Annotated in this window: 53 protein-coding genes and 1 tRNA gene; 16 read left to right on the forward strand and 38 right to left on the reverse strand. The window is 71.2% G+C overall.

Going from position 1 to position 55419, the window contains the following annotated elements; genetic code table 11:
• Positions 1–18: 18 nt before the first annotated feature.
• A complete protein-coding gene (gdhA, locus tag GVV75_RS02960; protein WP_159522858.1) occupies positions 19–1356 on the reverse strand; it encodes an NADP-specific glutamate dehydrogenase in 1338 nt (445 codons plus the stop codon).
• 311 nt (positions 1357–1667) lie between these two features.
• Here gdhA and GVV75_RS02965 point away from each other — a divergent pair, with 311 nt between their 5' ends.
• Positions 1668–2342, forward strand: a complete 675-nt coding sequence (locus GVV75_RS02965; protein ID WP_159813401.1) for a hypothetical protein — start codon at positions 1668–1670, stop codon at positions 2340–2342.
• 324 nt (positions 2343–2666) lie between these two features.
• Positions 2667–3137: a hypothetical protein gene (locus GVV75_RS02970; RefSeq protein WP_159522854.1), complete on the forward strand. Its 471-nt coding sequence runs from the start codon at positions 2667–2669 to the stop codon at positions 3135–3137.
• Between the two features lie 189 nt (positions 3138–3326).
• Here GVV75_RS02970 and purL read toward each other — a convergent pair whose 3' ends face one another.
• Positions 3327–5708: a phosphoribosylformylglycinamidine synthase subunit PurL gene (gene purL / locus GVV75_RS02975; RefSeq protein ID WP_159813403.1), complete on the reverse strand. Its 2382-nt coding sequence runs from the start codon at positions 5706–5708 to the stop codon at positions 3327–3329.
• Between the two features lie 176 nt (positions 5709–5884).
• Between purL and GVV75_RS02980 the strand changes: the two genes are divergently transcribed.
• Complete coding sequence (locus GVV75_RS02980; protein ID WP_159522850.1) at positions 5885–7330, forward strand: glycosyltransferase; 1446 nt, start codon at positions 5885–5887, stop codon at positions 7328–7330.
• A gap of 562 nt (positions 7331–7892) precedes the next feature.
• Here the strand turns inward: GVV75_RS02980 and purQ are convergent.
• The 7 genes from purQ to GVV75_RS03015 all read right to left on the reverse strand — a co-directional run bounded on the left by purQ (position 7893) and on the right by GVV75_RS03015 (position 14914).
• The gene (gene purQ, locus GVV75_RS02985; protein ID WP_159522848.1) at positions 7893–8606 is read right to left on the reverse strand and encodes a phosphoribosylformylglycinamidine synthase subunit PurQ; all 714 of its coding nucleotides are present in this window, start codon (positions 8604–8606) and stop codon (positions 7893–7895) included.
• 3 nt (positions 8607–8609) lie between these two features.
• A complete protein-coding gene (locus GVV75_RS02990; protein ID WP_159522846.1) occupies positions 8610–8864 on the reverse strand; it encodes a phosphoribosylformylglycinamidine synthase subunit PurS in 255 nt (84 codons plus the stop codon).
• 157 nt (positions 8865–9021) lie between these two features.
• Positions 9022–9954, reverse strand: coding sequence for a PsbA protein (locus tag GVV75_RS10250; RefSeq protein WP_236266039.1), 933 nt, complete (start codon positions 9952–9954; stop codon positions 9022–9024).
• Entirely contained in the window at positions 9955–10554 is a 600-nt protein-coding gene (locus tag GVV75_RS03000; protein ID WP_235905124.1) for a hypothetical protein, read from the reverse strand.
• Between the two features lie 68 nt (positions 10555–10622).
• Positions 10623–11546: a phosphoribosylaminoimidazolesuccinocarboxamide synthase gene (locus GVV75_RS03005; protein WP_159813405.1), complete on the reverse strand. Its 924-nt coding sequence runs from the start codon at positions 11544–11546 to the stop codon at positions 10623–10625.
• 92 nt (positions 11547–11638) lie between these two features.
• A complete protein-coding gene (gene purD, locus GVV75_RS03010; RefSeq protein ID WP_159813407.1) occupies positions 11639–12892 on the reverse strand; it encodes a phosphoribosylamine--glycine ligase in 1254 nt (417 codons plus the stop codon).
• A gap of 177 nt (positions 12893–13069) precedes the next feature.
• On the reverse strand, positions 13070–14914 hold the full coding sequence (locus tag GVV75_RS03015) for a phosphoenolpyruvate carboxykinase (GTP) (protein WP_159624619.1): 1845 nt from the start codon (positions 14912–14914) through the stop codon (positions 13070–13072).
• A 223-nt stretch (positions 14915–15137) separates the two neighbouring features.
• Between GVV75_RS03015 and GVV75_RS03020 the strand changes: the two genes are divergently transcribed.
• Positions 15138–15914: an LppM family (lipo)protein gene (locus tag GVV75_RS03020; protein ID WP_442858381.1), complete on the forward strand. Its 777-nt coding sequence runs from the start codon at positions 15138–15140 to the stop codon at positions 15912–15914.
• Between the two features lie 86 nt (positions 15915–16000).
• Positions 16001–16867 carry an LppM family (lipo)protein gene (locus tag GVV75_RS03025; protein WP_159813411.1) on the forward strand — a complete coding sequence of 289 codons (867 nt, stop codon included), beginning with the start codon at positions 16001–16003 and terminating at the stop codon, positions 16865–16867.
• 131 nt (positions 16868–16998) lie between these two features.
• On the opposite strand, the gene GVV75_RS03030 is transcribed toward GVV75_RS03025, so the two are convergent.
• The 12 genes from GVV75_RS03030 to GVV75_RS03085 all read right to left on the reverse strand — a co-directional run bounded on the left by GVV75_RS03030 (position 16999) and on the right by GVV75_RS03085 (position 27889).
• The gene (locus GVV75_RS03030) at positions 16999–18285 is read right to left on the reverse strand and encodes an adenylosuccinate synthase (protein ID WP_159813413.1); all 1287 of its coding nucleotides are present in this window, start codon (positions 18283–18285) and stop codon (positions 16999–17001) included.
• Between the two features lie 91 nt (positions 18286–18376).
• On the reverse strand, positions 18377–19045 hold the full coding sequence (locus GVV75_RS03035; RefSeq protein ID WP_159717639.1) for a DUF624 domain-containing protein: 669 nt from the start codon (positions 19043–19045) through the stop codon (positions 18377–18379).
• Between the two features lies 1 nt (position 19046).
• A complete protein-coding gene (locus GVV75_RS03040) occupies positions 19047–19946 on the reverse strand; it encodes a carbohydrate ABC transporter permease (RefSeq protein ID WP_159813415.1) in 900 nt (299 codons plus the stop codon).
• The gene (locus tag GVV75_RS03045) at positions 19943–20782 is read right to left on the reverse strand and encodes a carbohydrate ABC transporter permease (RefSeq protein WP_159522828.1); all 840 of its coding nucleotides are present in this window, start codon (positions 20780–20782) and stop codon (positions 19943–19945) included. Before GVV75_RS03045 ends, GVV75_RS03040 begins: the two co-directional genes overlap by 4 nt.
• A 126-nt stretch (positions 20783–20908) precedes the next feature.
• On the reverse strand, positions 20909–22240 hold the full coding sequence (locus tag GVV75_RS03050) for an ABC transporter substrate-binding protein (RefSeq protein WP_159522826.1): 1332 nt from the start codon (positions 22238–22240) through the stop codon (positions 20909–20911).
• Between the two features lie 305 nt (positions 22241–22545).
• Complete coding sequence (gene fbaA, locus GVV75_RS03055; RefSeq protein WP_159522824.1) at positions 22546–23595, reverse strand: class II fructose-bisphosphate aldolase; 1050 nt, start codon at positions 23593–23595, stop codon at positions 22546–22548.
• A gap of 195 nt (positions 23596–23790) precedes the next feature.
• A complete protein-coding gene (locus GVV75_RS03060) occupies positions 23791–24489 on the reverse strand; it encodes a TrmH family RNA methyltransferase (RefSeq protein ID WP_236266040.1) in 699 nt (232 codons plus the stop codon).
• Positions 24482–25333 carry an ImmA/IrrE family metallo-endopeptidase gene (locus GVV75_RS03065; protein WP_159813419.1) on the reverse strand — a complete coding sequence of 284 codons (852 nt, stop codon included), beginning with the start codon at positions 25331–25333 and terminating at the stop codon, positions 24482–24484. Before GVV75_RS03065 ends, GVV75_RS03060 begins: the two co-directional genes overlap by 8 nt.
• The gene (locus tag GVV75_RS03070) at positions 25330–25665 is read right to left on the reverse strand and encodes a helix-turn-helix transcriptional regulator (RefSeq protein ID WP_159813421.1); all 336 of its coding nucleotides are present in this window, start codon (positions 25663–25665) and stop codon (positions 25330–25332) included. Before GVV75_RS03070 ends, GVV75_RS03065 begins: the two co-directional genes overlap by 4 nt.
• A gap of 139 nt (positions 25666–25804) precedes the next feature.
• Positions 25805–26374, reverse strand: a complete 570-nt coding sequence (pyrE, locus tag GVV75_RS03075) for an orotate phosphoribosyltransferase (RefSeq protein ID WP_159813423.1) — start codon at positions 26372–26374, stop codon at positions 25805–25807.
• Positions 26375–26443: 69 nt separating this feature from the next.
• The gene (gene tpx / locus GVV75_RS03080) at positions 26444–26941 is read right to left on the reverse strand and encodes a thiol peroxidase (protein ID WP_159813425.1); all 498 of its coding nucleotides are present in this window, start codon (positions 26939–26941) and stop codon (positions 26444–26446) included.
• 123 nt (positions 26942–27064) lie between these two features.
• The gene (locus tag GVV75_RS03085; protein WP_159522812.1) at positions 27065–27889 is read right to left on the reverse strand and encodes an SDR family NAD(P)-dependent oxidoreductase; all 825 of its coding nucleotides are present in this window, start codon (positions 27887–27889) and stop codon (positions 27065–27067) included.
• Positions 27890–27986: 97 nt separating this feature from the next.
• Between GVV75_RS03085 and GVV75_RS03090 the strand changes: the two genes are divergently transcribed.
• The 4 genes from GVV75_RS03090 to GVV75_RS03105 all read left to right on the forward strand — a co-directional run bounded on the left by GVV75_RS03090 (position 27987) and on the right by GVV75_RS03105 (position 31398).
• Entirely contained in the window at positions 27987–28799 is an 813-nt protein-coding gene (locus GVV75_RS03090) for an exodeoxyribonuclease III (RefSeq protein ID WP_159522810.1), read from the forward strand.
• Positions 28800–28964: 165 nt separating this feature from the next.
• A complete protein-coding gene (locus tag GVV75_RS03095) occupies positions 28965–29729 on the forward strand; it encodes a nitroreductase family protein (protein ID WP_159624714.1) in 765 nt (254 codons plus the stop codon).
• Between the two features lie 19 nt (positions 29730–29748).
• Complete coding sequence (locus GVV75_RS03100) at positions 29749–30564, forward strand: serine hydrolase domain-containing protein (RefSeq protein ID WP_159813428.1); 816 nt, start codon at positions 29749–29751, stop codon at positions 30562–30564.
• 111 nt (positions 30565–30675) lie between these two features.
• Positions 30676–31398 carry a 3'-5' exonuclease gene (locus GVV75_RS03105; RefSeq protein ID WP_235925212.1) on the forward strand — a complete coding sequence of 241 codons (723 nt, stop codon included), beginning with the start codon at positions 30676–30678 and terminating at the stop codon, positions 31396–31398.
• A gap of 139 nt (positions 31399–31537) precedes the next feature.
• Here the strand turns inward: GVV75_RS03105 and GVV75_RS03110 are convergent, their stop codons facing one another.
• The 4 genes from GVV75_RS03110 to GVV75_RS03125 form a co-directional block, all read right to left on the reverse strand.
• Complete coding sequence (locus GVV75_RS03110; RefSeq protein ID WP_159717645.1) at positions 31538–33706, reverse strand: sialidase family protein; 2169 nt, start codon at positions 33704–33706, stop codon at positions 31538–31540.
• A 193-nt stretch (positions 33707–33899) separates the two neighbouring features.
• The gene (locus GVV75_RS03115; RefSeq protein ID WP_159813432.1) at positions 33900–35027 is read right to left on the reverse strand and encodes a hypothetical protein; all 1128 of its coding nucleotides are present in this window, start codon (positions 35025–35027) and stop codon (positions 33900–33902) included.
• Entirely contained in the window at positions 35024–35632 is a 609-nt protein-coding gene (gene dcd / locus GVV75_RS03120) for a dCTP deaminase (RefSeq protein WP_159717648.1), read from the reverse strand. Before dcd ends, GVV75_RS03115 begins: the two co-directional genes overlap by 4 nt.
• A 78-nt stretch (positions 35633–35710) precedes the next feature.
• Complete coding sequence (locus GVV75_RS03125; protein WP_159813434.1) at positions 35711–36136, reverse strand: TM2 domain-containing protein; 426 nt, start codon at positions 36134–36136, stop codon at positions 35711–35713.
• A 217-nt stretch (positions 36137–36353) separates the two neighbouring features.
• Between GVV75_RS03125 and GVV75_RS03130 the strand changes: the two genes are divergently transcribed.
• A tRNA-Gly gene (locus GVV75_RS03130) sits at positions 36354–36427 on the forward strand.
• A 149-nt stretch (positions 36428–36576) separates the two neighbouring features.
• Here the strand turns inward: GVV75_RS03130 and GVV75_RS03135 are convergent.
• Both GVV75_RS03135 and GVV75_RS03140 read right to left on the reverse strand, forming a co-directional pair.
• Positions 36577–37002, reverse strand: a complete 426-nt coding sequence (locus tag GVV75_RS03135; protein ID WP_159522796.1) for a DoxX family membrane protein — start codon at positions 37000–37002, stop codon at positions 36577–36579.
• A 228-nt stretch (positions 37003–37230) separates the two neighbouring features.
• Positions 37231–37971 carry a M50 family metallopeptidase gene (locus GVV75_RS03140; RefSeq protein ID WP_236266041.1) on the reverse strand — a complete coding sequence of 247 codons (741 nt, stop codon included), beginning with the start codon at positions 37969–37971 and terminating at the stop codon, positions 37231–37233.
• 78 nt (positions 37972–38049) lie between these two features.
• Here GVV75_RS03140 and GVV75_RS03145 point away from each other — a divergent pair, with 78 nt between their 5' ends.
• Together GVV75_RS03145 and GVV75_RS03150 are read left to right on the forward strand one after the other, a co-directional pair.
• Positions 38050–38562, forward strand: a complete 513-nt coding sequence (locus GVV75_RS03145) for an NUDIX domain-containing protein (protein ID WP_159813436.1) — start codon at positions 38050–38052, stop codon at positions 38560–38562.
• Between the two features lie 131 nt (positions 38563–38693).
• Complete coding sequence (locus GVV75_RS03150; RefSeq protein ID WP_159522792.1) at positions 38694–39389, forward strand: TetR/AcrR family transcriptional regulator; 696 nt, start codon at positions 38694–38696, stop codon at positions 39387–39389.
• A gap of 81 nt (positions 39390–39470) precedes the next feature.
• Here GVV75_RS03150 and GVV75_RS03155 read toward each other — a convergent pair whose 3' ends face one another.
• The 11 genes from GVV75_RS03155 to GVV75_RS03205 form a co-directional block, all read right to left on the reverse strand.
• Positions 39471–40283 carry a tetratricopeptide repeat protein gene (locus GVV75_RS03155; RefSeq protein ID WP_159813438.1) on the reverse strand — a complete coding sequence of 271 codons (813 nt, stop codon included), beginning with the start codon at positions 40281–40283 and terminating at the stop codon, positions 39471–39473.
• 17 nt (positions 40284–40300) lie between these two features.
• On the reverse strand, positions 40301–41428 hold the full coding sequence (locus GVV75_RS03160; RefSeq protein ID WP_159813440.1) for a vWA domain-containing protein: 1128 nt from the start codon (positions 41426–41428) through the stop codon (positions 40301–40303).
• Positions 41425–42483 (reverse strand): vWA domain-containing protein, encoded by a 1059-nt coding sequence (locus GVV75_RS03165; RefSeq protein ID WP_159522786.1) that lies wholly within the window; start codon positions 42481–42483, stop codon positions 41425–41427. The genes GVV75_RS03160 and GVV75_RS03165 overlap by 4 nt, the downstream gene beginning before the upstream one ends.
• Complete coding sequence (locus GVV75_RS03170; protein ID WP_175993995.1) at positions 42477–43001, reverse strand: alpha-amylase; 525 nt, start codon at positions 42999–43001, stop codon at positions 42477–42479. Before GVV75_RS03170 ends, GVV75_RS03165 begins: the two co-directional genes overlap by 7 nt.
• Entirely contained in the window at positions 42998–44047 is a 1050-nt protein-coding gene (locus GVV75_RS03175; protein ID WP_159813442.1) for a DUF58 domain-containing protein, read from the reverse strand. Before GVV75_RS03175 ends, GVV75_RS03170 begins: the two co-directional genes overlap by 4 nt.
• Positions 44044–45315 carry an AAA family ATPase gene (locus GVV75_RS03180; RefSeq protein ID WP_159522782.1) on the reverse strand — a complete coding sequence of 424 codons (1272 nt, stop codon included), beginning with the start codon at positions 45313–45315 and terminating at the stop codon, positions 44044–44046. Before GVV75_RS03180 ends, GVV75_RS03175 begins: the two co-directional genes overlap by 4 nt.
• Before the next feature lie 198 nt (positions 45316–45513).
• Positions 45514–46593 (reverse strand): hypothetical protein, encoded by a 1080-nt coding sequence (locus GVV75_RS03185; protein ID WP_159717654.1) that lies wholly within the window; start codon positions 46591–46593, stop codon positions 45514–45516.
• Positions 46594–46610: 17 nt separating this feature from the next.
• On the reverse strand, positions 46611–47441 hold the full coding sequence (locus GVV75_RS03190) for an LmeA family phospholipid-binding protein (protein ID WP_159717655.1): 831 nt from the start codon (positions 47439–47441) through the stop codon (positions 46611–46613).
• The gene (locus GVV75_RS03195) at positions 47434–48270 is read right to left on the reverse strand and encodes a hypothetical protein (protein WP_159522776.1); all 837 of its coding nucleotides are present in this window, start codon (positions 48268–48270) and stop codon (positions 47434–47436) included. Before GVV75_RS03195 ends, GVV75_RS03190 begins: the two co-directional genes overlap by 8 nt.
• Before the next feature lie 16 nt (positions 48271–48286).
• Entirely contained in the window at positions 48287–49411 is a 1125-nt protein-coding gene (locus GVV75_RS03200; protein WP_235925215.1) for an FHA domain-containing protein, read from the reverse strand.
• Positions 49398–50222 carry a PP2C family protein-serine/threonine phosphatase gene (locus GVV75_RS03205; RefSeq protein ID WP_159522772.1) on the reverse strand — a complete coding sequence of 275 codons (825 nt, stop codon included), beginning with the start codon at positions 50220–50222 and terminating at the stop codon, positions 49398–49400. The genes GVV75_RS03200 and GVV75_RS03205 overlap by 14 nt, the downstream gene beginning before the upstream one ends.
• Positions 50223–50398: 176 nt before the next feature.
• Between GVV75_RS03205 and GVV75_RS03210 the strand changes: the two genes are divergently transcribed.
• Genes GVV75_RS03210 through GVV75_RS03225 form a run of 4 tightly spaced genes read left to right on the forward strand, consistent with a single transcriptional unit; the run spans position 50399 to position 55216 of the window.
• Complete coding sequence (locus GVV75_RS03210; RefSeq protein WP_159717659.1) at positions 50399–51451, forward strand: variant leucine-rich repeat-containing protein; 1053 nt, start codon at positions 50399–50401, stop codon at positions 51449–51451.
• 54 nt (positions 51452–51505) lie between these two features.
• Positions 51506–52771 (forward strand): MFS transporter, encoded by a 1266-nt coding sequence (locus tag GVV75_RS03215; protein ID WP_159522768.1) that lies wholly within the window; start codon positions 51506–51508, stop codon positions 52769–52771.
• Complete coding sequence (locus tag GVV75_RS03220) at positions 52768–54057, forward strand: glycosyltransferase 87 family protein (RefSeq protein ID WP_159717661.1); 1290 nt, start codon at positions 52768–52770, stop codon at positions 54055–54057. The genes GVV75_RS03215 and GVV75_RS03220 overlap by 4 nt, the downstream gene beginning before the upstream one ends.
• A gap of 22 nt (positions 54058–54079) precedes the next feature.
• Positions 54080–55216: an App1 family protein gene (locus GVV75_RS03225; protein ID WP_159522764.1), complete on the forward strand. Its 1137-nt coding sequence runs from the start codon at positions 54080–54082 to the stop codon at positions 55214–55216.
• Positions 55217–55419: the final 203 nt, after the last annotated feature.

Here is a 55419-nt window from a genome sequence, read left to right on the forward strand (position 1 = left end):
TGCAGCGGGAGGCGGGCCTCAGACGATCCCGTGGGCGATCATGACGTCAGCGACGCGGGTGAAGCCGGCGGCGTTGGCGCCCAGGACGTAGTCGCCGGGGCGGCCGTACTCCTCGGCGGCGGCCACGCAGGAGTCGTGGATGTCGGCCATGATGCCGGTGAGCTTGGCCTCGGCGGTCTCGAAACTCCAGCGGGTGCGGCCGGCGTTCTGCTCCATCTCGAGGGCGGAGGTCGCCACGCCACCGGCGTTGGCGGCCTTGCCGGGGGCGTAGAGGATGCCGGCGGCCTGGAAGGCCTCGATGGCCTCGGGGGTGGAGGGCATGTTGGCGCCCTCGGCGACGACGGCGCAGCCGTTGCGCAGCAGCGTGGCGGCGCCGGCGCCGTCGAGCTCGTTCTGGGTGGCGCAGGGCAGGGCGACCTCGGCCGGGACATCCCAGACGCGGCCCTCGGTCACGAGGCGGGCGCCGGGGCGGCGGGAGACGTAGTCGGCGACGCGGCCGCGCTCGACCTCCTTGACCTGCTTGAGGAGGTCGAGGTCCACGCCGGCCTCGTCAACGACGTAGCCCGAGGAGTCGGAGAAGGTGATCGGGGTGGCACCGAGCTGCTGGGCCTTCTCGATGGCGTAGATGGCGACGTTCCCGGAGCCGGAGACCGCGACCCTCTTACCCTCCAGGCTCTGGCCCTTGGTGGCGAGCATGGACTGGGCGAACAGGACGGTGCCGTAGCCGGTGGCCTCGGTGCGCACGAGGGAGCCACCCCATCCCAGGCCCTTGCCGGTGAGGACTCCGGCGTCGTAGGAGTTGCGCAGGCGCTTGTACTGGCCGAAGAGGAAGCCGATCTCCCGGCCGCCCACGCCGATGTCGCCGGCGGGCACGTCCGTGCTCGGGCCGATGTGGCGGGAGAGCTCGGTCATGAAGGACTGGCAGAAGCGCATGACCTCGGCGTCGGAGCGGCCGTGGGGGTCGAAGTCGGATCCGCCCTTGCCGCCGCCGATGGCCTGGTTGGTCAGGGCGTTCTTGAAGATCTGCTCGAAGCCGAGGAACTTGATGATGCCGGCGTTGACGCTGGGGTGGAAGCGCAGGCCGCCCTTGTAGGGGCCGAGGGCGGAGTTGAACTCGATGCGGAAGCCGCGGTTGACCTGGACGTTGCCGGCGTCGTCGACCCACGGGACCCGGAAGATGACCTGGCGCTCAGGCTCGACGATGCGCTCGAGGAGGGCATCGTCGGCGTAGTGCGGGTGCTTGGCGATGACGGGGGCGAGGGAGTCCAGAACCTCACGCACTGCCTGGTGGAACTCGGTCTCCCCGCGGTTGCGGGCGACCACCTGTTCATAGACCTTCTCAACGACTTCAGCCATAACGGACTCCTTCGGGTACTCGCGTCCTCACAAAAGGCACCGTGCTTCCGCCCCGGTGCCGGATTCAAGAGTCCCACCGCCACGTTTCGCTGAGATGAATGTTCTCGTCCGGTCACGCTCCCGCGCGGCTCGGCACCCGCGCCATCGCCGCCTGAGAGCCGCCTGTGGGGCACGGTGACCGCAGGGGCCCGGCGGGGCAGGCGGATGGGGAGCACTCCCGATCACGAGGGCCTTGCCAAGACCGATCCTTGACGCGTGGGGAATGCGCGGGCTTGAATCGCCTTGGCGTATGACATAGAAGGATCTCCGTCATGACTGATCAGTCCCCCTACCCTCCCCAGCAGCCCTACCAGCCCTATCAGCCCTACCCTCAGCCCTCCGCGCCCTCCTCCGGTCGGCCCGATTACGCGCGGGCGCCGCAGGCCGGGATGCCCCAGTACCCGTACGCCGCCGCCCCCTACGCGGGCCAGCCCATGGCCGTCTACCCGGTGATGCCCTACCTGCGGCCGATGGGGCCCCAGCGCCCGGGCACCGCGACGGGCGCGTCAGTGCTCGGCATCATCAGCGGGGGGCTGGGGCTCATCCTGGCCGTCAGCACGATCATCCTCACAACCACGCTCGACGCTCTGGCACAGCTCGTCGCGGCCAGCCACAGCCGGAGCACCGCGGTCATGATCGACTACATCCTCGGATTCGGAGTGTTCGTCACCGCCGTGGCGCTACTGACGACGAGCATCACCTTCTTCAAGGGCAAGGGGTACGGGGGCCTCCTGGGCGCCGCCATCGCGCAGGCCGTCGTGACGGTCCTGTTGCACATCGTCTTCCCGCTGATGCTCCCCAGGATCCTCGGACTCAACTCCTCCGATCTCCCCGACAGCATCAGGTTCAACAGCGGCACTGTTTTCTACCTCGTCACCGGCCTCGGCCTGGCGGTGTCCACCATCATCCTGCTCCTCAACCCCTCGACGAAGAGTTGGCGCAAGTAGAGGACCGCGCTCTCAGCTCATCCACCCCCACGCGACACGCGACGACGAAGGGTATCCATGACCGCCCCCTATTTCCCCCAGCAGCCGTCCGATCCCGCTTACGGCCAGGTCCCGGCGCAGCCCACGGGCGCCCAACAGTCCTACGCCCCTGGGTATCAGCAGGGAGCCCCTGGCATGCCGGGGGCTCTGGGAGCATCCGCCCCCTACGGAGGCTATGCCGTTCAGCCGCCGGTGATGCTCGTGCCAACGTTCCTATACCCGGCGCCCGTCCCGGCCGCGCGCCGAGGGCCGACCCACCCCGGAACGGTAATGAGCGCCTGCGTCATGGCCATCATCAGCGGCAGTCTCGGGCTCTTCCTGGGATTGCTCAATTTCTTCTACGCCATCGATTTCAGCAATGACAGTTCCAACCCCAACACGCTGGCCGGGCTGTTCTACCTCTACGCCTTCGGGGTGCTCCTCACCGCTGTGGCCTTGCTGACCACGGGGATCACCTTCCTGGGGAGGAAAGGTTACGCCGTCCTCCTGGGCGCCGCGATCTCCCAGGCCGTTCTCACCATCGCGCGCGACCTGGTCATCCCCGCCATGCCGTACGACGCTCTGGGGTACCACTCATCGGCCGCCGTGCCCTGGGGCGCTAAATTCAATCCCGCCCTCGCCCTCGAGTTCATGATCGGCGCGGGGCTGGCGACGGCGACCATCTGCCTCCTGTTGCTCCAGACCTCGAAGGCCTGGCGCACAGAGCCCCCCGCCTCCGATTTCATCGAGCACAACCCCTCCCCCGCGGGGCCATGACCGGTCGCGCGCTGGTGCGACGATGGCGGTATCGATCCCGGACACCCTCCTGATCGAGGCCGGCGCGGCGTCATCGCCCGCGAGCGGCAGCACGCGCTCAACGCGCTGCGCCGCCCACGCGGCCAGGGCACGCCGGTGCGAGACGCCGAGACCCTGAGGGCTCAGCGCCCGCGCCAGCGGCGCCACGCCTCAGAACAGCGCGGGCAGGGTCGCCTCCACCCCGTCGCGCAGCTCGGCCAGGTCAAGCATGAGCGGGCGGCCGGCACCGCCGTCGGCCAGCAGGTCCGTGCCGGTCACGACGAGCATGTCCCCACCGGTGGTGCCGATGCGCGCCCACGGCACGCCCTCGGCGCCCGCGGCGGCCTCCACCGCCGGCACGGCGGCCTCGTGGACGGCCACGAGCGCGCGCGCCCCGGACTCGGAGAACAGGGTGGTGAAGTCGTCCACGCCGTCGCGGCTCTCGATGGGGGCCAAGTCCACGCTGGCCCCCACGCCGTGGCGCAGCACGGCGTCGACGAGGCTCTGGATGAGGCCGCCGGCGGACAGGTCGTGGGCAGCGCGCACGAGCTTCGCACCCTCGGGCAGGTCCGCCTCGCTCAGCGCCACGAGGACGCGCCCCAGGGCCATCTCGGCCTCCAGGTCCACCTTCGGGGGCAGACCACCGAGGTGGTCGTGGACGACGCGCGTCCAGGCCGAGCCGTCCAGCTCATCGGCGGTGGCGCCCAGGGCGATGATCGCCAGGCCCTCCTCGAACCAGCCAGAGGGGTTGGCGCGGCGCACGTCGTCCATGACGCCCAGCACGCCGACGACGGGCGTGGGGTTGATGGAGGAGTCGGGCAGCCCCTTGACCTTGCCGTGGGAGTTGTAGAGCGAGACGTTGCCGCCGGTGACGGGCACGCCCATCTGCTGGCAGGCGTCGGCCAGGCCGGTGATGGCCTCAACGAGTTGCCACATGGCGTCCGGGTCCTCCGGGGAGCCGAAGTTAAGGCAGTCGGTCACGGCCCGGGGCGTGGCGCCAACGGTGCAGACATTGCGGTAGGACTCGGCCAGGGCCTGGGCCGCTCCGGTGGCCGGGTCGAGCTTGGTGAAGCGCCCGTTGGCGTCGGTGGAGATGGCCACGCCACGGCCGGTGGTCTCATCGACGCGGATGACGCCGGCGTCGTCGGGCTGGGCCAGGGCGGTGTCGCCGCGCACGAAACGGTCGTACTGGTCGGTGACCCAGGCACTGGAGGCCTGGTTGGGGCTGGTGACGACGGCGAGAACCTGCTCGGTGAGCTCGGTGGCGCTGGCCGGGCGCGCCAGGCGCTCGGAGGAGTCCGCGTTGAGTGCGTCCTGCCAGGCGGGGCGGGCGTAGGGCCGCTCGTAGGTGGGGCCCTCGTGGGCGACCGTCTTGGGGTCGACGTCGACGATGCGCTCACCGAAGTGGTCGATGGTCAGGCGGCCCGAGCCGTTGACCTCGCCGATGACAGCGGCCTCGACGTCCCACTTGTCGATGACGGCCATGAAGTCGTCGAGCCTGTCGGGGGCGACGACGGCCATCATGCGCTCCTGGGACTCGCTCATGAGGATCTCGCCGGCGGTGAGGGAGGGGTCGCGCAGGAGGACCTTCTCCAGGTCGACGTGCATGCCGCCGTCGCCGTTGGAGGCGAGTTCGCTCGTGGCGCAGGAGATGCCGGCGGCGCCCAGGTCCTGGATGCCCAGGACGAGGTCGGCGTCGAACAGGTCGAGGCAGCACTCGATGAGGACCTTCTCCATGAAGGGGTCACCCACCTGGACGCTGGGGCGCTTGGCGGGCATGCCGTCCTCGAAGGACTCGCTGGCGAGGATGGAGGCGCCGCCGATGCCGTCGCCGCCGGTGCGCGCACCGAAGAGGACCACCTTGTTGCCGGCGCCGGAGGCGTTGGCCAGGTGGATGTCCTCGTGACGCAGGACCCCCACGCACAGGGCGTTGACGAGCGGGTTTTCCTGGTAGGAGGGGTCGAACTCTGTCTCGCCGCCGATGTTGGGCAGGCCCAGGCAGTTGCCGTAGCCGCCGACGCCGGCCACCACGCCGTGCACGACGCGGGCGGTGTCGGGGTGGTCGACGGCGCCGAAGCGCAACTGGTCCATGACGGCCACGGGGCGCGCGCCCATGGAGATGATGTCGCGGACGATCCCGCCCACGCCGGTGGCGGCGCCCTGGTAGGGCTCGACGAAACTGGGGTGGTTGTGGGACTCGACCTTGTAGGTCACGGCCCAGCCGTCGCCGATGTCGACGACGCCGGCGTTTTCCCCCATGCCAACGAGCAGGTGCTCGCGCATCTCGGGGGTCACCTTGGCGCCGAACTGCTTGAGGTGAATCTTGGAGGACTTGTAGGAGCAGTGCTCAGACCACATGACGGAGTACATGGCGAGCTCGGCGGCAGTGGGGCGGCGGCCCAGGAGCCGCTTGATGTCCTCGTACTCATCAGCCTTGAGGCCGAGCTCGGCCCACGGCATCTGCTGATCGGGCGTCGCCGCGGCATCGGCGACGGTGTCGGGATGCTCCACGGGACGGGGGGCGGTCTCGGCGGTGTGGGCTGTGTGAGCCATGCGGCTGCTCCTGGGGGTGAGCGGGAGGGGGCCATGCCCGAGGATACCCGGCAGGTGGGAGCGGCAGGTCATGGGTCCCCCAGGTGAGCGGGTCGGGCGAGGCGCTCGGCGATTAGAGATGAAGACGCGCCCCAAAAGGTGCGCCCTCTCACACGCGGACAGGGCAAGATCGTGCCATGAGAACCATCGACGTCGCTCCACTGCCCCTGTCCGAGCTCGAGCCCCACCTCGACGAGGTCGCCGCGCACCGGCTCCGCGACGGCGTGGCGGCCGCCCAGGCGCTCCTGGAGGGGCGCGCCCTGTGGATCGTGACCCCCACGGACCAGGCGGGCGCTGGCCCGGTGGAGACCGTCGCCCCCCTGGCGGGCTATGCCCGCGGCCTGGATGTCGACGCCCGATGGCTGTGCCTGGACGCTCCGGCGGAGTTCACCGCCCTCAGCGGGCGCCTGCACTCCTGGATCCATGGGGATATCGGGGACCGAGGCCGCCTGGGAGAGAAGGAGCGCGACCTCTACGAGCACACGCTGGCGTCCAACGCGGAGAACGTCGCCGGGGACATCCGCGAGGGCGACATCGTCATCCTCCACGATCCAGCGACCGCCGGCCTGGCGCGCCCCCTCAAGGCGGCGGGCGCCGTCGTCGTGTGGCGTTGCCACGCGGGCGCGGATCTGGCCACCGCCAGCCCCGAGGGCGTTGAGGACGCCCAGCGCGCCTGGGCCTTCCTGGACCGCTACCTGGAGGACGCGGACTACGTGATCGTCTCCTGCGAGGAGTACCGTCCCCCCTTCACCGAGCCCGAGGCCTGCGCCGTCATCCCACCCTCCATCGACCCCGACAGCCCCAAGAACCGGGTCCTCGACATGGATGAGGCCTGGTCGATCGCACGCCTGGCGGGGATCTTCGACGGCGAGCCCCCCTTCGACGCATTCCCCTTCATCCGCGGCGACGGGCGGACGGACGCGCTGCGCTCCGCGGCGGCCGAGGGCGGCGTCATGCGCGCCGGGGGCCCGGTGCCGCTGGGAGCGCGGACGGTCACGCAGGTCTCGCGCTGGGACCGGCTCAAGGGGATGAAGGAGCTGGCGATCGCCTTCGCAGAGAACCTGGAGGCGCTCCCCGACGACGCCCATCTGCTGCTGGTGGGCCCCTGCCCCGACAAGAGGAGCGCCGCCGAGCGGGTGCTGGACGAGGCCGTCGAGGCCGTTGAGCTCCTCCCCGCGGCGGCGCGCTCGCGCATTCACATCGCGGCGGTGCCGGCCCATGACCGGGAGGTCAACGCGCTCGTGATCAACGCCGTGCAGCGGGTGAGCTCGGTGGTCACTCAGCGCTCGATCGTCGAGGCCTTCGGGCTGACGGTGGCTGAGGCGATGTGGAAGAAGGCCCCCGTGGTGGCCTCCGGCGTCGGGGGGATCCGCACGCAGGTGACCGATGGCGTTGATGGCGTCCTCGTGGATCCGCATGACGGCGCGGCCTGGGCTCAAGCGGTGGCGGACCTGCTGCTCTTCCCCGAGCGGGCGGCCGAGATGGGGGCGACGGCGCACGAGTCGGTGCGCCGCTCCTTCCTGCCGGACCGGCATCTCCTCCAGGTCCTCGACGCCCTCGCGGCGGCCCTTGAGCGGCCCTGAGGCTCGGCCCCAGCGGCCGGGCGCGCACCTTCCCCCAGAGTTTTCCACAGGCTTCCTCCACAGGCATGTGCGCAGTGGGGGATGAGCCGCGAGATGACGGGCCTCCGCCTGTGAAGGCGCCCTCACACTCACGATTGCGCCCCCGTATGTACCACATGCGGGGGCGCGAGCCTCTTCTCAGGCTACCTACAGGGTCTTGCCAGGATCGGTCAAATCCTTGAGATCATGCGGTTCTTCTCACGATTAGAGCTCTCGAACCCCCGTTTCCCGCGGCAGCCCGCCATTCCAGGGAGCCACCCGGGAGGCCGGCCCCGGCACGAGACTGCCCCTCCCCGATCACGATGCCGATACGATTCGGGACCTTCGGTCTCAGAGCGATCAACACCGGATTGTCCACAGCCCGCCGAGCAAGCTTGTGGATAACTCCCAGGCTTCTTACAGGTTCCCGATCATGCCCCACGAGCGCGGCCGGGCGCCCCACCGCCCGGGCCCCGGGCGCGGCGCGCGACCCGGCCCGGTGGGCGCGAGGCGCGCCCACCGGGCCGGATCGATAAGAAGCGGCTCAGGCCGCCACGAGGGAGCTGATGACCGACTGGAAGATCCGCAGGCCGTCAGTGCCGGTCCGGGGGCCAGCGGGCGAGTCGGGGCCGAAACCCGGCTCCACCGCGTGCTCGGGGTGGGGCATGAGGCCGACGACGTTCCCGCGCTCGTTCCGCACCCCGGCGATGTCCCTCGCCGAGCCGTTGGGGTTGTCGATGTAGCGGAAGACGATGAGGCCCTCGCCCTCAAGGCGGTCGAGCTCCTCGGGGGAGGCGATGAAGTTGCCCTCGCCGTTCTTGAGCGGGACGACGATCTCCTCGCCATCGTCCATGGAGGACGTCCAGGCGGTCGTCGTCGACTCCACGCGCAGCCGCTGCTCGCGGCAGTAGAACTTCTGGTGGTCGTTGCGGATGAGGGCTCCGGGCAGCAGATGGGCCTCGGCGAGGATCTGGAAGCCGTTGCAGATGCCCAGGACCGGCATCCCGGCGCCGACCGCGTTGATGACCTCGCCCATGACGGGCGCGAAGCGGGCGATGGCGCCGCAGCGCAGGTAGTCGCCGTAGGAGAAGCCGCCGGGGACGACGACGGCGTCCACGCCCTTCAGGTCGGCGTCCTTGTGCCACAGGCTCACGGCCTCGCCGCCGGCCAGGCGGATGGCGCGGGCGGCATCGACGTCGTCAAGCGTGCCGGGGAAGGTGATGACTCCGATGCGGGCGCCGACGGGGCTGTCACTCACGGCTCAGTCCTCCTGAAGCGGGTGGACGGAGACGACGTCCTCGATGATGGGGTTGGACAGCAGGGTGCTGGCGGCCCGCTCGGCGTCGTCGAGGTGCTCCTGGGTGACGGGCCCCTCGACGGCGAGCTCGAAGCGACGGCCCTGCCGTACTCCGGTGAATCCGGTGAGGCCGATCCTGGGCAGGCTCCCCATGACGGCCTTGCCCTGCGGGTCGAGGATCTCCGGCTTGGGCATGACTTCAACGACGATGCGTCCCAATGTGCTCTCCTGGGAGTTGGGGGAAGTGCGGCGCGACCAGTGTAACCAGTCCGCGCCCGCGCCTCCGGGGCTGTCCACCGCCGTCGATCACCGGCGGGCCTTGCCGCCGATCGACAGCCACGGAGCCGGGGATGACCCGCGCGGGGCGCCGCGGCGCCTAGATGCGCCCGAGCCAGTCTCCGGCGAGCTTGAGGGCGAGGATGCCGCCGATGGCCAGGGCGCAGGTGCCGATGAGCCAGGCGGGACCCAGCACGAGGGCGATGACGGCGCAGACCACGGCGGCGGCGAGCATGAAGCCGCCGACGGCGCCCGCCACGCCCGCGGGGGCCTGGCTCGACTGGTCCACCGTGGAGGTCCCCATGAGGGGCCTCGGACCTGAGCCGACGGCGACGCGCGGCCCAGCCCCGGTGGAGGCGAGCCCAGCGGGATCGTTCTCGACACCCGAGGTGAGCAGGCGCTGGGGGTCGGCGACGTTGACATCACCATTGGTCAACCCGGCGGCCACATCCACGAGGCTGGGCTCCCAGCGCTCGGCCTCGCCGCGCACCGGCGTGCCGCCGGCCCAGGCGAGATACCCGGCGGCGGACACGAGTCCAGCGCCTCCCAGGACGACGACGAGCCAGGGCGGCACCCAGGGATGCCCGGCGTTGGCGGCGGTGGCCAGGCGCATCGCCGAGGTGGTGGCCAGGACGAGGCCGACCAGGGCGCATGCGATGCCCGCCAGGCGCTGGCGCACGAGCGAGGCCGGCCAGGGGGTGCGGGCCCGCTGCAGCGGCGTGGGCTCCGTGGAGCGACCGCGCCCAACGCCCCAGTCGGTTCCCCGGGGATCGCGGGGTCCTCCGGATGGGGCAGGGCCGCTCGGGCCGGGGGCACCGGGCGCATTGGGCTCCGAGGGGCCGTCGTCCGCGGCGGGGCGGGAGGCGAAGCCTGGGGCATTGGGGCCCAGGTCCTCATCGGCGTCGATGATCTCGGCCTCGGACCAGGTGGTGCGCCACCTCCTGCCAGATCCTCGCGAGGGGCGCGACTGGCCCCAGTTGACGGGCCCCCGCTCGGACGCGGGCCGACGATCCCGGCCGATCGGCGGGGCCACTCAGATCACCTGCCCGAGGATGGAGGCCAGCCCGAGGGAGATGAGGAGGAAGCCGAAGGCGGCCACGAGGATCTGGCCGAGGCGCAGCAGTGACTCGCCCGTCGTGGTGCCCGAGAGGCGCTCGTCAGCAGCGCGGCCCAGCGGGGTCGAGACCAGGGCGGTGGACACGGGGCCGGAGACGACGTCGAGGGCGGTGAGCTCGCGACGGACACTGGGCTCGGGCAGCGCGATGGCGGTGGAGCCGCCCGTGGGGATGACGGTCAGATCGGCACCGGGGGCGGCGGGCCGGCCGGGGCGCCCCTGAGGACCCGCCTGGCCGAAGCGGGCCGATTCGGCCAGGGCGCGCTTGCGGGCGGCCGCGGCGCGGTTGCGATCCAGCCGCAGGCGCGGGGCGTTGACAACGAGCGAGCGCGCGGGGACCCGCAGGGCGACGATGAGCCCGAGGCCCACGACGAGCAGGGCGATCCCCCCGAGGATCGCGGAGGTCCCCCGGGCCCCCAGGGCGCTGGCGAGCGCGGCGGCCAGGGCGAGGATGACGACGACCGTCGCCACGACGACGAGTACGACGAAACCCCGCCCGGGACGGAAGCTGCGGGTCACGCGGGGCGCAGGGCCCCCGAACGCGCCGGGGGCGGGGCCCCCGGGCACGGCGCCCCGGCCGGCGGTCGTCACCGGGCCTCCCCGAGGTCGAGCGGCGCCCCGGTGAGGCGCTCGTAGGCTTCGAGATAGCGCGCGCGGGTGCGCTCGACGACGTCGTCGGGCAGGGCGGGGGGCCTGTCACCGGAGGCGCGGTCCCAGCCGGAGGCCGGGGAGACGAGCCAGTCACGCACGTACTGCTTGTCGAAGGAGGGGGTGGGCCTGCCCTCCTCCCACTCCTCGGCGGGCCAGAACCGGGAGGAGTCGGGGGTGAGGACCTCATCGCCCAGGATGAGGGAGCCGTCGGGGCCGGCGCCGAGCTCGAACTTGGTGTCGGCGATGACGATGCCGCGCCGGGCGGCGATGTCAACGGCGCGCGTGTAGAGGGCGAGGGTGACGTAGCGGAGCTTGGCGGCGGTGGACTCCCCCACCATCTCGACGACGCGCTCGTAGGAGATGTTCTCGTCGTGCTCGCCGACCTCGGCCTTGGCGGCGGGGGTGAAGATCGGCTGGGGCAGCAGGGAGGCCTCGGTCAGGCCGTAGGGCAGTGGCAGGCCGCAGACGGTCTTGTTGAGGCGGTACTCGATGAGGCCGGAGCCGGTGAGGTAGCCGCGGGCGACGCACTCGATGGGGTGCATGTCGAGGCGCCGGCAGATCATGGCGCGCCCGGCGACCTCCTCGGGCACGTCGAGGGTGACGAGGTGGTTGGGGACCACATCGGCGAGCTGCTCGAACCACCAGGCGGACATGGCGGTGAGGATGCGGCCCTTATCCGGGATGGTGGTGTCCAGGACGTGGTCGTAGGCGCTGATGCGGTCCGAGGCGACGATGAGGAGGACGTCCTGGCCCGCCCAGGGGCTGATGGCATCGGGGGCGTAGACATCGCGGACCTTCCCGCTGGAGCGGTGGGCCCAGCCTGAGACTGTCAGGGGGGCGGGTCCTGGCATGGTGCTCATGCGCCCATCCTGCCACCCTGACCTGCCCGCGCGCAGCGATGATCTGCCCATTGCCCCAGGGCGCGCGGTGGCGCGGGGCGGGCGCGCGGGGCTCAGCGCCCGGCGGCGATGTCAGCGCGGTACTGGGCGCCGTCGAGGTGGATGCGGCTGATCGCCTGGTAAGCGCGCTCCCTCGCGTCGGCGACCGACTCCCCGAGGGCCACGATGGACAGGACCCGCCCGCCGGTGGCAATGAGGGTGCCGTCATCATCCCGCCCGGTGCCGGCGTGAAGGACATGGACGCCGTCGACCCTCTCGGCCTCCTCGATGCCGGTGATGGCCCCGCCGGTGATGACGGTGCCGGGGTAACCGGGTGCGGCGAGGACGACGTCGACGGCGGCCCGGGCGCTCCAGGTGGGCTCGGGGGCCTCGGCGAGGCGGCCGGTGGCGGCGGCCAGGAGGAGCTCGGGCAGGGAGGAGGTCAGGCGCGCAAGGACGGCCTGGGTCTCGGGGTCGCCGAATCGCGCGTTGAACTCGACGACGCGCAGGCCCTTGGAGGTCAGGGCGAGGCCGCAGTAAAGGAGGCCGACGAAGGCGGTGCCGCGGCGCGCGAGCTCGTCGATGACGGGCTGGGCGACGGTGTTGACGACTTGCTCGGCGAGGTCGGCGGGAGCCCAGTTCAGCGGCGTGTAGGAGCCCATCCCGCCGGTGTTGGGGCCGGTGTCCCCGTCGCCTAGGCGCTTGAAGTCCTGGGCGGGGGCGAGGGCGCGGACGGTGGCGCCGTCGCAGACGCAGAAGATGGATGCCTCTGGGCCATCGAGGTAATCCTCGACGACGACGCGCCCTCCCTGCTTGGCCAGGCAGGCGAGACCGTGTTCGAGGGCCGTGGCGCGATCGGGGGTGACGACGACGCCCTTGCCGGCGGCCAGGCCATCCTCCTTGACGACGTGGGGGGCGCCGAAGCGGTCGAGGGCCGCCTCGAGCTCGGCGGGGGTGTCGCAGACGGCGGCCTCGGCGGTGGGGACGCCGGCGGAGGCCATGACCTCCTTGGCGAAGGCCTTGGAGCCCTCAAGGCGGGCGGCCTCGGCTCCGGGGCCGAAGCAGGGGATGCCCGCGGCGCGGACGGCGTCGGCGACCCCGGCGACGAGAGGCGCCTCTGGGCCGATGACAACGAGGTCGGCGCCCATCTGCTGGGCGAGCGCGACGACGGCCTCGGGGTCATCGGCGTCAGCGCTGATGTTGGTGGCGATGGCGGCCGTGCCGGGGTTCCCGGGGGCGACGACGAGCTCGGTGGTGGCGGGGTCGGATGCGAGGGCGCGGGCCAGGGCGTGCTCGCGCGCGCCGGAGCCCAGGAGCAGGATCTTCACGTGGCCAGCGTAGCCGGGTGAGCGGCGCTGGTGGAACCGCCCTCCGGGGGACGAGCAGGGCGGGAGGACCGCCTGGGCGTGAGCGCGGGAGGTAGCGAACGGGGGCCCGGACCGTGGGCACGGTCCGGGCCCCCGTTGGAGCCGCCCTCACTCACATGGGTGAGGTGGTGTCAGCCCTCAGGCCTTGGCGGCGGCGATGCGCTCACGGAACTTCGCCAGCTCCTCGCGGATGGCGGCGGGGACCTTGTCGCCGAACTGGGAGAAGTACTGCTCGGTGTCGTCCATCTCGGCGGCCCAGGCGTCGGGGTCGATGTCGTACATCTTGTCCCAGTCGGCCTCGCTCACGCCGGCGCCCTCAAGGTTGAAGTCCTCGCGCTTGGGGTAGATGCCGGTGACGCCCTCGATGCCCTCGACCTCGCCGGAGGCGCGACGCACGATCCAGTCCAGGACGCGGGAGTTGTCCCCGTAGCCCGGCCACAGGAACTTGCCGTCCTCGTCCTTGCGGAACCAGTTGACCTGGTAGACCTTCGGGAAGTTCTCGCCCAACTGCTCCTGGATCTCCAGCCAGTGGCCCCAGTAGTCGGCCATGTTGTAGCCGCAGAAGGGTAGCATGGCGAAGGGGTCGTGGCGCAGGGAGCCGGCCTTGACGTCCGTGGCGGCGGCGGTGACCTCGGAGGCCACGGAGGCGCCGATGAACACGCCGTGGGCGGGCGAGTACTGCTCGGCGACGAGCGGCACGTTGGAGGCGCGGCGGCCACCGAAGAGGATCGCGTCGATGGCGACGCCCTCAGGAGCCTCCCAGTCGGGGCAGATGATCGGGCACTGCGAGGCCGGGGTGGTGAAGCGCGAGTTCGGGTGCGCGGCCTTCTTGCCCTCGGCGGCGTCGGCCGGGGTGAAGTCGTTGCCGAGCCAGTCGATGAGGTGGTCGGGCATCTCGGCGTCGATGCCCTCCCACCACACGTCACCGTCGTCCGTGAGGGCGACGTTGGTGAAGATGGTGTTGGCCTTCATGGTCTCCATGGCCATCGGGTTCGTCTTGTAGGACGTGCCCGGGGCGACGCCGAAGAAGCCGGCCTCCGGGTTGATGGCGCGCAGGCGGCCGTCCTCACCCTGACGCATCCAGGCGATGTCGTCGCCGACGGTCTCGACCTTGTAGCCCTCGATGGTGGGCTGGAGCATGGCGAGGTTGGTCTTGCCGCAGGCGCTCGGGAAGGCGGCGGTGACGTGGTACTGCTTGCCGGACTTCTCGTCGGTCAGGCGCAGGATGAGCATGTGCTCGGCCATCCAGTTGTCGCGGCGGGCCATCGTCGAGGCGATGCGCAGCGCGTAGCACTTCTTGCCCAGCAGGGCGTTGCCGCCGTAGCCGGAGCCGTAGGACCAGATCTCGTTGGTCTCGGGGAAGTGGGTGATGTACTTCTCCTCGTTGCACGGCCAGGTGGTGTCCTCCTGGCCGGGGGCGAGGGGGGCGCCGACGGAGTGGACGGCGGGAACCCAGGTGCGGCCCTCGTTGATGAGGTCCATCGCCTTGGCGCCGATGCGCGCCATGATGCGCATGTTGACGACGACGTAGGGGGAGTCGGTGATCTCGATGCCCAGCTGGGAGATCGGGCCGCCCAGGGGGCCCATGGAGAAGGGGATGACGTACATCGTGCGGCCGGCGTAGGTGCCGTCGAACTTCTCGTTGAGGATGGCCTTCATCTCGGCCGGGTCGTACCAGTTGTTGGTGGGACCCGCGTCCTCCTCCTTCTCGGAGCAGATGTAGGTCCGGGACTCAACGCGCGCGACGTCGCTGGGAAGCGAGCGGGCGAGGAAGGAGTTGGGGCGCTTCTCCGGGTTGAGGCGGGTGAACATGCCCGACTCGACCATCTCGGAGGTCAGGCGGTCCCACTCCTCCTGGGAGCCGTCGCAGAAGTAGACCTTCTCCGGCTTGCCGAGCTCGGCGAGGCGGATGGCGAAGTCGATGACATCCTCGGGCGCGTTGGCGGGAGCAGCAGCGCGGACGTCCTGCGCAGTGGCGGTCATATGAGTCCCTTCCTTGGGTTGGTTGACCCTCAATCGGTCGAGGCCAATCCTCCCCCACAACGCGCTGGGAGTCACGCGCACCTTGGTCCTATCGAGACGCTTTCACCAGAAGCGCAGAGGTGGGACGGGCCCATGGCCTGCGCCACATCCTCGTCGTCCTCATCGTGCCCGCCACCGGCCCCGGCGCCCTTGCCAGCCGGGGTACGGTCGGGCCGTGAAGAGCATGGACCCTGACCGAATCGCCCGCGTCGCGCACTCCCGGAGCCGACGGAGCCGCGCGGCCCGCCTGGCCGCGCTCGCCGTGCCCCTGGCGCTGAGCGCCTGCACGGCCAACCTCGAGATGGAGATCGGCGCCGACGGCCGGTACAGCGCCGTCATCGAGATGCGGGACTCCACGGGCAAGGTGCTCACGTCCAAGGATGACTGCCAGAGACTGGCGGATAAGGCCGTCGCGGGCACCTCCGCGAGCGCGCAGGCCGAGGTCGTCGAGGCCGATGACGACGAGATCGCCTGCAAGATCACCGTGAGCGGCGTGGAGATCCCCGCGTCCGACCAGGCCAGTTCGGACGCGCTCGTCGTGCGCGAGGACGATCTGTACGCGGTCGATCTGACGAGGCTCACCGACGGCCTCACGACCCCCACGGGCAAGGCGGGCGCCGGGGGCGACTCCGCCCCCTCGGGCAGGGGCGGCTCGCAGGGGCCCCAGGGCCCCGCGCCCACCGTCGGGGCCGGGCCGACCGCCCCGCCGCTCGACTCGAGGATCTCGGTGACCTTCCCGGGCGCCGTCGTCGACGGCGGCGGCGGCAGCGTCGATGGCAGGACCGTCACCTGGGAGGACACGGACACGATCCTCGCGGGGATCCATGCCACCGGGCACACGCGGGCGAACGCCGGCCTGAGTTTCTGGGACCGCTACTCCTGGTGGGTCATCGGCGGCACGGCAGGATTGGCGGCGGCCGTGGCGGTGGCCGCTCTCAGGCGCCGCCGAGCGCGGGGCTGACGGCCCCGCGGCGCTTCCCACGCGAAGGCGCCCATGGGGCGGACTCCCCGTGGTGCTCAGGGCCATTTCATCCCTATGCTGGGCCTATGGCTATCTCCTCGCTGCGCCGCAAGATCACAGCGGCCCTCCTTCTCCCCACTGCCGCTCTCACCCTGACCGCCTGCGGTGGCAGCGTCGACTTCAAGATCCATGACGACGACACCTTCGACCTAACGATGACCGTGTGGGACAGCACGAACTCCGGAGCCCTGACGAAGGAATCCTGCTCGGAGGAAACGATGGCTGGCCAGGGATTCGGCAAGTCCGGTCTCCCGGAGGGGGTGAAGCCGACCTACACCTTCGGAGACAAGGACGGCAGTCCTTCGTGCACCATGGAGATGAAGGGCGTTAAGCTCAGTGACACGAAGTCAACCAACGGTGAGGGCATCAAGCACGAGGGCGACACGTACGTCTTCGACTGGGACGTGTCCAGCATGCGGGACAGCTCGCGGAGTACGCCTCCCGGGATCGCCGTCTCGGCCAATGTCACCTTCCCCGGCGAGGTGACCGAGCACTCCGGCAGCTCCACGGTTGATGGCACGAAGGTGACCTGGAAGAACATCCTGACCGAGTCCGACACCAAGTTGCACGCCGTCGGCAAGGACAAGGGCTCCGGCTCCTCCTCCGGTTCCTCCAACTCGAAGCTCGCGCTCATCCTGGGCATCGGCGGGGTCGTGGCCCTGCTCGTCATCGGTGGCATCGTGGCGGCGGTCGTCGCCTCCAAGAAGAAGAAGGCCGCGGCCTCGGCGCTGCCCTACGGCGCTCCCGCCGTTCCCGGCCAGCCCATGCAGGCCGGGTACGACCCCGCCGCCGGTTACGGCGCGGCGCAGCCCGGCTACCCGCAGCAGTACGGCCAGCCCGGGCAGCAGAACCACCAGCAGCCGCCCCAGCAGCCCTACGGCAATCAGTACTGAGACCGGTTGAGCGCGGCCAGGCTCTTGGGCCCGGCCACGTGATAGGAGCCCCCGGCATCCACGGATGCCGGGGGCTCTGCCGTGTCGATCGGCCCGCGCTCGCGCGGCCGAAGCCGCGCGAGCGGGCGCCGTCAGCCGAGGAGCCGGTGGCGCACGATCGTCGCCTCGCGCCCGGCGCCCACGCCGATTGCCGACACGCGGCAGCCCGCCAGCTCCTCGATGCGCTCCACGTAATCCCGCGCGGGCCGGGGCAGGTCTGAGAACTCCCGGGCGCCCGTGATGTCCTCGGCCCAGCCGGGCATGACCTCGTAGATGGGCGTGGCGTGATGGAAGCCGGTCTGGGTCAGCGGCATCTCATCGGTCCGCTCACCGTCGACGTCATAGGCCACGCAGATGGGGATCTCCTCGTGCCCGGTGAGGACATCGAGCTTGGTGAGGACGAGATCAGTCAGTCCGTTGACGCGCGCCGCGTACCGGGTGACGACGGCGTCGTGCCATCCGCAGCGGCGCGGGCGGCCCGTGGTCACACCGAACTCCCCTCCCTCGGCGCGCAGGCGCTCGCCCGTGGCATCGGTAAGTTCGGTCGGGAAGGGGCCCTCCCCCACGCGCGTGGTGTAGGCCTTGGCAACGCCGATGACGGAGTCGATGCGCGTGGGGCCGACCCCCGTGCCGGTGCAGGCGCCGCCGGCGGTGGGGTTGGAGGAGGTGACGAAGGGGTAGGTGCCGTGGTCGATGTCGAGCATGGTGGCCTGGCCCGCCTCGAACAGGACGGTCTTGCCCGCGTCGAGGGCGTTGTTGAGCACGAGCGAGCAGTCGATGACCATGGGTCGCACGCGCTCGGCGTAGGACAGCAACTCATCGGCGACCGCATCGGGGTCCACGGCTCCAGCCCCCAGGATCTTGGTGAGGACCCCGTTCTTCTGGTCGAGGGCGCCGCGCACCTTCTGGCGCAGGATCGACTCATCGAACAGGTCCTGCACGCGCAGGCCCACGCGATTCATCTTGTCCGAGTAGGTCGGGCCGATGCCGCGCCCGGTGGTGCCGAGCTGGCGGTCACCGAGGTAGCGCTCGGTGGCCTGGTCCATGATGCGGTTGTAGGAGGGGATGAGGTGGGCGTTGGCCGAGATGCGCAGGGAGGAGGCGTCCTTGCCGCGCGCCTCGATGTCCGCGATCTCCGCGAAGAGGACCTCCAGGTCCACGACGACGCCATTGCCGATGATCGGGGTGACGCCCGGGGTGAGGACGCCCGCGGGAAGGAGGTGGAAGGCGAACTTCTCGCCGTCGATGACGACGGTGTGGCCGGCGTTGTTGCCACCATTGAACTTGACGACGTAGTCGACGCCTTGGCCGAACTGATCGGTCGCCTTACCCTTCCCCTCATCACCCCACTGGGCTCCAACGACGACAATGCCTGGCATGTCTCTCTCCTGTTGCTCTGAGGCGGGCAGGTGCGCGCGCCGCCGCCCAGGCTACCCGAGAGCCGGGCGCGCCGGGCCCGCCGATCAGCGCTCAGGCATCGGGCGCGCCGGCGGCCCGACGCAGGCGGTCGATCACGCCGCGCTGAACGAGGGCGATGAGGTAGGCCTGGAAGCCAACGCCGATGATGACCATGAACCAGGCCACGGCCGGCAGCGTCCTCGGCAGCGCGAGGGGCAAGGCGATCGGGGCCGCGGTGATGACCAGGCACAGGCTCGTGCGCCCGAGCGCCCCGACCGCCAGGCGCAGAGCGTTCCCCAGGTGACCGGAGGCCGTGTTGTCGAAAAAGGCCACCAGGGGCAGGAGCCAGGCGGCCACGCCGGCCAGGACGAGGGTAGCCGCCAGCACGAGGCCCGAGACGCCCGAGGCGAGGCGGGAGGCGCTTCCCGGGGGCGCGGCGCCCGGCCGCCCGCCCAGGACGACGAGCTCGACGGCGGCCAGCACGATGAGGGAGAGCATGGGCAGCCACCAGGCCAGCGAGCCACGCAGATTGACGCGGAAGGAGCGCCACCAGGAGCGGACCGTGTAGACATCCTCCTCCCGCGCCATCTCCATGGTCACGCGGTGGCAGGCGACGAGGGCGGACCCCGCCGTCACCACGGGCAGGCACCCCAGAAGGGTGAGACCGTTGATAACGACGAGGTCCGCGGCCGCTGACCACGCCCTGTGGAAGGGCGAGTCGAACCGGAGGAGTCCGGCCACGTCAGCCCTTGACGGCGCCGGCGGCGACGCCCTCGATGATGTGCTTCTGGCTCACCAGGTAGAAGACGACGATCGGGATGATCGCCAGGACGAGCATGGCCATCTGCGCTCCCAGGTCCTTGTTCCCGTTGGAGCCGGTAAGCGCCTGGATGACGATCGGGATGGTCTTGTAGTTCTCGTCGTGGCCGATGACCAGGTAGGGCAGGAGGTAGTCGTTCCACACCCACATGGTGTTGAGGATGGCGACCGTGACCGCCGTCGGCTTGAGCAGCGGCATGACCACCCGGAAGTAGGTCTGCAGCGGCGAGCAGCCGTCCATGTAGGCGGCCTCCTCGATCTCCATGGGGATCGACTTGATGAACCCCGCGAAGAGGAACACCGACAGCGCCCCGCCGAAGCCAAGGTAGAGCACGATCATTCCCCACGGGCTGGCCAGTCCGAGCAGGTCGGCCACCTTGGAGGTGGGGAACATGACGAGCTGGAACGGGGCGATCATCGAGAAGGCGAAGACGTAGTAGATGACGGAAGTCCACCAGGTTTTCACCCGGGTGATGTAGTAGGCGGTCATCGCGGTCAGCAGGAGGATCACCGCGACCGAGCCCACCGTGATGAACAGCGACCAGCCGATGGCTTGCGCGAAGCCGTTGAGCTTGAGGCCGGAGGCGTAGTTGGTGAATCCGGAGAAGCGCTCACCCGTGGGCAGGGAGAAGGGGCTGTCGGAGATGTGGAAGCGGCCCTTGAAGGAGTTGATCAGGATGAAGACCAACGGGACCAGCCACACGAGCGACAGGATCGCCAGGAGGGCGGTGATGATCGTCCTCCCCATGCTCCCGCTGGGCTCGGCGGCCCTCGCGCGGGCCGGGGCGGTGGTGGGCCGGACGGCGGTGCTGGCGGCGCTCATGCGTCGACCTCCTTGGCGCGGGTGACGCGCAGCTGAACGAGCGCGATCGCGGCGACGATGAGGAAGAAGATCACCGCGGCGGCCTGCGCCTGCCCCATCTGGTTGCGGGCGTGGTACATGGTGTTGTAGATGCTCAGGGCCGCCATCTCGGTCTTCTTGAGCGGGGCGCCGTTGGTCAGCGCCAGGTTCTGGTCGAACATCTTGAAGGTGTTCGCCAGGGTGAGGAACAGGCAGATGGTGATCGAGGGCATGACCATCGGGATGGTGACGTTGCGCAGCGTCGTCCACCCATTCGCCCCGTCGATCTGCGCGGCCTCGATGAGCTCGGGCGGAACGTTCTGCAGCCCCGCGATGTAGATGATCATCATGTAGCCCATGAGCTGCCAGTTCACCAGCAGGATGAGGCCGAGGAGGCCGAGGTGCCAGTCATTGACGATGGTCTGGCCCCAGTGCTTGAGGATCGCGTTGAGCATGACCTGCCAGGTGAATCCCAGGACGATGCCGCCGATGAGGTTGGGCATGAAGAACACCGAGCGGAAGAAGTTGGTGCCCTTGAGCTTGCGCGTCAGCAGGTAGGCCAGCGTGAAGGCCCCGAGGTTGACGGTGATGATGGAGATCACCGAGACGATGACCGTGAACCACAGCGCCGAGCCGAAGTCCGACTCAAGGACCTTGGAGTAGTTATCCAGGCCCACCCACTTGGCGTTCGTCAGGGTCTTGAACTTGGTGAAGGACAGGTAGAGCCCCATGAAGAACGGGACGAGGAAGGCGATGAGGAAGGCCAGGATCGTGGGTCCGGCGAATATCGGGAAGTACTTCTTGAGTGCGCTGTTCATGATTCCTCTTGCAGCGCCCGGCGACTCTGCCGGGCCGAATGGAGGCGGGAGGTGGGTGGCTCAGCCGACGGCGTCCAGCCGGGTGGCCGGGCGCCGTCGGCGGAGCATTGCCGCGAGGGCGGAGGATCAGGCCTTGGCCTTGCCCTCGGCCCAGCCCTTGACGAAGTAGTCCTTGACCGCGGTCCAGTCCTCCTTGCCGGAGGCGTACTGGGACAGGTGCTGGCCGAGCTGGTCCTTGAACTCCTGGCTCGGGAAGGTCGGGAACACCCAGTTGACGGGGGAGAGTTCTTTGTTGTTGAGGTAGGAGACGATCTCCTTGCCCAGCGGGTCAGCCGGGGTGAGACTGGAGAACGCCGAGTAGGGGGCCACTGAGACGACGGACTTGTCGACGAGCATCTTGGCGGCCTCGGCGTCGGTGAGGAGCCAGTTGAGGAAGTCCTTGGTGGCATCCTTGGCGGCATCGGGGGCCTCGGAGTTGATCGTCAGGTAGTTCTCAGTGCCCAGGGCGATGCCGTACTTCTCCTCGCCCTCGACGCCCACGTAGATGGGCAGGAAGTGGATGTCCTCCTGCTTGACGGTGTTGCCCGCGACCTCGGAGATCTGGGACCAGGCCCAGTTGCCGTTCTGCACGAAGGCACACTTGCCGAGCGCGAACTCGGACATGGAGTCGGTGACGGCCTTCGCGGAGGCCTCCGTGGGGGCGATGGTGGAGTTGTTGAGGTAGAGGTCGAAGATCTGCTTGTAGTTCTCCGAGTAGGTGAGCTTGAGGTCCTTCGAATCGGTGGCACCCAGGTCGCGCAGCTCGTAGAAGACGGGGTAGTTCGCCAGGTGGGTCTGGAAGCGCCAGTCCTCGCCCGGGGAGAGCGAGGTGGCGGCGAAGGCGCCGCTGATGCCGAGCTCGTCCTTCTTGGCCTGGATGTCCTCGACGACCTCCTTGAGTTTGGCGAAGCCCTTGATCTCGCCGACGCTCGCGGCCTTGGCGCCGTCCATGGCGAAGTACTTGTCGAGGATGGCCTTGTTGTAGATGATGCCGTAGCCCTCAGTGGCCAGCGGGACGCCGTAGATCTTGCCGTCGTCGCCCTTGAGGGCGAGCGAGTTGTCCGTGAGGGCCCTGGCGGCGGCGGTGTCGCTCAGGTCGGTCGCGTAGTCCTTCCAGTTGGCCAGGCCGACCGGGCCGTTGATGTTGAACAGGGTGGGCGGGGCGGACTTGGCGACCTCGGAGGTCAGGGTCTCCTCGTACTTGCCGGCGGCGGCGGTGACGACCTTGACCTCGACTCCGGTCTTGGCCTTGTAGGCCTCGGCGATGGCCTTGAAGGCCTCCTCGGCCTCGGGCTTGAAGTTGAGGAAGTAGACACCGCCCTTGCCAGAGGAACCGGACTCACCGCAGGCTGCCAGGGTTGCAGCAACAGCGAGCGCGGCGGAGCCACAGAGCATGGAGCGGCGGGAAACGAGTCGCATGAGGTCCTCCTTTGGACAAGACAACCGCGTGGGCGAGGAAAGCCCCGCGTGAGCGACTGCCCGCTCGACGAGCCCGGGGTAGGTCCGATGTCGCGGGCGACACCCCATCATTGCACATCCTGCCCCCCTTGCTGCAAGTCTTTCAGGCCAGATATCGCCGCGCCGCGGCTCAGCAAGGGGCTCGGGCCCCTGGCCCGAGACGGAGCGGCGCGGCCCCGATGCCGCATGGGCATCGGGGCCGCCTGTCATCCGGATGGGAGCGTCAGCCGGGTGACGCGCTCACATCCAGCGCTCCGCGAGGTTGATCAGCGCTTGGCGGAGCCGACGGAGCCGAGGCGCTCGCAGGCCTCGACGACGCGGGCGGCCATGCCGTTCTCAGCGGCCTTGCCCCAGGCGCGCGGGTCGTAGGTCTTCTTGTTGCCGACCTCGCCGTCGATCTTGAGGACGCCGTCGTAGTTCTTCAGCATCCAGTCGGCCACCGGACGGGTGTAGGCGTACTGGGTGTCGGTGTCGACGTTCATCTTGATGACGCCGTTGCGCACCGCGGTGGCGATCTCCTCGTCGGTGGAGCCGGAGCCGCCGTGCATGACGAGGTCGAAGGGGGAGTCCTGGGTGCCGACCTTGGTGGACAGGCGGTCGCCGAGGCGCTTCGCGACGTCGTCCTGGATCTCGCCGAGGATCTCCGGGCGGAGCTTGACGTGGCCGGGCTTGTAGGCGCCGTGGACGTTGCCGAAGGTGAGGGCGGTGATGTAGCGGCCGTTCTCACCCAGGCCCAGGGCCTCGATGGCGCGCCAGGCGTCGTCGGCCGTGGTGTAGAGGTTGGCGTTCTCCTCGCCCTTGATGCCGTCCTCCTCGCCACCGACGGCGCCGATCTCGATCTCGAGGACGACGTTGGCGGCCTTGGCGCGGGCGAGCATGTCGACGGCGATCTCGATGTTGTCGTCGAGGGACTCGGCGGAGCCGTCCCACATGTGGGAGTTGAACATCGGGAGCTCACCGCGCTTGACCTGCTCGGCCTCGATCTCCAGGAGCGGGATGATCCAGGGCTCGAGCATCGCCTTGGGGCAGTGGTCGGTGTGCAGGCCGATCTGGACCGGGTAGAGGTCGCCGACGGCGCGGGCGTAGGCGGCGAAGGCGATCGAGCCCTTCACCTTGTCGGCGCGGGAGGAGCCGGACCAGTAGGCGGCGCCGCCGTTGGAGATCTGAACGATGCCGTCCGACTCGGCGTCGGCAAAACCCTTCAGGGCGGCGGAGAGAGTCTGGGAGGAGGTGACGTTGATGGCGGGGATGGCGTACTTGCCAGCCTTCGCGCGATCAAGCATGTCCGCGTACGACTCCGGGGTAGCGATGGCCACTGGGTGCCTCCTGGGTGAGATGTGGCAATGGTGCGGCACTGATTCTTCCACGGATCAGGTCGATCGGGTACCGGGCGATGGTCCCGGGGCCCCTGCTCACTCCGACTCGGGCACGGCAGCGCGGCAGCACCGGCGGATGCGCGGTCAGTCGGGCGGCGCGGTCAGTCGGGCGGCGCGGTCAGTCGGGCGGCGCGGTCAGTCGGGCGCGGGGCCGCCGTGCTGGAGGACCCAGGCGTGCATCGCCACGGCGGCGGCCGCCGCGACGTTGATCGACCGGGTGGAGCCGTACTGGCCGATCCGGTGGAGGCGGGAGCAGCCCGCGAGGAGCTGCTCGCTGATGCCCTGGCCCTCCGACCCGAAGATCATGAGGCAGCGCTCGGGGAGGCGCGCCTGCTCCAGCGGCGTCGAGCCGGGGCCGTTGTCGATGGCGATCGGTTCATAGCCCTCGGCGATCGCCCAGGCGAGGAGGCCCTCCGGTCCGGGGTGGTGGCGCACGTCAAGGTAGCGGTCAGTGACCATGGCGCCGCGACGGTTCCAGCGGCGCCGCCCCACGATATGGATGCCGGAGACGTTGAAGGCGTTGGCGCTGCGCACGATGGAGCCGATATTGAGGTCCTGGCTGACGTTCTCGATGGCCACCTGGAGCGGGTGGGCGCGGGAGGCGAGGTCGGCGCGGACGGCCTCCACCCTCCAGTACCGGTAGCGATCGACGACGTTGCGCCGGTCCCCCTCGCGCAGGAGCTCGGGGTCGTACCGGGGGTCCGTGGGCCAGGCGCCCTCTCCCCCGGGCCAGGGCCCGACGCCGACCTCCCGGTCGTCCGCCGGCCGGTCCTCCTCAGGCGGCAGAGGGGGGCGATGGCCGGGACCGTACGCCTCTTGAACATCATCAGTCACGGCGCTGCGTCCCACGTTGTTTTTGCTTCTCCCACAGGTCGTTGACGATCTGGTCGTAGCCCGTCGGGTCGGAAGAAGGGACGTGACGGTCGTGCTTCCTCAAGGTGGCCAGTGCCTCGTGTGCCTGGTTCCTGTCGAGCCCGTGAGAGTCGACCGCCTCATCGTCGTCGTCGCGCTCTTCCTGCGCGGGCAGGCCGAGCACCCAGCAAAGCGATGCTTGGGGAGCCTTTCCGTCCGCGACCGCACGGCGCAGCCCCGTGACAACCCGCTCAGGGAACCGACGGCGAGCGGAGTACTGCACACGCGCAGACACATCGGCAGGCGACGCCACCGATGATGCGAGCGAGTTCCTCAGCAGCGCTGCCGTCGATGCGGCCAACGCCGAGCGCGCTTCGTCGCCGGGCGTCACACGCAGGTACCTCAGTCTGACCTCCAGGGCTTGGGTGGACACTCCAAGCTCCCAGCACAACTGGGCGACGGTCGCGGCCGTCGCCCGCCCCCAGTCAACGGAACCGACACGCTCCACGGGCATGAGCAGGTCGGCCGCGAAGGCATTCGCCATGTCCTCGGCCTCCTGACCGCCCAATGAGGACGCACCCTCGACGAGGAGGTGACCGAGCTCATGGGCGAGGGTGAAGTTGCTCCGGTACCAGTGCTCCGTCGCCGCCACGACGATGACCTTGTGCCCCCCGAGAGTCAGCGAGTACCCGTCCTCGGACAGCGGGACAACGATCACCTCGACTCCGAGGGCGTCCTCGACCCGGTCGTAGAAGCAGGAGGCGAAGCCCTCCCCCAGGGCGGAGCGAGCCTTAGCCGCAGCCCGCTGGACGCTCAGGCCGCTCACGCCGACTGCACCTGCCGGTAGACCAGGGCGATGTCCTCAAGCACCCGCCGGTCAGCAGAGGGATCGCACGAGTAGGCCCCCGTGGGCCGGTCATAGCTGTGCCGCGCAGCCGCGCGGACCTCGAAAGGATCCGCCTCACCGGTAACGAGCCAGTGCATCGTGACGCCAAGATGCTCGGCGATGAGCGCCGCCTCGATCGATGACAAGGAGCGGGTCCCGGCGAGGGCCTTGGACATCGCCGACTCGCTCAGACCGACGGCGGCAGCCAGAGCCGCCTGAGTCTGGCCGCGCGCGACCAACGTCTCTTTGATGCGGGCGCCAATGGATCCCATGGTCTCAAGCGTACCCGCGAGTTTCGATTATCGAAAGATGGAGCGAAGGCGGAGTAAGCCACATCAGCCTGGCGAACCCGGGCGTCCAGTCCACGAGCAGAGCGCACGATGACAAGCACTCGTGGACTGGACCGCGAACTCAGCCCAGCCCGAGGTCACTCAGGCCCAGCGCAGCAAAGTACGGCAGGCCGGCGGCCTCGATGCGCTCGCGGGCACCGGTCGCGCGGTCAACGACGACGGCGACGGCGAGCACCTCAGCACCGGCCTCGCGCAGGGCCTCCACGGCCTCCAGCGGGGAGCCACCGGTGGTGGAGGTGTCCTCCAGGACGACGACGCGGCGTCCCTCCACACCCGGGCCCTCGATGCGGCGCTTCATGCCGTGGTCCTTGGCGGCCTTGCGCACGACGAAGGCGTCGAGCTCAAGGCCGCGCGAGGCGGCCGCGTGAAGCATGGCGGTGGCCACCGGGTCCGCCCCCATGGTCAGGCCGCCGACGGCGTCGTAGTCCTCGGTGGTCAGGCCCGCCTCCTCGAGCACATCGAGCATGACGTGGCCGATGAGGGGGGCGGCCTCATGGTGAAGGGTGGCGCGGCGCATGTCCACGTAGAAATCAGAGGTCAGGCCGGAGGCGAGAGTGACGGCGCCTCGCACAACGGCGAGTTCGCCGACGAGCTCGGCCAGGCGGGCGCGCTGAGGGTCATTGGTGCTCACACCCCAAGGTTAGACGATCCGGGTCCCGGCCTCCCGTCTGGGCGGCCGGGACCCGGATGGGGCCTAGGCTCAGGAGAGCGCGGCGATCGCGGCCTCGTAGTCGGGCTCCTGCGCGACCTCGGGGACCTGCTCGGCGTGGAGAACCGTGCCCTGGGGGTCCAGGACGACGACGGCGCGCGAGAGCAGTCCAGCCATGGGAGAGTCGGCGATGGTCACGCCGTAGTCGTGGCCGAAGGTGGAACGGAAACTCGAGGCGGTGACGACGTTCTCGATTCCCTCGGCGCCGCAGAAGCGGGCGTGCGCGAAGGGGAGGTCCGCCGAGACGCACAGGACGGTGGTGTTTCCCAAGGAGGCGGCGCGCTTGTTGAACTCGCGCACGCTGGAGGCGCACACGCCGGTGTCGATGGACGGGAAGATGTTGAGCACGAGGCGCTTGCCGCGCAGGGACTCGCTCGTCACCGGGGCGAGGTCGGCGCCGACGAGCTCGAAGGCGGGAGCCTCGGTCCCCACGGCGGGCAGGGTTCCGGTAGTCGTGATGGGGTCTCCATGAAGGGTGATCTGAGCCATGCCGCCATCATGGCAGGACCATCGTCCTTCATCGAGCCCAGTCCGCCTACCGCGAACCGGCGCGCATCGGCCCCACCGGGGCGGGGCCGCCCACCGGGGCGGTGGCAGTGGGCGTGAGCGCGCTCAGTACTGGGTGGCCGCCGAGGCGTGCCCGGCGACACGGCGCACGAACCATCTCGGCGCCAGCCTCAGCGCCGCGTTGCCCACCTGGTAGCGGGCCGACGGCGTGCAGATGACCTGGCCCCGGCGCACCGCCGCGAGCGCAGCGCGGGCGACGTCGGCGGCGTCGAGCCACATGACCTCGGGCCAGTGGGAGCCATCCATGCCGGCGCGGTCGTGGAACTCGGTACGGGTCAGACCGGGATTGACGACGGTGGCGGTCACCCCGGTGCCCACCAGCTCGGAGGCGATCCCCTCGGTGAAGGTCCGCACCCAGGCCTTGTGAGCGGCGTAGGTCCCCATGGCTGTCAGCGCGGTCATGCTGGCGATGTTGAGGATGGCGCCGTGCCCGCGCCGCACCATGCCGGGAAGGGCCTGGTGGGTGAGGGTCATAACGGCGCCGACCATGACGTCGAGGGCGCGCCTCTCCTGGCCCAGGTCGCCGCCGACGAAGGCCTGGCCAACGGCGAACCCGGCATTGTTGACGAGCAGGTCGATGGGACGGGCCGCCACCTGCTCGGCGCTGTGCACGCCCTGCGCCCCGACGACGGCGCCGGTCACGCCGTCCCGCAGGCGAGAAGCCACGCGCTCGAGGTCCTCGGGGACGGAGAGGTCGGCCTCGATCACCTGGACACCGACGCCCGCTGCCTGGTGGATCTCCTCGGCGACGGCGGCGAGCCGTGCCGCGTCCCTGGCCACGAGCACGAGGTCATGATGGGCCTCGGCGAGTTGCCAGGCGAGCTCCAGTCCGATGCCCGATGTGCCTCCGGTGATGAGTGCGGTTCCCATGACATCAGGCTAGCGCCAGGGCCCGCCGTGCCCGGGAAGGGAGCGCCGCGCGCCCCACCCGGGGTCAGGGCCGCGCTCCGGCCGGTAGCCTCCTTCCATGCGCATCGCCACATGGAACGTCAACTCGATCCGCACCCGAGTCGATCGGGTCGTGGGCGTACTGGAGCGCCACGGCGTCGATGCCCTCGCCATGCAGGAGATCAAGTGCCGCCCGGATCAGTTCCCGCGCGAGCCCTTCGAGGCGGCGGGCTACGAGCTCGCCATCCACGGCCTGAACCAGTGGAACGGGGTGGCGATCGCCTCGCGCGTGGGCCTGACCGACGTCGCCGAGTCCTTCGCCGGGCAGCCGGCCTGGGCCGCGAGTGAGGGCGCTGAGGCGGTTGTGGAGGCGCGGGCCCTGGGGGCGACCGTCGGCGAGGCACTGGGGGATGGGGCGCCGGTGCGCCTGTGGAGCCTGTACGTTCCCAACGGGCGCGAGTTGGACCACCCGCACTACGCCTACAAGCTCGCCTGGCTGGCCGCCCTGAGGGATGAGGTCGCCTCCCAGCTCGCAGCCGATCCCTCCCTCCCACTGGCGCTGGTCGGCGACTGGAACGTGGCGCCCCGCGACGAGGACGTGTGGGACATGGCCGCCTTCGAGGGAGCCACGCATGTCTCGGCCCCCGAGCGGGAGGCCTTCGGCTCCTTCGAGGCGCTGGGGATGGTGGAGGCCACGCGCGAGCGCGTCACGAACTACACCTACTGGGACTACCAGAGGCTGCGCTTCCCCAGGAACGAGGGGATGCGCATCGATTTCGTCTACGGCTCCCCCGCTTTCGAGGCGCGGGTGGCGGGCGCGCTCATCGACCGCGATGAGCGCAAGGGCAAGGGCGCCTCCGACCACGTGCCGGTCATCGTGGATGTGGATTGACCGGGCGGGCCGGGCGCCGTACTGGCCGAGGCCTCGCGGCCCACGAGCGCCAGCACATCGGATTAGGCTCGTGGCATGAGCGCCGCGACACCCCTTCCAACTGAGTCATCGGCCCCCTCCGCCGCGCCGTCGGCATCCACCGCGCCCGGGGCCCTGCGCGAGCCGATGACGGCCCCCGTGCGCAACGCGACCATTGACGCGCTCCTGGCGCACCGCACGATCCGCGCCTTCACGGACGAGCCGGTGGGCGAGGAGGTCATGCGGACCCTGCTGAGCGTCGCGCGGGCCTCGGCCACGTCCTCCTACTTCCAGCAGGCGACCATCATCCGCGTGCGCGACGCCGTCGTGCGCGAGGCCGTCCACGCCGCCTCCGGGCAGCCCTACGTGGGAGGGGATCGCGGTGAGTTGCTGGTGCTCGTCGTCGACCTGCACCGCAACGCCGTCATCCGTGAGCGCGCCGGGGCCTCGCTGGAGCCCCTGGAGCGCGCCCACGCCTTCCTCCAGGGATGCCAGGACACGATGATCGCCGCGCAGTCCATGGTGGCGGCCGCGGAGTCCCTGGGCCTGGGCACCTGCTACCTCGGCTCGATACTCGGCGATCCCGCCGGGCTCATCGCCGCCCTGGGGCTGCCCGAGCGGACCTTCCCCCTCCTCGGGCTCCTCGTGGGTCACCCGGCGCAGGAGCCGCAGTACAAGCCGCGCCTGCCGGAGCGGATCACCGTCGGCATCGACTCCTATCCCCCGCTGGAGGAGCACGACGCCGAGTTGGCCGCCTACGATGAGCGCGTCACCGAGTACTACGACCTTCGGGACGCCTCGCGCCGCGTGGACAGTTTCACTGAGCAGATCGCGCGGGCGGTCGGGCAGGGGCGGGCCGCGCAGGCCCCGATCCTCGACGTCCTGCACCGCCAGCGGCTCTGCCTCCACTGAGGCGGATGAGGAGGCGCAGATGATCAACGACTTGTTCCCCGCCCTGGGGCTGTTCGACTTCCCGACGGCGCTGGTCGTCACCGAAGGCGACCGGGTCATCGCCGAGGCGGGCGAGATCGACGCCGTCTTCCCCCTCGCCTCTGTGACCAAGCCGATCGTCGCCTGGTCGGCGCTCATCGCCGTCGAGCGCGGCATGCTCGGCCTCGACGAACCCGCCGGCGAGGGGCTGGACGGCGCGACGATCCGCCACCTGCTCGCCCACGCCAGCGGCGTCGCCCCCGACTCCGGCGAGGTGCTCGCCGCCCCCGGCACGCGGCGTATCTACTCCAACCGGGGCATCGAGGTCCTGGGGCGTCGCCTCACCGAGGCCACGGCCACGGACCTGGAGGCCTGGGTGGAGACCACCGTGCTGGAGCCCCTGGGCATGGCCAGCGTGCTCATCCCCGGCTCACCGGCGCATTCGGGGCAGGGCAACGCCCGCGACCTGTCGGTCTTCGCCCGTGAGCTCGCCGCCCCCCGCCTGCTCGGGGCCGGGCTCGCCGAGCGGGCTTGCGCCCCCGTCTACCCCGGCCTGGCCGGCGTCCTGCCCGGATACGGGAGGCAGAGCCCCAACCTCTTCGGCCTGGGGGTGGAGATCCGGGGTGACAAGCGGCCGCACTGGACCGGCATGGGGAACTCGCCCGCGACCTTCGGGCATTTCGGGCAGTCGGGCTCCTTCATCTGGGTGGACCCGGTGGCCGGGCGCCAGGCGGTCTTCCTCGGCGAGCGCCCCTTCGGTCAGACGCACCGGAGCGCCTGGACCGCGCTCAACGACCAGATCCTCACCCTCCCATAGGCGCGAGACCGGTCGAAAATAGGAGCGAGACCGGTCCGTGGACCGGTCTCGCTCCTATTTTCGACCGGTCTCGCTGAAGGAAGCGGGGCGGGGGCGGATAGCATGCGGGGGATGTCCAGTTCCGCCTCCGCCCGACCGCTAGGGCCGGGCTACGCCGTCGTGGACCTGGAGACCACGGGCCTATCCCCCAGCGCGGACGCGATCCTGGAGATCAGCCTCGTCCACCTCAACGCACGCGGCGGGATCGAGGGCGCTTGGACCTCCCTGGTGGACCCCGGACCGGGCCCCGACGGGACCCGCGAGGTCGGACCGACCTTCATTCACGGCCTGACCAGTTCAGATGTGATTGGGGCGCCACGGATCGCCGATCTGGCGGACCTCATCGCCCGGGACCTCGCCGGCAGGGTCGTCGTGGCGCACAACGCCCGATTCGACCTCGGCTTCCTCAGCCACGCGCTGGGCAGTCTTGGCATCCTCGACGCCGACGCGCCCATCCCCCAGGTCTGCACCATGCGCCGCGCCCGGGACTATCTCACGACGCCGTCGCGCCGCCTCACCGCCTGCTGCCAAGCGGCCGGCATCCCCCTCACGGCGCATCACACGGCGCTCGACGACGCCCTGGCCTGCGCTGGCCTGCTGCGCCACTACCTGGCGGTAAGCCGCGAGCGCGGGCAGGACCGCCCCGCTTGGGGGGAGGCCCTGGACGCGGCCGCGGCCTTCACCGGCCTGCGCTGGGATGACCAGCGAGCCGACGCCGCCCGCTCGCGCCTGGCGATGAGGGGCCGGACGCGGGCCGCCGCGCCTGACCCCACCGACGCCATCCGCTCCCACTAGCGCGGGCAGGACGCGCCAGTGGGCGCGACCAGCACCACTCGGGGTCATCAGCGCCACTGGGCGCCACGCGTCGGGGCCCGCGCGGACACTGGGAGTCCCCAGCCCCGCGCGGGCCCCGATCAGGCACCGCCGGAAACGGTCAGCCGCGCCAGGCCCCCGTGACGGGGTCCATGTAGTAGCGGCTCGGGCCGACCGTGATCCAACCGGTGGCCATGGCGCCATTGGCCCGCAGGTAGTACCAGGAGCCGTCCTCCTGGAGCCAGCCGGTGGTCATCGCCCCGCTGGCGCCCAGGTGGTACCAGGTGCCGGCCAGGCGGAGCCAGCCGGTGGTCATCGCCCCGCTGGCGCCCAGGTGGTACCACTTCCCACCGTCCTTGGCCCAGCCGGTGACCATGGCGCCGTTGTCCTGGAGGAGGTACCAGGCGCCGCCGTCCTTGACCCACCCCGTGGCCATCGTCCCGTCGGCCCGCAGGTAGTACCAGGCGGCACCATCCTTGAGCCAACCGGTCACGAGGTTGCCCTCAGCATCGCGGTAACGCCAGTTGCCGCCATCCTGCTCCCAGCCAGCCTTCGGGGCGGGAGGCGCCTCGGGCTTCGGCTGCGGGCTCGGGGCGTCCTTGAGGGCGGGGCAGTCGCTGCCCAGCCAGGCCAGGGAGAAGTTGCGGTAGGTGATCCTCTTGTTGATGACGTCCTCACTGAGCAGGCCCAGCGAGCCGTCGCGCTGCACAGCCAGCGTGGTGTAGCCGACATACTCCTTGCGGAAGAGCTTGTGCGTCCAGGTGGCGCCGTCGTCGCAGGACAGCGAGAGCGTGCCCTGATCACGATTCCCGGTCTGGTTCGGGGAGTTGGTGAACAGGAGGACCTTGGCGCGATCCGTGCCGGGGGCGGCATTGGGGAAGGCGCGGATGATCTGGCCGTTGTTCATGGCATCCGGCAGGTTCTTGTCAGAGACCGGCTCGGACCAGGTCTGGCCGCCATCGGTGGAGGTGGCCACCTTGCGGAGCCTGGCGCCAGCGGACGGGCGGGAGTTCATCATGAGCCGGCCATCGGAGAGCTCGACAACCTTGTTCTCATCCATGCCGGTGCCGACAGGGGTTCCGGCCTTCCAGGTGGCGCCGTGGTCGTCGGAGTAGACGGAGACGGCCCGCTGCTGGAAGGAGCCCGGGGTGCCCGAGCGGATGGTGAACTGCTGGACGAGGCGCCCCTTGTGCTCGCCGTGCTGGATCTGGATCCCCTGGCCGGAGGCGGCGAAGCGGGAGTACCAGGAGGGGTCGTTCGTGATGTCCGAGGTGATGACGCGGTGGGTCCAGGTGTGGCCGTTGTCCGTGGAGGTGGAGACCTCGGCCTGGATGACGTTGCGGGCCTGCGCGTCAGTGCCGGGCCGGGAGGCCACGAAGCCGACGTCGTAGGACTTCACGTGGAAGTTGAAGATCGTCCCCGTGGCCGAGTCGACGACGTAGGAGGGGTCGGAGTACCCGACGCGGGTCTGCTTCGACGCCGTCTCACCCTTGTGGATGTAGGTGGGCGCGCCCCAGGTCTTGCCGCCGTCGGTGGAACGGCGCTGGACGATGCTGTTCGGGTTGGGGGAATCGCCCCCGGAGGCGTCCCAGCCGGTGATCGGCCGCCGGTCGTAGGCCATGAGGAGGTCACCGTTGGGCGCGGTGGTGATCGCGGGGATGCGGACATTGTTCTTGGCAGTGCCCGTGGCCACCGCGCTGCCGTCGCTCATCGAGGCGGGCAGCGACGTCGAGGCGTCCGGGAGGGGCGCGGGCTCAGCCTTGGGGAAGTCGCCCTTCTCCTCCTCGGGCTCCTGCGGGTCCTCGGGAAGGTCCTTCCCAGGAGGGGCGGGCTTGATGGGGACGGTGGCTCCGCGGATGGTCTCCGGGGTGTTGAGGACCGCTCCCTTGTAGGCGGGCTGCTGCATCTTGTAGGAGATCTCCGGGGTGAAGGAGCCCCTGTCGAGATCCTCCTGCGTGACGGTGTGGGTGGCGAAGCCCACACAGTCCGCCTTACTCGCCTGGGCCTCGATGCGGGTCCACCGGCACTTCTGGACATCTCCGCCCAGATTGGTCTTGTCGACCGAGAAGGAACGGGCCTCAGCGTCCAGGTTGGTCACCCGGATGTCGAACATGAGGGTGCTTCCGACGCGGTAGAGCCCGTTCGGCGGGGCGCCGGCCTGGGTGATAGCGATGTCCATGCGGCCATCGGCGGTCTTGGCCGCCTGCGCCGTCGGGGCGATGGTGAGCCCGGTGAGCGCGATGACACCGGCTCCCAGGATCGCTGGGATACGGAGGTGATGAGTTCTCATAGGGGATCCGTTCAGTGCTCGGCAACGTTGCCTGGGGTCTTAGCGGACGGGAGTGTCAGACGTCTGACAATCACGACGATAACGCCCAGATATGGATCGATGTCAAATCAGCAACGCCTATGGCAACCGCACAGGTCAACCGGCATCAGGAATAACCGTCTCGCGTGGACGACCTGATACGGCTTCGGCTCCCTCAGAGGATGTCGAGGCCGACGAGGAAGCCGTCCTCGTCGACGATGACGCCTCCCGACTCGCGGGCGATCGTGGCGGCCACGCGCTCGATGAGCGAGCGCGCCGCGGTGCGCTCGCGGCGGCGCGTGCGGCTGAGGGTGAGGGCGTGGGCGTCCGCGATGTCGACGGGCCGCCAGACCACTGAGGTGACGACGACGCCGTCGACGGCCCAGGGCTCCCCCCGCACGGCGATCGGCAACTCGTTCGTCCCCTCGACGCGGACCTCGATGCCGCCCCAGCCGGGGGCCCCCGCGTCGATCGGGGCGACGACGGCGTAGCCCTCGCGGTACTCGACGAGCTCCTCGCCGGCGGCCAGGGCCTCGGCCTCCTCGCGCTCGGCCTGGGCCCGCTCGCGCTCCGTGCGCCGCCAGACCGCGTCGAGGACGTCGGCGCCGATGGTCTCGGTGAGGCGCTCCAGGTCGTCGTGGGACAGGGCGTCGAAGCCGACCGCGCCACCCGGGGCGGAGGTCTCCAGGGCGGGCACGGCGCCCGGGGCGATGGGGTCGAGGAGGGCGGCCAGCGCGTCGGGGGCGATCCACACCGGCGCGTAGATGGCGAGCATGACCGAGGACTCCGGGTCCGGGATCACCAGGGTGATGCGGGCATTACCATCGTCGGGAGAGGTGTCGACCAGGCGGATGGCGCCGGCCAGGCGGCGGGCGATGGCGCGCAGGTGGATGAGGGCGACGAGTTCGGCGCCGGTGGGCATGGCCGTGGGGAAGGCGTCGGCCATCGGGTCCACGCCGGCGAGCTCGGGGGGCAGCGCGCCGGCGCGCTGGGGGGCGCATTCCAGGAGCATGACCTGGGCGGCCCAGTCGGGCAGGCCCAGAATCCGGCGCATGTCGTCGTCCAGGGGCCACGGTCCGTGCAACTCCGCGCCCGGGGAGAGCTGGAGGCGGGAGGCCCCGACCCAGCCGGCACGCTCGTCCAGGGACAAGGCGAGGGCCTCGATCTCCTCCACGGCGACGTCGTCGGCCAGGAGGAGCAGGTGACGGGAGTCCACGAGGCCGACCGGCAGCATGGAGGTGGCCGTGAAGGTAGTGGTGTCGACGGGCAGGGAGACCGCCAGGTCCCCCGAGGAGGCGCTCATTCGGACGCCTCGGCGGGAAGGCCGGCGTCCTCGATGCGCAGGCGGTCGAAGCTCAGATGCGAGCGGGAGGCCGTGGGCCCCCGCTGCCCCTGGTAGCGCGAGCCGCGCGCGCCCGAGCCGTAGGGGGCCTCGGCGGGACTGGACAGTCGGAAGAAGCAGAGCTGGCCGATCTTCATCCCGGGCCACAGCTTGATCGGCATGGTCGCCGTGTTGCTAAGCTCCAGCGTGACATGGCCGGTGAAGCCGGGGTCGATGAAGCCGGCGGTGGAGTGTGTGAGCAGCCCGAGGCGCCCGAGGCTGGACTTGCCCTCCAGGCGGGCGGCGACGTCGTCGGGCAGGGTGACGCGCTCGTAGGTGGCGCCCAGGACGAACTCGCCAGGGTGCAGGACAAAGGGCTCGTCGGGGCCGACGTCGATGAGGTGGGTGAGCCCATCCTGCTCGATCGCGGGGTCGATGACCGGGTAGCGATGGTTGTCGAAGAGCCGGAAGGAGCGATCCAGCCGGACGTCGATGGACGCGGGCTGGATCAACTCCGGGTCGCAGGGGTCGAGGACCACGCGGCCGGCGTCGAGCTGGGCACGGATGTCACGGTCGGAGAGGAGCACGGGACGATTGTGCCAGGCGCGGCCGCCGGCCGCGGCCGGCAGGCTGTCGCCGAGACCAGCCATGGCCGTTCCGATCACTCAGTTCGACAGCGGCACGCCCTGCGCATCCACGCCCCAAGGCCGGGCGCCCGGCGCCGAGCACAGGATGATGATGCCCTCGATGAGACCCCAGATGCCTGAGATGAAGGAGAAGATACCGAAGGACAGGATCGTGATGAGTAGTTGGGCAAGGGCCTTGCCGGTGTGCCCGAGGTAGAAGTTGTGGATGCCGAAGGCGCCCAGGAAGATGCCGAGCAGGCCTGCGGCCACCTTCGACTTCTGGTTGTGCCCGTAGGCGACCTGGGGCGCCATCGGCTGGCCGACGTACGAGCCCTGGGAGGCGGGAGCCTGGTAGCCCTGCGCCGGGTACGCGCCTGTGCCCGAATAGGGTGCTGGCTGCCGGGCACCAGGGCCCGGCCCCTCAGCGAGTGTGGCGTCGCCAGCAAAAGCATTGGGATCGCTCATCGGGAGTACCTTCCATCAGACGTTGGGGAGCGAGGCCGACCGTAGGCGGGCCGCCCCGAACAATAACCGACTCGCCTCGACCCTCCCGGCAACGATGCCCCTCAGGCATGGCGGACATCTGGCATGAAGGGGATGAGCGGCAGGGCGCTCGCCCGGCGTTTCCACATGGGCGCAGCAATGGGGTATGCTGCTCCCGCGCGCCTGGTGGTGAGCATCTGCGGATGTAGTTCAATGGTAGAACCTCAGCTTCCCAAGCTGATAGCGCGGGTTCGATTCCCGTCATCCGCTCCACGTGGAGGAGTCCGCGGCACCATCCCACGGTGCCGCGGACTCCTTCGTGCCTGCCGTTCCCAACCGCGCCACCCATCACGCCGGGCCCGAGGAGCGGACGCCTCGGCCCGAGGGGCGGACCCGCCGGGCCGAGCGCCAACTGGCCACGATCAGCGCCGACGTCGAGATCCCCGCAGCGCCAGGAGCGCCAGCCCGGCAACGAGCGCGCCGTTAGTGAGCGCCCCCTGGAGCTTCTGGGAACGCTTGGCGCCCTCCTCCTTCCAGAAGGCATGGCCCTGAGCGGTGGTGGGGAGGAGGGACAGGATGAGGCCGCCCGCGGCGCAGCGCACCCCCACGCCCGTCACCAGCGCGGCGCCTCCCACCATCATCGCCCCGCCGTTGAGCAGGACGAGGTCCCTCCCCGTGACCTCGCGGCCGAGGAGGGCCTGGGCGGTCGGCCCGGCGGAGGCGTTGAGGGCCTCGGCGATCGGCTCGGCCTGGTGGGCGAGGGCGTCCGCGCCGCCGACCTGGGCCCAGCCCCCGTGGATGAAGGGCCCGGCGAGGAGGGCGCGGATGACAAGCGGTGCGCGGGACATGGTCGGGACTCCTTTCAACCGGGCCAATCGGGGAAAATAGATCAGCAGGGTCAAGTGTGCCACCACCCGGCGGTCCGCGCGGCCTGGCCATCGGCGCGGCTCGATCCGGTCCCGCCGGATCGCCCTGGCCCGCGCTCCGCGGACCGCTCTTGGGCGCCAGCGCCCCGGCACTCGGGCCAGCGGGCCAGCAGGCCAGCGGTCCAGCAGGCCAGCAGGCCAGCAAGCCGCTCACACCCACCCGGCGCCGCGCGCCAGGCCCCAGGCGGACCACGCCGTGGCGCCGGCGATCACCAGCCACCAGGTGCCCAGCCAGAACCAGCCCGGCAGGTGGGTGAGCCCGGCCAGCGAGCCGTGGTCCTGATGTGGGTCGTGGCTGGCGGCGACGTCGCGCAGCGCGTCCCAGGCGCCCAGGAGGAGCACCAGGCCGGCCCCCGCCGTCAGGGCGTCGCGGGGCGCGAGGGCCAGCGGGCCTGCCCACACGACGCTGGAGCCCGCCCACCACAGCGCGGTGGTGGCGGCGATAATGAGCAGGACGAGCCCGAGAGTGCGCGCCGAGCGGGACTTGATGAGCAGCACGAGCTCGGCGATGAGGGCGAGGGTGAGGATCGGGCCAACCCAGCCGCCCAGTGCCGCATGCACGAGGAGGCAGCCGATGAGCGCGGGCGCGGGGTAGCCCGCCCACGCGGTGGCGATCCTGCCCGGACCCCGGCCGCGCCCGCTGGTGATCGCCCGGCCCCCGAGCCCGGCGTCCACGGTGAAGCCCTCGAAGCGGCGGCCGACGAGGAGTCCGACGCCGGCGTGCCCGGCCTCGTGGATGACGGTCACCGCCGCGCGCCCCCAGCGCCGCGCCGTCGGCACGGCTAGGACGAGGACGAGCAGGAGGATCCCCGGCCATACCGCCGCCGGGTCCGGCGCGGTGGACGGGAGGATGCGGTCAACGGCGTCCAGGAGGAGCCCACTGGGTGTCACGGTGGGATTGTGCCCCATGCGCTCATGCGCGCCCTGCGCGCTCCGGGAAGGGCGCGGCCGGGGCTCTACAGTCAGCGCATGAGCGCTCCCGCCCACCCCGCCCGGCCCTCCTCGGGCCGCCTCGTCGTCGCCGCCGCGATCCTGGATTCCCTGGCCCGCCCGACGGCGATGCTCTGTGCCGCCCGCTCCTACCCTCCCCAGCACGCGGGCCAGTACGAGCTGCCGGGCGGCAAGGTCGAGAGCGGGGAGGAGCCAGTGACCGCGCTGACGCGCGAGCTCGCCGAGGAGATCGGGGCGTCGGTGCGCCTGGGCGCCGAGGTCGTGCCACCCGCCGCCCTGGCGGTTCCACCTCCCCCGGCGCGGCGGGAGTGGCCGGGCGACGACGCCCCGGCCTGGGCCGCGATGAACAGGCACCGGATGAGGGTCTGGCTCGCCGAGCCCGACGGCGATCGCCCACCCCGATGCGGGAAGGCGCACCAGTCACTGCGCTGGGCGCGGCTGGGGGAGCTCGACGCCCTTCCCTGGCTGCCGGCGGACGCGCCCATCCTTCGCGCGATCCGGTCGGTGCTCGCGCCGGGAGCGCGGTCCTGATCCCGGGGACCAACACCCTTTCCGTGATCTCTCGCACAAACGCGATTTCCTCCCAGGCCGCGGCCCACACCGAAGCCCACACTTACTGACATTGAGCCCCACAACGTCACGTCGTGAGTTAGGCTGGCCTCATGCCGAAAATCATGGGTAGTTCCCTTGCCGAGCACCGCGAGCGCACGCGCAACGCGCTGTTCGAATCCCTGTCCCTCCTCATGAGCCAGCGCTCCTTCGACAAGATCACGCTCTCCGACGTCGCCTCGCGTGCCGGCGTGGGCCGCACCGCCGTCTACAACCATTTCGCCGATAAGGAGGACCTGCTCCTGGCCTTCATGGAGCACGAGGTCGTCCGCTACTCCGAGGAGTTGTCCATCGCGCTGGCGGGCATCGAGGACCCCCTCGACCGCCTGCGCGTGTACGTGCGCCAGCAGGCCCTCCTCAAGCGCCACTTCCACTTCCCGACCACCGGGCCGCTGGCCAGCTCGGTCTCGCGCAACACGGCGGGACGGCTGCGCGCCCACGGTGGGCTCATCAGCCAGATGCTCGCCTCGATCCTCTCCGACGCCATGGATGAGGGCCTCATCCCCCGGCAGGACCCGGGGATGCTCATCCCCCTGCTCAACGCCTGCGTCATGGGCGGGCGGCCCACCCCCCAGGACCCCGCAGCGCGGGCCGCCTACCTCGACGCCCTGGACATCTTCGTGCTGCGAGCCGTCGGAGCGCGACTGCCGGACCACGCGGTGCCCGCCATCCGTCGCACCCACGCCACGGAGGACGCGTCGGCCCAGAGGGCCCAGGAGGCGCCGCACGAGCGGGCCGCCGCCGGCTGAGCCGACCAAGCCCCCCAGCGCCGGCCCCGGCCTCGCCCGCGGTCACTCGCCTAAACGGCCTCTCGTCGCAGCGCCGCTGGCTCACCAGCGGCGCTTGGCGCCGTCATTGGGCGCTGCCGAGCGCTCCTCACGACCCTGGTTGCGGCGCTGAAGCCTCTTCTCCTTCTCCTGGCCCTCCGTGGGCGTTGGGCTGGCTGAGCCGCTCTCGCCCGCAGTGGGCTCGCTCGCCCCGGGGGCGGTCGGCTCCGCGGTCGGCGAGGAGGAGCCGGAGGGGCTCGGATCTGTTGATGAACCACTGCTGGGGCTCTGGGACGCGTCCGGGGAGGGGGTCCCGGGCTCGGTCGGGGCCTGGGTGGGCGAGGGTGTCGGGGTCTGGGTGGGAGGTGTCGTCGGCTGGGGCTGCGGGGACTGGGCCGGGGGGACCTCGCAGTCGCCCGCGGCCTCCTTCGCGGCGTCGACCTGGGCCTGCGCCGCCGTCGTGTCCCCCGATTCCTGGGCCCGCCCGGCCAGGGCCATATGGGCCACGAAGAGGTTGACGCGTGTCATGCACACGCCGGTGCGCTGCCGGATGACGTTGCCCGCGGTGTCATAGGCGACGTCGATGACCCCCTGGGGGGCATCGGGCAGGGCGGACTCCAGGTCGGCGATCGCGCGGTCGTAATCCCCCGCCAGGAGCTCGGCGGTGCCCAGGTTGTAGCGCACCCTCCACTTGTGCAGCCATGGGTTGATCGTGCGCACCATGCGGTAGCGGTCCACCGCGGTGGAGTAGTCGCCCGCGTACAGGGAGCGGTTGGCCAGGGTGGTGCCCGTGGACACCGCCGCGAGCCACAGGCCCACGACGAGCAGGATCGAGGTCAGGCTGAGCCCGATCAGCAGCCGGCGGCGCCTCGGCATTGGCTCGCGCGATCCCATCACCGGCCCCCTGACCGCGCCAGGCGGCGCACCTCGATGTCGGATCGCACGAGCGCCGCCGCCTCCCAGGTCATGAGCGCGAAGACCAGGAGCGCCAGGGGCCAGGTGAGGTAGCGGCTGGAGCGCTTGCCGTGGTGCCCGTCGGACAGGATCTGCTCGACGTCGACGCTCGTGAAGGCGCTCGTCGGGTCATCGCCCTCGCCGTCGCGCTGGTAGTAGGGCAGGCCGAGGTCCTTCGCCACCGACTGCAACTCCTGGACGTCCGGGACCGAGACGGCGTCATCGCTGTGCCCCTTCTCCTTGATGTAGGGCATCTGGTCGGCGGGGGTCGTGCCGCCGTCGTACTCACGCATCCTCCCGCCCTGGGCGGTGCCGTAGCCCAGCACCGCGCCGCCGTCGATGAGGGGGGCAAGATCCTTCCAGGCCACGCCCTGCGAGGCGGCGTCCTTGGCTCCGGCGCCATCGTCGGTGGCCTCGCCGTCAGAGAGGATGTAGACGAGGCGGGCGTCCTGGGGGGCCACCTGCGCGGCCTCGGTGAGGGTGGCGGTCAGAAGCGGGAGCATGCGCTCGAGCGAGGAGCCCGTGGATCGGCTCGTCACCTCCTGGCGGAGCGTCTTGATCCAGGAGTCGACGGCGTTGGTGTCGGTGCTCAACGGCATCTCCCTGGCAGCCGCGGAGTCCAGGGCGAGGATGGAGAAGCGGGCCTCGGGCAGGGCCTTGCGGATCGCCTCCAGGTCCGCGCGCACGCCGTCGAGCCGGGTCCCGGCGCCGCCGGCCCAGTCCTCGGCGGCCATGGAGCCCGTGCGGTCGACGACGAGGTAGACCTCGGTGGTGGAGGTGACCCGCTGATCGTACTGGTAGGTGCTGGGGCCGGCGAGCATAAGCACGAGGGTGACCACCAGCGCGGCCCGGCGGGCGACGACGAGGCGCGCCGAGCGCGACAGCCGGCGGGCGGGCGGGAGAGCAGCGCCGGCCCCCCGCGGGGTCAGGCCCCGCGGGCCGTAGGGGGCGGGGGCCGCCTGGGGGCGCGGCGGGCGCAGGCGCCACCAGTTCATGACGACGGCGCCGATGCCGATGAGGGCGATGAGGATGGTGAAGGGCCATCCGAACAGAGGATGGAATGTCATGCGCGCCTCCAGGCGGCGATGAGCAGCAGAGAGCCGGCGGCCAGAACCAGCCAGATGGCGCCCACCCTGGGGGTGTCCGTCAGCCGCACCTCGTTGTCGGAGCTGTACTCCTGGGCCTGGGTCTTCTCCAGCTCTTTGACGATGCGCCCGGCCGTGCGGGAGTCCCCCACTTGGTAGAACTTGCCGCCGTTGTCCCGCGTGACCCTCTCCAGCTCCTGGCGGGCCGACTCGACCTGGGAGGCGAGGTCGCCGTAGCTGAGCCCTTGGTCGTAGCCGTAGATGGAGAACAGGCGGATCTTCTTACTCGTGGCGAGCTCGGCGGCCTCGGGCAGGGAGAAAAGCTGGACGTGAGAGTTGTCGAAGACGACGTTGTCGGTGGCCAGGATGATGGAGCGGGGGCGCTCGTCGGCGCTGGCGGCCCCGGAGTTGTCGAAGGCCTGCGTGCAGGAGGCCAGGCCGTCGCCAGCCAGCGAGGAGGCGTTGAGCTCCTCCGCTATCGTGCCGGAGAACATTCGCGAGTAGCGGCTGCGCGCCGAGGAGAGGCTGGTGGACGCGGAGTCCAGGAGATCGGTGATCTTGCCCATCTCGGTCTTGAGGGTCTCATAGTCGTCGGTGAGGGGCACCATCGTCTGCGCCGTCGTGTTCCAGGCGATCAGGGCCACCCGCTCCCCGTTGAAGGAGTCGATGAGCTGGGTGTAGGTCTCCAGCACCTGGGAGTCCAGGCCGAGCATGGAGCCCGAGACGTCCAAGCACAGGACGATGTCGCGGCTGGCCAGGGCATCGTTGCGCACGTCCTTGCTCACTGGGCGCCCGGCGAGCAGCGCCGAGGAGACCATGGCCGCGACGATGAGCGCGCCCAGGAGCGCGTGGAGCGCGCGGCGTCGGCGCAGGCGGCGCAGGACCGCGGGCGAGCGCAGGAGCGGCATCGCGTTGGCGACGCGGCGCGTCGGGCCGGCCGGGGCCCGCTCGCCCCCGCGGGCGGCGCGCAGCGCGGTGATGCCGATGATCAACGCGGCGGCGCCGATGAGGAACCAGGGAAGCCAGGGCATCACCATCTGGAGACCACCTGCCTGGCGTGCTCGATGGCCCGGGCGGCGACGGCGTCGGAGTCGCGATCGAAGGAGGGCTGCTCCCAGATCGCCAGGAGCTCCCCGACATGCCCCAGGGGATTGGCGTCCAGGGGCTGCGCCGCGGTCCTGGCGCGCTTGAGGCGGGTCTCGACGTCCTCGGACTCGGTGGACGCGGACATGTCCATGATTTCCGTGACGGTCGCGGTGGTCAGGTCCTCACCGCTGCGCTCGGATCCGAAGCCCCGCAGGGCGGAGGCCAACTCGAGGTGCAGGACGCGCAGGTCGATCTGCCCGGCGTCGTACTTCTTCGCGGCGCGCTCGATGAGCCTCATCCAGCGGCGGCGCTCCCCGGGAGCCATGGGGATGTCGCTGATGAAGCCGTCCCGGACCCGGTGGCTCAGGAGCGACCAGAGGAGTCCGGCGACGGCGAGCAGGAGGATGACGACGGCGGTGACCGCCATCCAGGCGGGCATGAGCTGCGGGGGGCTGATCTCCACGGTCATCGCCTCCTTCGGGCGGTGGCGAGGCGCTGACGGCCGAGCACCTCGGCGATGGAGTCCACGAGGCCCTCCTCGGAGGCGACGACGGCGTGCTCGATGCGCCGCGAGTCCAGCAGCGCGGTGACGCCGGCCCGCCGGGCGGCGTCGGCCCGGGCGAGCTGGGCACCCAGGGCCGTGTCGTAGCGCAGGAACAGCGGCAGGTCCTCCGCCATCTCCACATCGCGGACCGCGCCGGGGTCGCCGGTGATGGGGGCGTCGTCGGCGATCTGGATGACGACCAGCTCGTGCTGCGCCGACAGCCTGCGGAGCTGGTCGTGGGCGGTGGCGTCCGGGTGGGAGGTGTCGGTCAGGAGCACCACGAGGCTGCGGCGGCCGTGGAGGCTGATGACCTTGCCGAGCAGGCCGGGCAGGTCGGAGGCGGGCGCGCCGGCGACCAGCTCGCCGATAGCGGCGCCGCTGTCCCGCCGGGGGGAGACCTGCCCCACCCGCATACGGGCGCTCGCCGGGGCGCCCCGCGGGGGCTCGGTGAGGGCGGAGTACTGCCGGGCGATGAGCCACAGGATCGTCTCGGCGTGCTCGGCGCCCGACCGGGGCGGGCGGGAGACCATCCGGGAGGCGTCCCCGGCCACAAGCGCCACGGAGTCGCCGCGCAGGCGGGCCAGGTAGGCCATGACCTCGGCGACGGCGAGGGCGAGTTCGCGCTTGTCTTCACCGCTGGGGGCCTGGGCGGCCATGGTCCGGCCGGTGTCGATGGCCAGGACGAGGGGCAGGTTGGACTCGCGCTGGTAGCGCTTGATGACGGGCTGGCCGATGCGCGCGGAGGCCTTCCAGTCGATGTCTCCCACGTCGTCGCCGGGGCGGTAGGCGGACAGGTCGTCGAAATCCTGCCCGTGCCCCAGGAGCACCGACTTGTGCCGCCCGTCGAGCAGCCCGATGGCGCGGCGCAGGGTGGGCAGGGACAGGCGCCCCCGCACCCGGGCCAGGCGCGACCCGCGCGGCGTTGGCTCGGCCGGCAGCTCGATGGCGCCCGCCGTGGGAGGGCGGCTCACGGCGTCGGGACCGCCGCGAAGACCGCGTCGATGATCGCCTCGGGGGCGATGTCATCGGCGAGGGCGTCGTAGGTGAGCACTAGGCGGTGGCGCATGACGGCGTGGCGCAGCAGGCCGACGTCGTCGGGGGTGACGTAGGTGCGGCCGGCCTGCAGCGCGAGGGCCTGGGAGACCCGCATGAGGGCGATCGAGCCCCGCGGCGAGCCGCCGACGCGCACATGGCGCTCCAGGCCGGGCACGGGGCGCGGGCCGCCGCCGCGGGAGGTGTTGATGATGGCGACGATGTACTGCTTGATGACCGGGTCCACGTAGACGCGCTCGACGGCACCCTGGAGCCATTCGACGTCATCGGTGCTGATGGGCTGGGCGCGCAGGGGCTCCTCGAAGGCACCCGAGGAGATCTTGTCCAGGACGTCGACCTCCTCCATGGGCTTGGGGTAGCTCAGCACGTCCTTCATGAGGAAGCGGTCCATCTGGGCCTCGGGCAGGACGTAGGTGCCCTCCTCCTCAATGGGGTTCTGGGTGGCGAGCACCATGAAGGGGTGCGGCAGGGGGTAGACGACGCCGCCGATGGAGGTCTGGCGCTCCTGCATGGCCTCGAGCATGGCGGACTGCGTCTTGGCGCTGGAGCGGTTGATCTCGTCGAGCAGGACGATGTTGGCGTGCACCGGGCCGAGCTGCGTGGTCATCTCCCCGGTGGCGTACTGGAGGACCTGGGTGCCGACGATGTCGTTGGGCATGAGGTCCGGCGTGCACTGGATGCGGGTGAAGGAGCCGGAGACGGCTGAGGCGAGGGTCTGGGCGGCGGTGGTCTTAGCCAGGCCCGGGACCGATTCCAGGAGGATGTGCCCACCGGCGATGAGCGTGGAGATGAGGGCCAGGCGCAGTTGCTCCTGCCCCACCAGGCGCTGCTCGAAGACCTGGTGGATGCGCTTGATGAGGGCGCGAGCGCGCTCCACGTCCTCCTCGGGGTGGCGGGAGCGGGAGGAGCGGGCGGCCTCGGCGCGCAGGGCCTCGCGCGTGGGCAGGGGGCCGGTCGGCGCGGGGTAGGCGCGCTCGCGGGGGACGGTGGGGACGGTTCCCGACTGCGGGATCTCTCCCGGGGCGGGGCGGATGTCGCGGCGCGCGCCGGGGGCGATCGTCGGCGGGGCCTGCGGGGCCTGCGCCGGCGCTTGGGGCATCGGCGGGACAGCGGGCACCGCGCCCCTGAACGGCCCGGCCGCGGTCGGTGCGGCGGGCTGCCGGTGCTGCGCGGGGTCGGTGCTCATACGTCTCCTCATGAGGTGCGGTGGGCGCTCTGCCGCACGCAGGCTATAACGGAGCCTTGCTGAGGCGATACCTCCGGCGATGGGTATCCTCACCCACGTTTCCGCTCCCTCCAGGCGATCCTCTCCCTCCCGTTCGCAAGACCGGTCCGCGGACCGGTCTCGGTCATGATTTCGACCGGTCTCGCATATAGGGAGGGGCTATGAGGGGGTGAGGGCGGACAGGTCGGCGTCCGAGGCCTCGATCCTGACCTCGATGCCGCCTCCCCCCACCCGGGCAGCGGTCACCCGGAACCCGGTCGGAAGCGCATCGGCCGGGAGCCCGAGCGATGAGGGCCCCATCCCCAGCCACTCCAGCACCGTCTTGCCGGCGATGCTCTGATCCGCGGGAATGTCCCTGCCCGCCCACGAGATGCTCGTCACGGTCAGGCTCACGCCCCCCGCCTCGGTGACGACGGGCGCCAGGTGGATCCCCACGCCCTGGCCGCAGACGGTCCCGCGCAGGATCGCCGTTCCGGGGGAGTTAGCCGCGCCCTCCTGGAGCGGAGAAGAGGAGGGCGAGGACACGCCACCGACGACGAGGCCCGCCATGCGATCGACCTCGGCCCAGGGCAGGGTCCCGCTGAGGACGACGTGGTCGGCGTGATGCACCCCCGAGGTGCTCAGCCCCTCGATCGTCAGGGCGACGTCGCTCAGCTGCGCGCCCTGGATCGCCGCGGGATCCCCGACCCTGGGGGCGGAGCAGCCCTGGGCGCCCGTGACGATGTTGAGGAGCCCGCCCAGCAGGCCCCCGTCTCCCGGGGTCGGCTCGGCCGTGGGCTCCGGGGCGGGCGTGGCGGCCTCGGTCGCGGGGGCCCCTGCGCGCATGACGGTCAGCGTTGAGGCCGTGATGCTGAGGCTGTCGATCTCTCCGCGCACGACCTGGGGCAGGACGGGCCCGTCCAGGCTGAGCCTGGCATCCGGGGAGAGCCCGTGGAGGGAGCTGAGGACTCGGGAGGTGATCTCATGGCGCGCGTAGCGCTCCGCCCCCACTCCGGCCAGGCCGAGGAGCGCTGCCAGGATGACGACGACGGCGATCCCCCGTCGCCAGGTCAGGAGGCGGCGCCGGGGCTCGACGCCGTCACCCTCAGGGCCCTGCGAGCCCTCGGAGCCATCGGCGCCGTCACCACCGTCAACGCAGTCGGCGCCGATGGGGCCGGGGCGCTCGTCGTCGCCGTCAGGACCTTCAGGGGCCCCGGCACTGGCGACGACTTCGCGCTCGCCCAGGTCCTCATCGGTCATGACCGCTCCTGCCCGCCTTACTCGCTCATGGTCACGTCGCTGCCGGCGAGAGAGATCTTCAGGCCGTCGGCGGTGACCATGACCTTGCTGATCCTCAGGCCGTGGGGCAACTGATCGGGGGTGATCTCCACGCCGCTGATCGGGATGCCCAGCAGTGCGAGAATCCTGCCCCCCTCGGAGTTGGGGCCGTCAATGGGCACCTCGACCCCGTCGGCCTTCGCCGAGGTGACGGTGATGCCCAGGCCGCCGTCGGCCGTGACCCGCGGCTCGAACACGATCTCGAAGGCGGAGCCGTAGCCGACGCCGGAGGCGCGGGCACTGCCGGGGTCCGTGTCCGTGCCCGGGCGCACCACGTCCACCGTCACGTCCTTGGGGTTGATGTCGGCGGTGGTCACCAGGTCGTTGGCCCCCCGCCAGTCGATGAGCCCCGTGGCGCGCGCGCTGCTCGCGCGATGCGGGTCGGAGGCGCTCACGCCGGTCAGCTCCGCGTGGACATCGCACACGCTCAGGGTGCTGGCCGTATCCGCTCTCACGGGCAGGTCGAGTCGGGAGGCGTCGATGCCGATCGAGTCGATGCGGCCGTGGAGGAGCTGGAGGATGAGGTCATCACCCGTGGTGATGGAGGCGTTCTTGTCCAGTCCGGGAAGCGCCTGGCGGATGGCGGCGGCCACCCGCCCGGACAGGTAGGAGTCCAGGGCGGGCCGCGCCGTGAAGTTGCCCACGGTGAGCAGGGCGACGAGGCAGGCGGCCGAGACGGCCAGCGCGCGTCCCCGGCGGGGGGAGGGGCTGGCGGCGGAGGGGGCGTGAGAGGGTTTCAGGGAGGACGCGAGCGAGGAGGTCTCAGGCACGGTCGGCTCCCGCCCCCTTCGCGGCGCCGCCCACCTTCGTCGGGGCGGTGGTCACGGGCGCGGCGGCGGCGCGGTTGGCGGCGAGCTCGTCGTCGAGCATGGGCAGGTCCTCGGCGGTGACCATGAGCGTGGAGACGGCGTGCTCGACGAGCGCCGTCCGGCGGTTGGAGGCGGCGCCCTCGGCGCGGCCCCCGCGCAGCCCCCGCACGCCGACGCGGTCGAGCTTCTCGCAGACATTGTCGAGCTTGCGGTTGAACTTGGTGATCGACCAGCCCAGGCGCGCGGCGGCGGCCTGCGAGGAGGGGATCTCCGCGGCGCCGGTGCCCGCGCGGCGCAGCACCGGCTCGGACAGCGCGAGGATGAGCAGGAGCTGGGAGCGGGTCATCGGGGTGACGCCGATCGTCGTCTGGCCGGTGGACTGCCTGGCGCCCTCGATCCCGGCGAAGTGATCCTCGCCGGCGGTGATGAGGTCGATCTCATAGGTGGTGGGACCGGCGGAGAAAGTGAGGATGACCCGTGGGAAGACCAGGGGCATGCGCGCTCCGGGGGCGAGGCGGGACTGGACGAGCCCATCGCCGTCGGTGAGGGTGGCCGACAGGCGCGAGCCCTCATTGGCGATCCACCACAGGCCGTTCTCGCGGGCGAGCACGACGAAGCGCCGGTGCAGGTAGGGATTGTCGTCGATGTCGAGGTCCCCGCCGCGGCCGACGACGAAGGTCTCGTCCGGGGCGATCCTGTGCACCTCGCCGGAGAAGTCGAGCACGAGCTCCTCGGGGCGGTCGGGGTCGACGGTGGGCAGCGATTCCGTCCACGTTGCGTCGCTGGTCATGGGAAGAATCCTTTGCTTACTGCTGGTAGTGCTGGAATGGGTGGATCGAGGGCGGAGAGGGCGGTCCCGCCCCCATCGGAGCGGAGGGGGCGACCAGCCTGAGCGTCATGCCATCACCGATGCTGAGCACGTCCCCCACGCTCAGAGGCGTGGGCAGGGCGGAGGCGATGAGAACCGCCGGGCAGCCGGGGCGGTGGAGGATCGTGCCGTTGGAGGAGCCCAGGTCCTGCGCGAGGACGGAGGAGCCGGCCGTGGTGATCCGCACGTGGGATCGGGAGACCATGTGGGAGGTCGAGGGGACGACGACGAGCGCCGCCCGCGCGCTGGCCGATTGGGGCGCCCTGCCGATCACGACCTCGCCGCCCGCGCGGACGAGGACGTCCTGCCCGGTGGACAGGCGCAGCAGGGCGAGGACGGGGCGGGCGTCGCGCACCATCGCCGTCGCCAGGGCCTCGGCCACGGCCGATGAGGGCAGGGTGTTGATCGCGTTGCCCGCCGGCGCCTCTCCCCCAGGGCCGGTCGCGGGGCTCCCCACGGACGCGCTGCCGGCGGTGGGCACCGAGGAGCCGCGGTGGCGGCGCCGGCCCGAGCCGGGCTCGGGCTCAGGGAAGGAAGCGCTCAGGTCGTAACTGCCCGAGTCATCCTCGGGGTCCGGCGCCGGCCCGGGCATCGCGGCCGTCGGGGGCCCGGCGTCCTCCTCCTCGGGCTCGACCCAGACGCCGGTGGCGGGCAGATCCTCGTCGTCGACGCCGTCGATCGCGTCCCAGGCCGAGGCCGGCCCATCGGGGGTCGGAGCGCCAGCGGCGACAGCCGCGGCCGGGGAGCCCGGGGGCGGGTCAGCGTCCTCCGTGCCGTCGCCCGCCTCGTCCTGGGCCACGAGCCGGTCGGGCTCATCGGGGTCGGGGGGCTCCTGCCCGGTGGAGATGGCGGCCTGGGCGGCGGCGCCCTTGACGGCGCCGGCGTCACCCTGGACCACGGGGCCGCCCAGGGCCGCCAGGACGGCCGCCGCCACGCGCTCGGGGGCCCCGGGGACCAGGAGTGCCGTGCCGAGCATCCCGACGATCACCTCGCCGCGCTCGGCCTCGGCCAGGGTCCCCGCCGAGCGGCCCTCGGGGGCATGTCCCTCATCATCCGGGGCCATCCGACGCACCTCCCCCTGACTGCTCGGGAGCCGTGACGACGCCGCCGAGCGACGGGCGCTCCACGAGATCGACGACCACCGCCGTGGCGTTGTCATGCCCGCCGTTTTCCAAGGCGGCGGCGACGAGGGCCTCGGCGGTGCGCTGCGGGGTGAGGCCGGCGTCCAGGATGAGGGCGAGTTCGTCGTCGTCGAGCTCGTCGCTCAGGCCATCGGAGCACACGAGGAAGCGCTCGCCCCCCGTGGCGGGCAGGAGGCGCGCGCTCGGGGTGAAGGGGCCCGCCAGCCCCCCGCCCAGGGCACGGGTGACGATGTTCTTGCGGAAGTCGCCGCGAGCGTCGGCCCGGCTGAGCTCACCGGACTCGATGAGCTCCTGGACCTTGGAGTGATCGGTGGTGACCTGGTGGAGCTCGCCATCGCGCAGGAGGTAGACGCGCGCGTCACCCAGGTTGAAGACCAGCCAGGCGGGGACGCCGTCGGGGTGGAGCAGGGCGATTCCGGCGACGGTCGCGCCGGGCCGGTGAGCGGCGGAGGAGGGCAGTGCGGCGACCTCCTCCCCGGCCTCCTCGATCGCCTCGATGACCTGGGCGGCGTCGCTGATGACGCTCCCGGCCAGGGCGGAGATCCGCTCCAGGGCGGTGCGGGCGGCCAGGCGCCCGGAGGAGTGCCCCCCCATGCCGTCGACGACGACGTACACGGGCTCCAGGGCCAGATAGCCATCCTCATTGGCGGTGCGCATGCGGCCGACATCGGTGGCGGCACCGACGATGGGGGCCCGGGACGCGCCGGCGACCGGCTCAGTGGTATCGCTCATCGGTTGGTCCCGCCCTCCTTGTTGCCGCGCTGGGGCTGACCATACCGTTGCTTCCGCCTCCCTATGGCCATCAGGGGTCCCTCAGGTAGGCTCGCAGCCGCAAGTGCCCCCCGGCACTCCGGGACCCTCGCCTCCCCCGGCGCGTCCCGGCCCTCGATCGCCGCTGAAGGACCTTCATGTCTCAGGCTCAGGACGAGCTCATCGCACGCGCTCAGGACCCCACGACCCCCTGGGCGGACCTGCACGAGCTCGCTCAGAACTACCCGGGACTGCGCCCGTACATCGCGCGCAATCCAAACACCTACCCGGACCTGCTGACCTGGCTGGGATCGCTGGGGGACCCCGCCATCGACGCCGCGCTGGCGTCCCGCCCCATCGCGGCCAGCCCCATCAGCCCCATCGATCCCGCCACCATGGGCGGCCCCAGCGCGCGGGCCATGCCCGGAACGATCGCGGTCCCGCCCCAGGCCCAGGGCGCGTCGGCGCAGCCCTCGGACCCCGCGTGGGCCGCGCAGCAGGCCGGCCCCCAGGCGTTCCAGCCCGCCTACCAGCAGGGCGCGCACGCGGTGGGCCAGCAGCCCTACGCGCAGGGCTACGACCAGCAGGCGCTCCTTCTCGGAGTCGGCGAGCCCGCGCCGCCGAACAAGGAGAGCCATCACCGCTCCAACCTGTTCCTGTGGTTCCTGACCCTGGTGGTCCTGGCCCTCGTCGGGGCGATCGCCTTCTGGGTCGCCACCGAGGACGACGACGCCACTAAGGCCAGCCGGGCGAGCACGGATCAGGCGGCGGCTTCGAGCCCCGCCCAGGACGGCGCGGCGCCGCCCCCCTCGACCGGCCCCTCGGCCAGCGCCTCGGCGAGCCCGACGAGCAAAAAGGCCTTCCCGGCGCCGTCGGACGCCACCGAGCTCGCAGCCTTCACGGCGCCGTCGGGCAATATCTCCTGCACCCTGACCGACTCGGGCGCGACCTGCACCATCAAGGAGCACTCCTTCTCCCAGGGCAATTGCGTATCCTCCCCCTACGAGGCCACCGTCAGCGGCAGCGATGCCACCGGCAGGTGCGCCACCTCCTTCTCCGGAGGGGGCGTCACGCTCAACTACGGCGCCTCGGCGATGCGCGGCGACTACGCCTGCACCTCCTCGGAGTCCGGGATCTCCTGCTGGAGCCAGGTGACCGGCAAGGGCTTCACGCTCTCGCGCGAGCGCGTCCAGAGCACCTCGAAGAACTGAGCCCGCGCGGCGCCGTCGGGGCTCGCGAGCCGCGCCCGCGTCTACCATCCACGCATGCCGTCCTACCGTCGAATCCTGCGCCAGCCCGGCGCGCTGCGCTTCTCCAGCGCCGCGCTCATCGCCCGGTTCCCGATGTCGATGCTGGGGATCTCCCTCATCCTCACCGTTGAGGCGGTTTACGGCTCCTACTCGGCGGCCGGCGCGGTCAGCGCGGCCTTCGTCGTCGCCTCGGCGATCGGCTCACCGCTTCTCGCGCGCCAGGTCGACGCCCGGGGCCAGGCCGCGGTCATGCGCCCGGCGCTGGCGGTCTCCGCGAGCGCGCTGGCGGCGCTCATCGGCTGCCTGTCGGCGCGCGCCCCACTGCCCGCGGTCCTCGCCCTGGCGGCGGTGGCGGGCGCCTTCACCGGGTCGATGGGTTCACTGGCCCGCTCGCGGTGGACCGTCGTGCTGTCCACCCCGCAGGACCTCCACACGGCCTTCTCCCTCGAGGCGGCACTCGATGAGGTCGCCTTCGTCATCGGCCCGCCGCTGGCCACCGCCCTGAGCACCGCGCCGGCGCTGCCCACCGCCTCGGGCGTCATCGCCTGCGCTCTGCTGCAGACCGGCGGTGGGGCCTGGCTGCTGTCCCAGAGGGCCACGGAACCCCCGGCACATCCCCGCCCCCGGCGCGGGCGGGGCAAGGACCGCGAGGGCGACGGCGCCCCGTCGGGCGCGGGCGCTCCCCGGACCCCGGTGCTCCGGCACGGGGCGGTCCTCGCGGTGATCACCGTGTTCATGCTCACCGGCGGGCTGTTCGGGGCGAACGACGTCGCCGCCGTCGCCGTGGCCAAGGAACTCGGGCACCCCTCCGCGGCCGGCGTCGTGCTCGCCGCCTGGTCGGTCGGCTCTCTCAGCGCGGCGCTCGCCTTCGGGGCGCGCGCCTGGGGGTGGCCGCTGTGGAAGCAGCTCCTGGCAGGCGTCACCGGGCTGGCCGTCGGGTGCTCGGCCCTGCCGCTGATGCCGGGCCTGGTGTCGATCGCCGTCGTCATGGCGCTCACCGGAATGGCGATCGCCCCCACGGTGACGATCGGCAACAACATCGTCCAGGTGACGGTGGCCCCCTCGCAGTTGACCGAGGGCCTGGCCTGGATCGGCACCGCGCTCAACATGGGGGTCTCCCTGGGCTCCCTCGTGGCGGGCCAGGCGATCGATCGCACCGGCTCCCATGGCGGGTATCTCCTCGTGGCGGGCTTCGCCTGGATGGGGGTCCTCGCTACCATCGTCGGGCTGCCGACACTGCGATCAGCCAAGGCGAGAACCGATTTGGAGAACCCGGCATGACATCAGCCTCTGACGGGGCCCAGGCGCGAGGAGCCGCGCGCGAGCGCGCGCTGGAGACCGCCCTCGGCTCACCCGCCCTCCTCATCCTGGGCTGCGTGGGCCTGCTGCTCATCCCCGTCCACCAACTGTGGAACGACCTGGTGCCCTCGTTCAAGCTCGACGCATGGATCTACTACCACGCCGTGGCGCAGTGGCATGCCGGCGGCTCCCTCTACGACTGGTACGCCGACCCCGGGCGGCAGTTGTGGCCCTTCACCTACCCGCCCTTCGCCGCATGGGCCTTCACCCCTCTGCTGCTCATCACCGATCGCGCCGCACAGATCCTGCTCACAGCACTGACGCCCTGGGCGGCGGCCCTCACCGGCTGGGCGGGCCTGCGCTGCCTGGGAGCGCGCGGGAGGGCGGCCCGCACCGGCGGGGTGTGGCTCGCGGTGGCGGGCTGCCTGGTGGCCGAGCCGCTGGACAAGACCATGGAGTACGGGCAGATCAACGCGATCCTCATGATGCTCGTCGCGCTCGACCTGCTCGTGGTGCCCGTCAGTTCGCGCTGGCGCGGGGTGGGCAGCGCCGTGGCCGCGGTCATCAAGCTCACCCCGGCGATCGCGATCCTCGTCTTCGTCGTGCGCCGCGAGTGGCGGGCGGCGGCGACGATGGCCGTCACGGCCGCCGGGCTGACGGCGGCGGCGTGGGTGGCCTCGCCCCAGGAGTCGATGCGATTCTTCGGCCAGGCCATGCTCGACCCCTCGCGCGCGGGGCTCCCCGACTACTCGGGCAATCAGAGCCTGCGCGGGCTCGTGGCCCGGGCCCTGCCGGAGGGGATGTGGGGTCCTGCGTGGGCGGGGCTCGCGCTCCTGGTGATGATCGGCGCCGTGCTCCTGGCCAGGGCCCTGGGACGGGGCGCCTCCGCCTCGGACGGCCTGATCCTGCTGCTCCAGACCGACGTGGTGATGACCTGCGGGCTGCTCATCTCCCCCATCAGCTGGTCGCACCACTGGGTGTGGTGCCTGCCGCTGCTCATGGGACTCGGCGTCGCCTCCTGGCGCTGGCGCTCGCCCGCCCTCATGACGGCGACGGCGTCCGGCGGACTCGTCTTCGCCCTGGCCATGCACTGGTGGTTCCCCGAGCAGAATCACGTGGAGCAGGACTGGCCGTGGTGGGCGGGGCCATTGGGCTCCTCCTACACGCTGTGGGCGCTCGCCGCCGGGGCCGCGCTGTGGGTCTGCGCCCCGCGCGGCGCGCGCGACCCGGGCGCCGGCGCGCCGGAGGGCGAAGGCGCGCCGGGGTAGCGGCGCCCGTAAAATCAGCGAGATGCCGCTCTTCGATATCGCCCGCGCCGTGGAGGACCAGTTCCACCGCGACGTCATCCCCGTGCTCAAGCGCCGCGGCTGGCGCCCACGCGTGGTCGCCTATGACGGCTACGGAACCAGCGCAGACCAGCCCGACGGCGCCGATATGGCACGCGTGCTGGCTCGGATGGTGCTGCGGCCCGTGGACGCCCCCACCGAGGGCCCGTTATTCCGCTCCCTGCCGGAGAGGCGCCCGGCCTCGGCGGCGGAGGTGATCGACAACGCCCGCATCTCCCTGGCGGACGCGCAGCGGGGCTGGCGCCTGTTCATCGACGCGCCGGTGCCCTTCCTCCCGGTGACGATCACGGTGGGCGGCGCCCGGATCCGCACACGGGCGGATCGCGAGGGGTACATCGACGTCGTCGTGCGCGGGCACGGACTGGGCCCGGGATGGCATGACGCGGTGATCGACGCCGCCGGCGCGGGACGGTCCAGCGCGCGAGTGCTCGTGGTGGGCCCGGAGCCGACCCTGGGGATCATCTCCGACATCGATGACACGGCGATGATCTCGCACGTGCCGCGCATCCTCGTGGCCGCGTGGAACCAACTGGTCAAGTACTCCTCGGCGCGCGAGCCGGTGCCCGGGATGGCCCGGCTGTACCGGCGCGTCCAGCAGGCCCATCAGGGGGCGCCGGTGTTCTACGTGTCCACGGGCGCGTGGAACGTCATGCCGACGTTGCGCGCCTTCTTCGCCCGCCATGGCTTCCCCGAGGGGCCCGCACTCATGACCGACTGGGGACCGACGAACACCGGGTGGTTTCGCAGCGGCATCGAGCACAAGCGCACCGAGCTGCGCCGCCTCATGATCGATCTTCCCCAGGTGCGCTGGCTGCTCGTGGGCGACGACGGCCAGCACGACCCCCTCATCTACGGCGAGGTGGCCCGTGAGCACGCGGATCGCGTGGCCGCGGTGGCGATTCGCCGGCTCAGCGCCACCGAGCAGGTACTCGCCGGGGGCATCACCGCTCATCCCATGGGCATCGGGCCGGCGGCCCAGACGCTCGCGGAGGCGGATGTCCCGGTGGTCACGGGGACCAATGGCTTCGAGCTGGCCTCCCGCCTGCCCACTGCGATCGGTGGCGGGACAGCCGGAGGATGAGGCGATCCCGAGCCGACGGCCGGACCGCTCAGCCAGATGTCGCATCCCTGGCGCCGCGCCGGACCCGGAGCACGGATCACCACCGCCGAGCGGCACAGGGCAGGAGGAGCGCGCGCCCACCCGATCCGACCGCGCGAGAGGGCGGGGCTGGCGCGCCTCGCCCCGGCGCCGGCGGACCGCTAGGCTGGGCGCCGCGGTCCGGG

It is taken from the genome of Actinomyces sp. zg328, from assembly GCF_009829635.1.
GTDB classification, from domain to species: domain Bacteria; phylum Actinomycetota; class Actinomycetes; order Actinomycetales; family Actinomycetaceae; genus Actinomyces; species Actinomyces marmotae.

What these genes read in the sequence shown, in the direction of transcription:
- gdhA (WP_159522858.1), bottom strand. Translation starts at nt 1,356, where the DNA reads ATGGCTGAAGTCGTTGAGAAGGTCTATGAACAGGTGGTCGCCCGCAAC.
- GVV75_RS02965 (WP_159813401.1), top strand. Translation starts at nt 1,668, where the DNA reads ATGACTGATCAGTCCCCCTACCCTCCCCAGCAGCCCTACCAGCCCTAT.
- GVV75_RS02970 (WP_159522854.1), top strand. Translation starts at nt 2,667, where the DNA reads ATGGCCATCATCAGCGGCAGTCTCGGGCTCTTCCTGGGATTGCTCAAT.
- purL (WP_159813403.1), bottom strand. Translation starts at nt 5,708, where the DNA reads ATGGCTCACACAGCCCACACCGCCGAGACCGCCCCCCGTCCCGTGGAG.
- GVV75_RS02980 (WP_159522850.1), top strand. Translation starts at nt 5,885, where the DNA reads ATGAGAACCATCGACGTCGCTCCACTGCCCCTGTCCGAGCTCGAGCCC.
- GVV75_RS03005 (WP_159813405.1), bottom strand. Translation starts at nt 11,546, where the DNA reads ATGAGCACCATGCCAGGACCCGCCCCCCTGACAGTCTCAGGCTGGGCC.
- GVV75_RS03015 (WP_159624619.1), bottom strand. Translation starts at nt 14,914, where the DNA reads ATGACCGCCACTGCGCAGGACGTCCGCGCTGCTGCTCCCGCCAACGCG.
- GVV75_RS03020 (WP_442858381.1), top strand. Translation starts at nt 15,138, where the DNA reads ATGGACCCTGACCGAATCGCCCGCGTCGCGCACTCCCGGAGCCGACGG.
- GVV75_RS03025 (WP_159813411.1), top strand. Translation starts at nt 16,001, where the DNA reads ATGGCTATCTCCTCGCTGCGCCGCAAGATCACAGCGGCCCTCCTTCTC.
- GVV75_RS03030 (WP_159813413.1), bottom strand. Translation starts at nt 18,285, where the DNA reads ATGCCAGGCATTGTCGTCGTTGGAGCCCAGTGGGGTGATGAGGGGAAG.
- GVV75_RS03040 (WP_159813415.1), bottom strand. Translation starts at nt 19,946, where the DNA reads ATGAGCGCCGCCAGCACCGCCGTCCGGCCCACCACCGCCCCGGCCCGC.
- GVV75_RS03045 (WP_159522828.1), bottom strand. Translation starts at nt 20,782, where the DNA reads ATGAACAGCGCACTCAAGAAGTACTTCCCGATATTCGCCGGACCCACG.
- GVV75_RS03050 (WP_159522826.1), bottom strand. Translation starts at nt 22,240, where the DNA reads ATGCGACTCGTTTCCCGCCGCTCCATGCTCTGTGGCTCCGCCGCGCTC.
- GVV75_RS03070 (WP_159813421.1), bottom strand. Translation starts at nt 25,665, where the DNA reads ATGGGATCCATTGGCGCCCGCATCAAAGAGACGTTGGTCGCGCGCGGC.
- tpx (WP_159813425.1), bottom strand. Translation starts at nt 26,941, where the DNA reads ATGGCTCAGATCACCCTTCATGGAGACCCCATCACGACTACCGGAACC.
- GVV75_RS03085 (WP_159522812.1), bottom strand. Translation starts at nt 27,889, where the DNA reads ATGGGAACCGCACTCATCACCGGAGGCACATCGGGCATCGGACTGGAG.
- GVV75_RS03090 (WP_159522810.1), top strand. Translation starts at nt 27,987, where the DNA reads ATGCGCATCGCCACATGGAACGTCAACTCGATCCGCACCCGAGTCGAT.
- GVV75_RS03095 (WP_159624714.1), top strand. Translation starts at nt 28,965, where the DNA reads ATGACGGCCCCCGTGCGCAACGCGACCATTGACGCGCTCCTGGCGCAC.
- GVV75_RS03100 (WP_159813428.1), top strand. Translation starts at nt 29,749, where the DNA reads ATGATCAACGACTTGTTCCCCGCCCTGGGGCTGTTCGACTTCCCGACG.
- GVV75_RS03105 (WP_235925212.1), top strand. Translation starts at nt 30,676, where the DNA reads ATGTCCAGTTCCGCCTCCGCCCGACCGCTAGGGCCGGGCTACGCCGTC.
- GVV75_RS03110 (WP_159717645.1), bottom strand. Translation starts at nt 33,706, where the DNA reads ATGAGAACTCATCACCTCCGTATCCCAGCGATCCTGGGAGCCGGTGTC.
- GVV75_RS03115 (WP_159813432.1), bottom strand. Translation starts at nt 35,027, where the DNA reads ATGAGCGCCTCCTCGGGGGACCTGGCGGTCTCCCTGCCCGTCGACACC.
- GVV75_RS03125 (WP_159813434.1), bottom strand. Translation starts at nt 36,136, where the DNA reads ATGAGCGATCCCAATGCTTTTGCTGGCGACGCCACACTCGCTGAGGGG.
- GVV75_RS03135 (WP_159522796.1), bottom strand. Translation starts at nt 37,002, where the DNA reads ATGTCCCGCGCACCGCTTGTCATCCGCGCCCTCCTCGCCGGGCCCTTC.
- GVV75_RS03145 (WP_159813436.1), top strand. Translation starts at nt 38,050, where the DNA reads ATGAGCGCTCCCGCCCACCCCGCCCGGCCCTCCTCGGGCCGCCTCGTC.
- GVV75_RS03150 (WP_159522792.1), top strand. Translation starts at nt 38,694, where the DNA reads ATGCCGAAAATCATGGGTAGTTCCCTTGCCGAGCACCGCGAGCGCACG.
- GVV75_RS03155 (WP_159813438.1), bottom strand. Translation starts at nt 40,283, where the DNA reads ATGCCGAGGCGCCGCCGGCTGCTGATCGGGCTCAGCCTGACCTCGATC.
- GVV75_RS03160 (WP_159813440.1), bottom strand. Translation starts at nt 41,428, where the DNA reads ATGACATTCCATCCTCTGTTCGGATGGCCCTTCACCATCCTCATCGCC.
- GVV75_RS03165 (WP_159522786.1), bottom strand. Translation starts at nt 42,483, where the DNA reads ATGGTGATGCCCTGGCTTCCCTGGTTCCTCATCGGCGCCGCCGCGTTG.
- GVV75_RS03170 (WP_175993995.1), bottom strand. Translation starts at nt 43,001, where the DNA reads ATGACCGTGGAGATCAGCCCCCCGCAGCTCATGCCCGCCTGGATGGCG.
- GVV75_RS03180 (WP_159522782.1), bottom strand. Translation starts at nt 45,315, where the DNA reads ATGAGCACCGACCCCGCGCAGCACCGGCAGCCCGCCGCACCGACCGCG.
- GVV75_RS03185 (WP_159717654.1), bottom strand. Translation starts at nt 46,593, where the DNA reads ATGACCGATGAGGACCTGGGCGAGCGCGAAGTCGTCGCCAGTGCCGGG.
- GVV75_RS03195 (WP_159522776.1), bottom strand. Translation starts at nt 48,270, where the DNA reads ATGACCAGCGACGCAACGTGGACGGAATCGCTGCCCACCGTCGACCCC.
- GVV75_RS03200 (WP_235925215.1), bottom strand. Translation starts at nt 49,411, where the DNA reads ATGGCCCCGGATGATGAGGGACATGCCCCCGAGGGCCGCTCGGCGGGG.
- GVV75_RS03205 (WP_159522772.1), bottom strand. Translation starts at nt 50,222, where the DNA reads ATGAGCGATACCACTGAGCCGGTCGCCGGCGCGTCCCGGGCCCCCATC.
- GVV75_RS03210 (WP_159717659.1), top strand. Translation starts at nt 50,399, where the DNA reads ATGTCTCAGGCTCAGGACGAGCTCATCGCACGCGCTCAGGACCCCACG.
- GVV75_RS03215 (WP_159522768.1), top strand. Translation starts at nt 51,506, where the DNA reads ATGCCGTCCTACCGTCGAATCCTGCGCCAGCCCGGCGCGCTGCGCTTC.
- GVV75_RS03220 (WP_159717661.1), top strand. Translation starts at nt 52,768, where the DNA reads ATGACATCAGCCTCTGACGGGGCCCAGGCGCGAGGAGCCGCGCGCGAG.
- GVV75_RS03225 (WP_159522764.1), top strand. Translation starts at nt 54,080, where the DNA reads ATGCCGCTCTTCGATATCGCCCGCGCCGTGGAGGACCAGTTCCACCGC.